Origin of the sequence: Rhodomicrobium sp. R_RK_3, from assembly GCF_002198715.1 — a bacterium.
GTDB lineage: Bacteria > Pseudomonadota > Alphaproteobacteria > Rhizobiales > Rhodomicrobiaceae > R-RK-3.
In genome coordinates this window covers 55,461-111,155 of sequence record NZ_MWLK01000031.1, presented here as the reverse complement: position 1 = coordinate 111,155, position 55,695 = coordinate 55,461, and the positions used below count along the sequence as shown (strand labels likewise).

50 protein-coding genes (2 of these 50 running past the window's edge) are annotated in these 55,695 nt (G+C 65.1%); 22 read left to right on the top strand and 28 right to left on the bottom strand.

Translation table 11 applies throughout. The annotated features are described in order from the left end of the window. The 7 genes from BLEFHOIH_RS18295 to thrS form a co-directional block, all read right to left on the bottom strand. Positions 1 to 601, bottom strand: partial view of a LysE family translocator gene (locus BLEFHOIH_RS18295; RefSeq protein ID WP_088347462.1) — the 5' portion only. The gene continues 14 nt to the left of window position 1, outside the view; only the first 601 of its 615 coding nucleotides appear in the window; it begins with the start codon at positions 599 to 601; its stop codon lies off the left edge, out of view. A gap of 48 nt (positions 602 to 649) precedes the next feature. Then, on the bottom strand, positions 650 to 952 hold the full coding sequence (locus BLEFHOIH_RS18290) for a hypothetical protein (protein ID WP_088347461.1): 303 nt from the start codon (positions 950 to 952) through the stop codon (positions 650 to 652). A 50-nt stretch (positions 953 to 1,002) separates the two neighbouring features. Then, positions 1,003 to 3,813 carry a DNA gyrase subunit A gene (gyrA, locus tag BLEFHOIH_RS18285; RefSeq protein ID WP_280950386.1) on the bottom strand — a complete coding sequence of 937 codons (2,811 nt, stop codon included), beginning with the start codon at positions 3,811 to 3,813 and terminating at the stop codon, positions 1,003 to 1,005. A gap of 178 nt (positions 3,814 to 3,991) precedes the next feature. Further along, positions 3,992 to 4,498 (bottom strand): single-stranded DNA-binding protein, encoded by a 507-nt coding sequence (locus BLEFHOIH_RS18280; RefSeq protein WP_088347460.1) that lies wholly within the window; start codon positions 4,496 to 4,498, stop codon positions 3,992 to 3,994. Between the two features lie 281 nt (positions 4,499 to 4,779). Then, a complete protein-coding gene (locus BLEFHOIH_RS18275; protein ID WP_088347459.1) occupies positions 4,780 to 5,214 on the bottom strand; it encodes a hypothetical protein in 435 nt (144 codons plus the stop codon). A gap of 182 nt (positions 5,215 to 5,396) precedes the next feature. Beyond that, positions 5,397 to 5,909, bottom strand: a complete 513-nt coding sequence (locus BLEFHOIH_RS18270) for a CARDB domain-containing protein (protein WP_125461784.1) — start codon at positions 5,907 to 5,909, stop codon at positions 5,397 to 5,399. Positions 5,910 to 6,137: 228 nt separating this feature from the next. Beyond that, the gene (gene thrS / locus BLEFHOIH_RS18265; protein ID WP_088347457.1) at positions 6,138 to 8,099 is read right to left on the bottom strand and encodes a threonine--tRNA ligase; all 1,962 of its coding nucleotides are present in this window, start codon (positions 8,097 to 8,099) and stop codon (positions 6,138 to 6,140) included. Between the two features lie 197 nt (positions 8,100 to 8,296). Between thrS and BLEFHOIH_RS18260 the strand changes: the two genes are divergently transcribed. After that, positions 8,297 to 9,463 carry a TAXI family TRAP transporter solute-binding subunit gene (locus tag BLEFHOIH_RS18260; protein ID WP_088347456.1) on the top strand — a complete coding sequence of 389 codons (1,167 nt, stop codon included), beginning with the start codon at positions 8,297 to 8,299 and terminating at the stop codon, positions 9,461 to 9,463. A gap of 277 nt (positions 9,464 to 9,740) precedes the next feature. Further along, the gene (locus BLEFHOIH_RS18255) at positions 9,741 to 10,931 is read left to right on the top strand and encodes a TAXI family TRAP transporter solute-binding subunit (RefSeq protein WP_170937245.1); all 1,191 of its coding nucleotides are present in this window, start codon (positions 9,741 to 9,743) and stop codon (positions 10,929 to 10,931) included. Between the two features lie 127 nt (positions 10,932 to 11,058). Here BLEFHOIH_RS18255 and BLEFHOIH_RS18250 read toward each other — a convergent pair whose 3' ends face one another. Continuing rightward, positions 11,059 to 12,000 carry a DMT family transporter gene (locus BLEFHOIH_RS18250; RefSeq protein ID WP_088347454.1) on the bottom strand — a complete coding sequence of 314 codons (942 nt, stop codon included), beginning with the start codon at positions 11,998 to 12,000 and terminating at the stop codon, positions 11,059 to 11,061. A gap of 272 nt (positions 12,001 to 12,272) precedes the next feature. Between BLEFHOIH_RS18250 and BLEFHOIH_RS18245 the strand changes: the two genes are divergently transcribed. Further along, on the top strand, positions 12,273 to 12,935 hold the full coding sequence (locus tag BLEFHOIH_RS18245; protein ID WP_088347453.1) for a hypothetical protein: 663 nt from the start codon (positions 12,273 to 12,275) through the stop codon (positions 12,933 to 12,935). Between the two features lie 201 nt (positions 12,936 to 13,136). On the opposite strand, the gene BLEFHOIH_RS18240 is transcribed toward BLEFHOIH_RS18245, so the two are convergent. Both BLEFHOIH_RS18240 and BLEFHOIH_RS18235 read right to left on the bottom strand, forming a co-directional pair. Next, positions 13,137 to 14,318 (bottom strand): FAD-dependent monooxygenase, encoded by a 1,182-nt coding sequence (locus BLEFHOIH_RS18240; protein ID WP_088347452.1) that lies wholly within the window; start codon positions 14,316 to 14,318, stop codon positions 13,137 to 13,139. 17 nt (positions 14,319 to 14,335) lie between these two features. Continuing rightward, positions 14,336 to 14,590, bottom strand: a complete 255-nt coding sequence (locus tag BLEFHOIH_RS18235; RefSeq protein WP_088347451.1) for a zinc-finger domain-containing protein — start codon at positions 14,588 to 14,590, stop codon at positions 14,336 to 14,338. A gap of 145 nt (positions 14,591 to 14,735) precedes the next feature. Between BLEFHOIH_RS18235 and BLEFHOIH_RS18230 the strand changes: the two genes are divergently transcribed. Further along, positions 14,736 to 15,653 carry a patatin-like phospholipase family protein gene (locus BLEFHOIH_RS18230; RefSeq protein WP_088347450.1) on the top strand — a complete coding sequence of 306 codons (918 nt, stop codon included), beginning with the start codon at positions 14,736 to 14,738 and terminating at the stop codon, positions 15,651 to 15,653. A gap of 287 nt (positions 15,654 to 15,940) precedes the next feature. Here BLEFHOIH_RS18230 and BLEFHOIH_RS18225 read toward each other — a convergent pair whose 3' ends face one another. The 3 genes from BLEFHOIH_RS18225 to BLEFHOIH_RS18215 all read right to left on the bottom strand — a co-directional run bounded on the left by BLEFHOIH_RS18225 (position 15,941) and on the right by BLEFHOIH_RS18215 (position 18,796). After that, entirely contained in the window at positions 15,941 to 17,308 is a 1,368-nt protein-coding gene (locus tag BLEFHOIH_RS18225) for an ATP-binding protein (RefSeq protein ID WP_088347449.1), read from the bottom strand. After that, entirely contained in the window at positions 17,305 to 18,024 is a 720-nt protein-coding gene (locus BLEFHOIH_RS18220) for a response regulator (protein WP_088347529.1), read from the bottom strand. Before BLEFHOIH_RS18220 ends, BLEFHOIH_RS18225 begins: the two co-directional genes overlap by 4 nt. A 340-nt stretch (positions 18,025 to 18,364) precedes the next feature. Then, complete coding sequence (locus tag BLEFHOIH_RS18215; RefSeq protein ID WP_088347448.1) at positions 18,365 to 18,796, bottom strand: CBS domain-containing protein; 432 nt, start codon at positions 18,794 to 18,796, stop codon at positions 18,365 to 18,367. Between the two features lie 687 nt (positions 18,797 to 19,483). Here BLEFHOIH_RS18215 and BLEFHOIH_RS18210 point away from each other — a divergent pair. After that, entirely contained in the window at positions 19,484 to 20,134 is a 651-nt protein-coding gene (locus BLEFHOIH_RS18210) for a transglutaminase-like cysteine peptidase (protein WP_088347447.1), read from the top strand. A 318-nt stretch (positions 20,135 to 20,452) separates the two neighbouring features. Here the strand turns inward: BLEFHOIH_RS18210 and BLEFHOIH_RS18205 are convergent, their stop codons facing one another. The 3 genes from BLEFHOIH_RS18205 to cysE all read right to left on the bottom strand — a co-directional run bounded on the left by BLEFHOIH_RS18205 (position 20,453) and on the right by cysE (position 22,398). Continuing rightward, entirely contained in the window at positions 20,453 to 20,983 is a 531-nt protein-coding gene (locus tag BLEFHOIH_RS18205) for a gamma carbonic anhydrase family protein (RefSeq protein WP_088347446.1), read from the bottom strand. A gap of 214 nt (positions 20,984 to 21,197) precedes the next feature. Next, positions 21,198 to 21,410, bottom strand: coding sequence for a DUF3126 family protein (locus BLEFHOIH_RS18200; protein ID WP_088347445.1), 213 nt, complete (start codon positions 21,408 to 21,410; stop codon positions 21,198 to 21,200). Positions 21,411 to 21,549: 139 nt separating this feature from the next. Further along, positions 21,550 to 22,398 carry a serine O-acetyltransferase gene (gene cysE, locus BLEFHOIH_RS18195; RefSeq protein WP_088347444.1) on the bottom strand — a complete coding sequence of 283 codons (849 nt, stop codon included), beginning with the start codon at positions 22,396 to 22,398 and terminating at the stop codon, positions 21,550 to 21,552. 473 nt (positions 22,399 to 22,871) lie between these two features. Between cysE and BLEFHOIH_RS18190 the strand changes: the two genes are divergently transcribed. The 3 genes from BLEFHOIH_RS18190 (at position 22,872) to lon (ending at position 27,014) form a co-directional block, all read left to right on the top strand. Further along, positions 22,872 to 23,972: an SGNH/GDSL hydrolase family protein gene (locus BLEFHOIH_RS18190; protein WP_088347443.1), complete on the top strand. Its 1,101-nt coding sequence runs from the start codon at positions 22,872 to 22,874 to the stop codon at positions 23,970 to 23,972. Positions 23,973 to 24,181: 209 nt separating this feature from the next. Then, positions 24,182 to 24,598 (top strand): Hsp20/alpha crystallin family protein, encoded by a 417-nt coding sequence (locus BLEFHOIH_RS18185; RefSeq protein ID WP_088347442.1) that lies wholly within the window; start codon positions 24,182 to 24,184, stop codon positions 24,596 to 24,598. Between the two features lie 28 nt (positions 24,599 to 24,626). Further along, complete coding sequence (gene lon, locus BLEFHOIH_RS18180; RefSeq protein ID WP_088347441.1) at positions 24,627 to 27,014, top strand: endopeptidase La; 2,388 nt, start codon at positions 24,627 to 24,629, stop codon at positions 27,012 to 27,014. Positions 27,015 to 27,085: 71 nt separating this feature from the next. Here the strand turns inward: lon and BLEFHOIH_RS18175 are convergent, their stop codons facing one another. Next, positions 27,086 to 27,451, bottom strand: coding sequence for a hypothetical protein (locus BLEFHOIH_RS18175; protein ID WP_088347440.1), 366 nt, complete (start codon positions 27,449 to 27,451; stop codon positions 27,086 to 27,088). A gap of 388 nt (positions 27,452 to 27,839) precedes the next feature. Between BLEFHOIH_RS18175 and BLEFHOIH_RS18170 the strand changes: the two genes are divergently transcribed. Continuing rightward, a complete protein-coding gene (locus BLEFHOIH_RS18170) occupies positions 27,840 to 29,060 on the top strand; it encodes an acyl-CoA dehydrogenase (protein WP_088347528.1) in 1,221 nt (406 codons plus the stop codon). Positions 29,061 to 29,136: 76 nt separating this feature from the next. Here the strand turns inward: BLEFHOIH_RS18170 and BLEFHOIH_RS18165 are convergent, their stop codons facing one another. The 3 genes from BLEFHOIH_RS18165 to BLEFHOIH_RS18155 all read right to left on the bottom strand — a co-directional run bounded on the left by BLEFHOIH_RS18165 (position 29,137) and on the right by BLEFHOIH_RS18155 (position 32,190). Then, on the bottom strand, positions 29,137 to 29,997 hold the full coding sequence (locus tag BLEFHOIH_RS18165) for a transglutaminase-like domain-containing protein (RefSeq protein WP_088347439.1): 861 nt from the start codon (positions 29,995 to 29,997) through the stop codon (positions 29,137 to 29,139). A gap of 228 nt (positions 29,998 to 30,225) precedes the next feature. Next, the gene (locus BLEFHOIH_RS18160) at positions 30,226 to 30,948 is read right to left on the bottom strand and encodes an alpha/beta hydrolase (protein WP_088347527.1); all 723 of its coding nucleotides are present in this window, start codon (positions 30,946 to 30,948) and stop codon (positions 30,226 to 30,228) included. A gap of 222 nt (positions 30,949 to 31,170) precedes the next feature. Further along, entirely contained in the window at positions 31,171 to 32,190 is a 1,020-nt protein-coding gene (locus BLEFHOIH_RS18155; protein WP_088347438.1) for a 1-aminocyclopropane-1-carboxylate deaminase, read from the bottom strand. Between the two features lie 139 nt (positions 32,191 to 32,329). Between BLEFHOIH_RS18155 and BLEFHOIH_RS18150 the strand changes: the two genes are divergently transcribed. From BLEFHOIH_RS18150 to BLEFHOIH_RS18140, 3 genes are all read left to right on the top strand, one after another. Next, the gene (locus tag BLEFHOIH_RS18150; RefSeq protein WP_088347437.1) at positions 32,330 to 32,806 is read left to right on the top strand and encodes an Lrp/AsnC ligand binding domain-containing protein; all 477 of its coding nucleotides are present in this window, start codon (positions 32,330 to 32,332) and stop codon (positions 32,804 to 32,806) included. Between the two features lie 124 nt (positions 32,807 to 32,930). Further along, positions 32,931 to 34,106 carry a CaiB/BaiF CoA-transferase family protein gene (locus BLEFHOIH_RS18145; RefSeq protein ID WP_088347436.1) on the top strand — a complete coding sequence of 392 codons (1,176 nt, stop codon included), beginning with the start codon at positions 32,931 to 32,933 and terminating at the stop codon, positions 34,104 to 34,106. Positions 34,107 to 34,227: 121 nt separating this feature from the next. Next, the gene (locus tag BLEFHOIH_RS18140; protein ID WP_088347435.1) at positions 34,228 to 35,895 is read left to right on the top strand and encodes a thiamine pyrophosphate-binding protein; all 1,668 of its coding nucleotides are present in this window, start codon (positions 34,228 to 34,230) and stop codon (positions 35,893 to 35,895) included. 57 nt (positions 35,896 to 35,952) lie between these two features. On the opposite strand, the gene BLEFHOIH_RS18135 is transcribed toward BLEFHOIH_RS18140, so the two are convergent. Both BLEFHOIH_RS18135 and BLEFHOIH_RS18130 read right to left on the bottom strand, forming a co-directional pair. Further along, positions 35,953 to 36,756, bottom strand: coding sequence for a hypothetical protein (locus BLEFHOIH_RS18135; RefSeq protein WP_170937244.1), 804 nt, complete (start codon positions 36,754 to 36,756; stop codon positions 35,953 to 35,955). Positions 36,757 to 37,262: 506 nt separating this feature from the next. After that, positions 37,263 to 38,609, bottom strand: coding sequence for a cellulase family glycosylhydrolase (locus BLEFHOIH_RS18130; protein WP_170937243.1), 1,347 nt, complete (start codon positions 38,607 to 38,609; stop codon positions 37,263 to 37,265). 257 nt (positions 38,610 to 38,866) lie between these two features. Between BLEFHOIH_RS18130 and BLEFHOIH_RS18125 the strand changes: the two genes are divergently transcribed. The 4 genes from BLEFHOIH_RS18125 (at position 38,867) to BLEFHOIH_RS18110 (ending at position 43,726) form a co-directional block, all read left to right on the top strand. Continuing rightward, positions 38,867 to 40,210 carry an O-antigen ligase family protein gene (locus tag BLEFHOIH_RS18125; protein ID WP_125461781.1) on the top strand — a complete coding sequence of 448 codons (1,344 nt, stop codon included), beginning with the start codon at positions 38,867 to 38,869 and terminating at the stop codon, positions 40,208 to 40,210. Next, a complete protein-coding gene (locus BLEFHOIH_RS18120) occupies positions 40,207 to 41,367 on the top strand; it encodes a glycosyltransferase (RefSeq protein WP_088347431.1) in 1,161 nt (386 codons plus the stop codon). Before BLEFHOIH_RS18125 ends, BLEFHOIH_RS18120 begins: the two co-directional genes overlap by 4 nt. Before the next feature lie 212 nt (positions 41,368 to 41,579). After that, positions 41,580 to 42,044 (top strand): DUF393 domain-containing protein, encoded by a 465-nt coding sequence (locus BLEFHOIH_RS18115; protein ID WP_088347430.1) that lies wholly within the window; start codon positions 41,580 to 41,582, stop codon positions 42,042 to 42,044. Further along, entirely contained in the window at positions 42,041 to 43,726 is a 1,686-nt protein-coding gene (locus BLEFHOIH_RS18110; protein WP_088347429.1) for an SDR family oxidoreductase, read from the top strand. Before BLEFHOIH_RS18115 ends, BLEFHOIH_RS18110 begins: the two co-directional genes overlap by 4 nt. On the opposite strand, the gene BLEFHOIH_RS18105 is transcribed toward BLEFHOIH_RS18110, so the two are convergent. The 3 genes from BLEFHOIH_RS18105 to BLEFHOIH_RS18095 all read right to left on the bottom strand — a co-directional run bounded on the left by BLEFHOIH_RS18105 (position 43,723) and on the right by BLEFHOIH_RS18095 (position 45,380). After that, positions 43,723 to 44,013 carry a hypothetical protein gene (locus tag BLEFHOIH_RS18105; RefSeq protein WP_088347428.1) on the bottom strand — a complete coding sequence of 97 codons (291 nt, stop codon included), beginning with the start codon at positions 44,011 to 44,013 and terminating at the stop codon, positions 43,723 to 43,725. The two genes, BLEFHOIH_RS18110 and BLEFHOIH_RS18105, sit on opposite strands and share 4 nt — an antisense overlap. 291 nt (positions 44,014 to 44,304) lie before the next feature. Continuing rightward, positions 44,305 to 44,649 carry a hypothetical protein gene (locus BLEFHOIH_RS18100; RefSeq protein ID WP_125461780.1) on the bottom strand — a complete coding sequence of 115 codons (345 nt, stop codon included), beginning with the start codon at positions 44,647 to 44,649 and terminating at the stop codon, positions 44,305 to 44,307. 173 nt (positions 44,650 to 44,822) lie between these two features. Further along, positions 44,823 to 45,380, bottom strand: a complete 558-nt coding sequence (locus BLEFHOIH_RS18095; protein WP_088347426.1) for a hypothetical protein — start codon at positions 45,378 to 45,380, stop codon at positions 44,823 to 44,825. Positions 45,381 to 45,528: 148 nt separating this feature from the next. Here BLEFHOIH_RS18095 and panB point away from each other — a divergent pair, with 148 nt between their 5' ends. From panB to BLEFHOIH_RS18070, 5 genes are all read left to right on the top strand, one after another. Then, positions 45,529 to 46,404, top strand: a complete 876-nt coding sequence (gene panB / locus BLEFHOIH_RS18090) for a 3-methyl-2-oxobutanoate hydroxymethyltransferase (RefSeq protein WP_088347425.1) — start codon at positions 45,529 to 45,531, stop codon at positions 46,402 to 46,404. A gap of 120 nt (positions 46,405 to 46,524) precedes the next feature. After that, complete coding sequence (locus tag BLEFHOIH_RS18085) at positions 46,525 to 47,238, top strand: tetratricopeptide repeat protein (RefSeq protein ID WP_125461779.1); 714 nt, start codon at positions 46,525 to 46,527, stop codon at positions 47,236 to 47,238. 8 nt (positions 47,239 to 47,246) lie between these two features. Beyond that, positions 47,247 to 48,584: a PQQ-binding-like beta-propeller repeat protein gene (locus tag BLEFHOIH_RS18080; RefSeq protein WP_088347423.1), complete on the top strand. Its 1,338-nt coding sequence runs from the start codon at positions 47,247 to 47,249 to the stop codon at positions 48,582 to 48,584. A gap of 68 nt (positions 48,585 to 48,652) precedes the next feature. Next, complete coding sequence (gene der / locus BLEFHOIH_RS18075; protein WP_088347422.1) at positions 48,653 to 50,017, top strand: ribosome biogenesis GTPase Der; 1,365 nt, start codon at positions 48,653 to 48,655, stop codon at positions 50,015 to 50,017. Continuing rightward, complete coding sequence (locus BLEFHOIH_RS18070; RefSeq protein WP_088347421.1) at positions 50,014 to 50,472, top strand: DNA polymerase III subunit chi; 459 nt, start codon at positions 50,014 to 50,016, stop codon at positions 50,470 to 50,472. Before der ends, BLEFHOIH_RS18070 begins: the two co-directional genes overlap by 4 nt. On the opposite strand, the gene BLEFHOIH_RS18065 is transcribed toward BLEFHOIH_RS18070, so the two are convergent. Both BLEFHOIH_RS18065 and BLEFHOIH_RS18060 read right to left on the bottom strand, forming a co-directional pair. Then, the gene (locus tag BLEFHOIH_RS18065) at positions 50,386 to 51,654 is read right to left on the bottom strand and encodes a hypothetical protein (protein ID WP_088347420.1); all 1,269 of its coding nucleotides are present in this window, start codon (positions 51,652 to 51,654) and stop codon (positions 50,386 to 50,388) included. The two genes, BLEFHOIH_RS18070 and BLEFHOIH_RS18065, sit on opposite strands and share 87 nt — an antisense overlap. A gap of 140 nt (positions 51,655 to 51,794) precedes the next feature. Then, on the bottom strand, positions 51,795 to 52,850 hold the full coding sequence (locus tag BLEFHOIH_RS18060; protein WP_088347419.1) for a hypothetical protein: 1,056 nt from the start codon (positions 52,848 to 52,850) through the stop codon (positions 51,795 to 51,797). A gap of 208 nt (positions 52,851 to 53,058) precedes the next feature. Between BLEFHOIH_RS18060 and BLEFHOIH_RS18055 the strand changes: the two genes are divergently transcribed. Then, positions 53,059 to 55,074 (top strand): acetyl/propionyl/methylcrotonyl-CoA carboxylase subunit alpha, encoded by a 2,016-nt coding sequence (locus tag BLEFHOIH_RS18055; RefSeq protein ID WP_088347418.1) that lies wholly within the window; start codon positions 53,059 to 53,061, stop codon positions 55,072 to 55,074. Between the two features lie 11 nt (positions 55,075 to 55,085). Here the strand turns inward: BLEFHOIH_RS18055 and BLEFHOIH_RS18050 are convergent, their stop codons facing one another. Further along, positions 55,086 to 55,695 carry the 3' end of an FAD-dependent oxidoreductase gene (locus BLEFHOIH_RS18050; RefSeq protein ID WP_125461778.1) on the bottom strand. The gene runs 899 nt beyond the window's last position, so only the last 610 of its 1,509 coding nucleotides appear in the window; its start codon lies off the right edge, out of view — the gene reads right to left on this strand; its stop codon occupies positions 55,086 to 55,088.

Genomic DNA, 55,695 nt, shown 5'->3' with positions numbered 1-55,695 from the left:
CGGCGAGCCAGAGGCCGCCACAGACCAGCATCAGCCCGCTGGCGCCGTCGGCGACGCGGCGGCGGCGGCCGGTGAACCAGTCCTTGGCCGAGCCGACGGCCGTTGCGAGCGTGGCGTCGACCGCGGCGATGGTCAGCACGAAGGTGACGGCCATCAGCGCCAGCTGCGGCGCGACGGCTGAGGCCGGGTCGATGAATTGCGGGAAGAAGGCGCCGAGGAAGAGCAGCACCTTCGGGTTGGAGAGCGAGACGGCGGCGCCCTGGAAGAACCAGCGGCCACGGCTCGGCGCGGGGACGGGACCGGCGGGGCCGTTGCGGAAGGCGGCGCGCAGCTGCTTGTAGCCGAGCCAGACCAGATAGGCCGCGCCGACCCAGCGGATAACGTCGAACCAGTGGCTGGCAGCGCTCATCACCGAGCCCATGCCGAGCGTAGCGGCGAGGACGAGGATGGAGAGGCCCGTGGCGCTGCCGAGCACGGTCATCAAGGCGGCGCGGGTGCCGTGGGCCGTGCCGGTTGCGAGGAAGAGCGACATGTTGGGGCCGGGCGTGATCGCCAGCACGAAGCAGGCGAGGACGAAGGTGAGATAGAGTTGAATGGACATATCCGCGCTCACGAAAGATTGGGAGTCGAGCTTTTCCAGGACGCTAGCCTACTCATAGAACTTTCCCGCGAGGAGAATCTGCGCCACCCGCTGCCAAACAGTTCCCGCGGCGGTTTCGACGATGCGGCTGGCTTCCGCCGGGCTAGCGTTGGCCCAGGCTGCGGCCGCTTCAAGGAAATTGCCGATCGTACCATTCTCCCATCCGTTCGCTCCCGGGCCGTATGGATGGGATGGCTGACCTCGTTCCTTGGCCTCCTCGTCGTTCCAGTCGTCTGCCAAAGCCTTAAGGAAGCGCAGAAAGGAGGCCTCATCGACCACGAGTTCCGCCGTCTGATTCAGATCGGCCTTCATGCTTTCCTCGTCACAGCAGCAGGGAAGAGCATCCGCACGTCCCGCCGACGCTATTCGCCAGCGGGCGGCTCGCCGGCGTCCCCGGCCTCGCCGCCTTCGTCGCCGTTCTCGCCATTGCCGTTACCATTGCCGTTCGCGGTGCCGTCATCGGAAATCGGGCGGACCGAGACCACGCGCTCGCCCTCGGCGGTGTTGAAGATGCGCACGCCCTGCGTCGAGCGGCCGACGATCGAGATGCCCTCGACCGGGCAGCGGATCATCTGGCCGCCATCGGTGACGAGCATGATCTGGTCGGTATATTCGACCGGGAATGAGGCGACCAGCTTGCCGTTGCGCTCATTGACGATCATGCCGATGATGCCTTTGCCGCCACGGCCGGAGACGCGGTATTCATAGGCGCTGGTGCGCTTGCCGAAGCCGTTTTCGGAGACCGTCAGCACGAATTGCTCGGACGCGCCGAGCTCGGCATAGCGCTCCGAGGTCAGGTCGGCGGTCGCCTCGGCGCCTTCGGTGCCTTCCTCGGCGCCCATATCGGGCTCATCGGCGGCCGGGCGCTCGCCGGTCGCGGCGCGGCGGATGGCGCTCGCCTGCTTGACATAGGCGGTGCGCTCGGCGGGCGAGGCCTCGACATGGCGCAGGATGGCCATCGAGATGACGCTGTCGTCGCCTTCGAGCTTAATGCCGCGCACGCCGTTCGACTCGCGGCCCTTGAAGACGCGCACATCGGAGACCGGGAAGCGGATGGCCTGGCCGCCCGCCGTGGTCAGAAGCACATTGTCGTTCTCGGTGCAGATGCCGACGCCGATGATCGCCGCGCCCTCGTCGAGCTTCATGGCGATCTTGCCGTTCTGGCGCACTTCGACGAAGTCGGAGAGGTCGTTGCGGCGGACATCGCCGATCGAGGTGGCGAACATCACGTTGAGGCTGGCCCAGGTCGTCTCGTCCTCGGGCAGCGGCATGATGGTGGTGATGGATTCGTCCTGCTGCAGCGGCAACAGGTTGATCAGCGCCTTGCCGCGCGATTGCGGCGCGGCGGCCGGCAGGCGCCACACCTTCATCTTGTAGACCATGCCGCGCGAGGAGAAGAACAAGAGCGGCGTGTGGGTGTTGGCGATGAACAGGCGGGTGACGAAATCCTCGTCGCGCGTCGCCATGCCGGAGCGGCCCTTGCCGCCGCGGCGCTGGGCGCGATAGGTCGACAGCGGCACGCGCTTGATATAGCCGCGATGGCTGACGGTGACGACCATGTCCTCGCGCTGGATCAGGTCCTCGTCGTCGACATCGGCCTCGACATCGACGATCTCGGTGCGCCTCGGCGTTGCGAACTCCTTGCGGATCGCCAAGAGCTCGTCCTTGATGATGGTGACGACGCGGGCGCGCGAGCGCAGAATATCGAGATAATCCTTGATGCTCTCGCCGAGGGCGCGCATCTCCTCGCCGATTTCGTCGCGGCCGAGGGCGGTCAGGCGTTGCAGGCGCAGATCGAGGATGGCGCGGGCCTGGACCTCGGAGAGGCGATAGGTGCCGTCATCCTGGACGCGGTGGCGCGGGTCGTCGATCAGCGCGATATAATGGGCGACGTCCGCCGCCGGCCAATGGCGCTCCATGAGCTGGTCCTTGGCGGTCGAGGGATCGGGCGCGCTGCGGATCAGCTTGATGACTTCGTCGATATTGGCGACGGCGATGGCGAGGCCGGCGAGGACATGGGCGCGGTCGCGGGCCTTGGCCAAGAGGAATTTGGTGCGGCGCGACACCACGACTTCGCGGAATTGCGCGAAAGCCTGGATCATGTCTTTCAGATTGAGCTGCTCGGGACGGCCGCCATTCAGCGCGACCATATTGGCGCCGAAGGTGCTTTGCAGCGTCGTGAAGCGGTAGAGCTGGTTCAACACCACATCGGCGACGGCGTCGCGGCGCAGCTCGATGACGACGCGGTAGCCCTGGCGGTCGGATTCGTCGCGCACGTCGGAGATGCCGTCGATGCGCTTCTCGCGCACCAGCTCGGCGATGCGCTCGATCATCGTCGCCTTGTTCACCTGATAGGGGATCTCGGTGACGATCAGCGCCTCGCGCTCCTTGCGCACGGTCTCGACGCTGACGCGGCCGCGCATGACGATGGAGCCGCGCGCCTTGTGATAGGCGGCCCGGATGCCGGCGCGGCCGAGGATGAGGCCGCCGGTCGGGAAATCCGGGCCGGGGACGATCTCGATCAGCTCTTCGATGGTGATGGCCGGATTGTCGAGATAGGCGATGCAGGCGTCGATGACTTCGCCGAGATTATGCGGCGGGATGTTGGTCGCCATGCCGACCGCGATGCCGCCGGCGCCATTGACCAGCAGATTGGGGTAGCGCGCGGGCATGACCACCGGCTCGCGCTCGGAATTGTCGTAATTGTCCTGGAAATCGACGGTGTCCTTGTCGAGATCGTCCAGGAGGGCGCCGGCGACCTTCTGCAGCCGGACTTCGGTATATCGCATGGCCGCGGGCGGATCGCCGTCGACCGAGCCGAAATTGCCCTGGCCGTCGATCAGCAGCAGGCGCATGGAGAAATCCTGCGCCATGCGGACGAGCGCGTCATAGACGGCCTGATCGCCATGCGGATGGTATTTACCGATGACGTCGCCGACGACGCGGGCGGATTTCCGGTAGGGCTTGTTCCATTCATAGCCCTGCTCGTGCATCGAATAGAGGATGCGCCGATGCACCGGCTTCAGGCCGTCGCGCACGTCGGGCAGCGCGCGGGCCACGATCACGCTCATGGCGTAATCGAGATAGGAGCGCTTCATCTCGGCCGCGATCGAGATCGGACGGATGTCCGAACCTTCGTCGCTGCCGCCGCTATGTTGGGGTTTTTCTGCCAATGGATCAGCCGGAGAAAGTCTTCGCCACGTTTCAATTCCGCGTCGTCACGACACGCATGCGTTCGCTTGTGGATGGGATTTGCGGCGGACTATAGCCACGAAATCACGCGGTAGCAACCAGCGCGGGTGCCGGCCGCGACAATACGAACAGACTTCAGCCGGGAGCGCCGCAACCGCCTCAGAACGGGATCTCGTCGTCCAGATCCTTGTCAAAGCTCTTGCTGCTGCTGCTGGGGCCGGCGTCAGCGCCGCGCGAGCGACCGCCGCTGGAGCGGCGTTCATCGCCTCCCCGGTCATATGGGGTGGTTTCCTCGCTCATGCCACCGCCGCCGGCGCGTCCGTCGAGCATGGTCATGACGCCGTTGAAGCCCTGCAGCACGACTTCGGTCGAAAAGCGCTCCTGGCCGCCCTGGTCTTCCCATTTGCGGGTCTGAAGCTGGCCCTCGATGTAAACCTTGGCGCCCTTCTTCAGATATTGCTCGGCCACCTTGCAGAGCGGCTCGCTGAAGATGACGACGCGGTGCCATTCGGTCTTCTCGCGCTTCTCGCCGGTGGCCTTGTCGCGCCAGTTCTCGGACGTGGCGATGCGCAGGTTGCAGATCGGACGGCCGTCCTGCGTGCGGCGGATCTCCGGGTCGGCGCCGAGATTGCCTACCAATATGACTTTATTCACCGAACCGGCCATGACGTGCCTCTCTATCCCTTACGATTCGGCTGGCATTCTAGCGCCCGGCGCCGGGCCATGCCGCAACGCGCCCGGGCTTTTCCACATGCCAGGCCAGCGCATGGGAGATGCAAGGGGTTGATGTTCTGGAAAAGTTCTAGACGGCCCGGGGCGGCTTGTCAAGCCAAGCGGTCAGTTGGTGCAAATGCTTACGCGCGCTGCCAAGGCGGACAGAAAAAAGCGCGGGCCGGAAGGGCTCGCGCTCAGAGGAGGAGAGGACGAATTGGCAAGGTTTGCGGCGGTCAATCGCAGGAATTGTAGCCGGACGGCACCGTGATCCATTTGCAGTATTTCTCGCCGCCGACGCATTTGCGGACATAGCGGCAATATTCGCGGCCGAAATACCAGATGCACTCGCGCTGGCGGAAGCAACGCGGCTCGTTATTCTCGCAGACATATTTCTGGCGGTAGCCGGCACCGCCGCAATGGTGGTAGCGGCGCTTGTATTTGTATTCGTCGCCGTCATCGCCATTGTCGTCGTCGTAGCGGCGGTCGTAATCGTCATAGGATTTGTCTTCGCGGTAGCCGCCATAATAGCCGGCCTTGAGAAAGCTGGCCTCGCTGAGGGCGGGGGCGAATGCGGTCGGATAGGAGGCGGCTTCGGCGCTTGCCGGAGCCAGGAGCGCGAACGCGCTGACGATCAGCGCGGCGAGGAGGCAAGACAGATGTCGTCCCATGATGTGAGATCCCAGTCATTCGAGAAAATGCTGGGACGAAAATGGTGCAATTTGAAACGGATTAGAACGAAATTTGAATAAAAGGGTAAACGAGACCGCAAGAGGCGTTAATGGGACATTGATGTCCCCGAAGCATCGAATGGCCCAGAGCGATCCGCGCCGGGCCACTCGATGAGGCCGGACTATTTACATTTGAAGGTAACGGTGCGGACGATCAGGTTGTTTTTTTCGTTGCTCTCGGGGATCTCATTATATGGGTCGACGACGACATAGACCTTGCGCTGCCCCTCGAAGCCGCGGCCGGTCTTGACGACGCCCTTGCCGGCCAGGATGTCGGTCGAGAACAGCTCGAGCGGCTGCAGCGCGTTCGGAACGATGTCCTCGTCCTTGACGTCCAGCGTCTCGGGGATGTAGACGGCTGAAATCGGCTTGGCGAGCAGGCGGTCGGCCCGCGCATCGCCGCGGTTCTTGATGGCGATGGTGCCGGTGATCAGCGGGTCGCCGACATCGCAGCCGCCGGCTTTGATGACCGTCTCGGAATCGACGATGACCAGATCAGGCGCCGGCGTTTTCGATGTTTCTTTGCTGGTCTCTTCTTCGTGCTTCTTCTTGCCCTGCGCCGCGACGAGATCTGCCCCCAATACGGCGATGATCCCGGCAAGCGCAATTGCTACGCCCCGTCTTGCGACACTCATGCGAAATACTCCAAGCGGTTGAAACGACCTAAGGAACTGCACTTTGTGACGGTTTCATTACAAAGCCGAATGATCTAGCAGAGAGATCGCAGCCGCCGCAAATAAAGAATTATGGCCATGCAAGGGTGTTTTTGAGGCGCTCGCAGGCACTTGTTCAGGTTGGGATTTGGGCACAAAAAAGCCGCCCCTGGATCGCTCCGGGGACGGCGTTTATTCGCGTCGCGGCTGCTAGGCCGCCTTCGAGTTCGAGCGCTTGGCCACCGAGGCTTCGGCGCGCAGATCCGGCGGCGTCGCCTCGGCCGCAAGGTCGGCGATCGTCTCGGCGAGACCGGCGACGGTCTGCGCCTGGCTGCCGAGCCGCCGGACCGATACGGTCCGCTCCTCGGCCTCGCGCTTGCCGACGACGAGCAGCACCGGCACTTTGGTCACCGAATGCTCGCGCACCTTATAGTTGATCTTCTCATTGCGAAGATCGGTCTCGACGCGCAGCCCCGCCGCTGCCAGCGCCGCCGCCACTTCCACCGCATAATCGTCGGCGTCGGAGACGACGGTGGCGACGACCGCCTGCACCGGCGACAGCCAGAGCGGCAGATGGCCGGCATAGTTCTCGATCAGGATGCCGGTAAAGCGCTCCAGCGAGCCGAAAATGGCGCGATGGATCATCACCGGCACATGCTTTTCGCCGTCGGCTCCGATATAGAAGGCGCCGAGCCGCTCGGGCATGTTGAGATCGACCTGCACGGTGCCGCATTGCCAGTCGCGGCCGATGGCGTCGCGCAGCGTATATTCGAGCTTGGGCCCGTAAAACGCGCCTTCGCCTTCGTTGAGCACATAGGCGACGCCGGCGGCGGTCATCGCTTCCTTCAGCGCCGCCTCGGCCCGGTCCCAGACCTCATCCGCGCCGACCCGCTTTTCCGGGCGGGTGGCGAGTTTGATCTCGACCTCCTCGAAGCCGAAATCCCTGTAGATGTCGAGGATCAGGGCGTTGAGCTTCAAGCACTCGTCCTTGAGCTGGTCCTCGGTGCAGAAGATATGCGCATCGTCCTGGGTGAAGTGGCGCACCCGCATGATGCCGTGCAGCGCGCCGGACGGCTCATAGCGATGCACCTTGCCGAATTCGGCGAATTTCAGCGGCAGGTCGCGGTAGCTCTTCAGCCCGTTCTTGAAGATCTGCACATGGCCGGGGCAGTTCATCGGCTTGCAGCAATAGACCTTCTCGTCGGGGGTCTCCGCGATATACATATTGTCGCGGAATTTCTCCCAATGGCCGGACTGCTCCCAAAGGGTGCGCTCCATCATGTCGGGCGAATTGACCTCGACGAAGCCTTCGGCGGTCTGGCGGCGGCGGATGTAATTCACCAGCCCCTGGAACAGGGTCCAGCCCTTCGGATGCCAGAACACCGAACCCTGCGCCTCTTCCTGGAAGTGGAACAGGTCCATCTCCCGGCCGAGCCGTCGGTGATCGCGCTTCTCCGCCTCCTCCAGCATCTTGAGATAAGCCTCAAGCTCCTCGGGCTTGGCCCAGGCGGTGCCGTAGATGCGCTGGAGTTGCGGGTTGCGGTGATCGCCGCGCCAATAGGCGCCCGCCAGCTTCTGCAGCTTGAAGGCCTTGCCCACTTTGCCGGTCGAGGTCATGTGCGGGCCGCGGCAGAGATCGAGCCATTCGCCCTGCCGGTAGATCTTCAGCGTCTCGCCTTCGGGGATGGCGTCGACGAGTTCGACCTTGAAGGCCTCGCCGGCCTTTTCGAAATAGGCCCGCGCCTCGTCGCGGCTCCACACTTCCTTGGTGAGCGGCATGTCCCTGGCGATGATCTCGTGCATCTTGGCTTCGATCTTGCCGAGATCGTCGGGGGTGAAGCTCTCCTCGCGGTAGAAGTCGTAATAGAAGCCGTTCTCGATCACCGGGCCGATGGTGACCTGGGTGCCCGGATAGAGCGCCTGCACCGCCTCGGCCATCACATGTGCGGCGTCGTGTCGAATCAATTCGAGGGCATCGGGATCCTCGCGTGTGAGAATTTTCACAGCGCCGTCCCGCTCGATCGGATCGGCAAGGTCGGCAAGCTGCCCGTTCAGAGAAATCGCGACGGCTTTCTTGGCGAGGGATTTGGAAATCGAAGCGGCGAGCTCGGCGCCGGTAATCCCCTGATTATACTCGCGAATCGAGCCATCGGGGAAGGTCAGTTTGATCATGGAGGCCTCTCACTCCCGCAAACGCAGCGGGTAAGACAGTTGAAGACGGATGGCAGCTATCATTAACGACGCGGCATTTCAATACGGGATTCCCCTAAGGAAATTTTGCATTTTCTTTAAAGGTTGGGCTATGGTCTCCCAAATCGCAACAAAATTGGCGGTCATAAGGCGTTGAGACCAAGCATGGGGTGGGCGGTATGCGTGTGACATCATGGACTTCAGCAATCATATCAGCCGGCGCTCTGCTTCTGAGCTGCTCGGCTTATGCACAAACGGCTGCGGAGAATTTTCAGCTCGCGCAAGCTGCCGGCGGGGCGGTGCCCCAGCGCGATCAATTCGTCGAAGAGTTGAACGCGAATACGGTGACCATCGTTTCGGGCAACCCGAACGGAACCTACCTGTTCATGGCCTATGACATGTCGGCGGTGCTCGACGACGGCAACAAGCTGCGCGTCCTGCCCGTGCTCGGCAAAGGCGGCGGCCAGAACACCAAGGACATTCTGTATCTTCGCGGCGTCGACATGGGTATCACCCAGTCGAACATCCTGCGCTACTACAACAAGACCGGCGAAGTCGGTAAGAATATCGCCAATCGGTTGCGCTATGTGACGCGCCTCTACAATGAAGAACTTCACCTGCTGGTCGCGCCGAACATCAACAGTGTTGAAGACCTGCGCGGCAAGAAGGTCAATTTCAGCGATATAGGCAGCGGCACGCAGACTTCAAGCCAGCTCATCTTCGAGGCGCTGCGCATCCCAATTCAGGAAGTGAATATGGGCCAGGCCGATGCTTTCGAGGCCATCAAGAAGGGCGAGATCGCCGCAACCATCCTGATCGCGGGCAAGCCGACCGGCGCCTTCGCCAAGATCAAGCCGAGTTCGCCCGACTACAAGCTGCTGCCCTTCCCCTATCCGGCGGCTTTGCAGGACGACTATCTTCCCGCGACGCTGACGCATGAGGATTATCCGAACATGATCCCGGAGGGCCAGACCGTCGAGACGATCGCGGTCGGCGCCGTGCTGGCGGTGTTCAATTGGGCACCCAATACCGACCGCTATAAGCGGGTGGCGAAATTCACCGAGGCGTTGTTCAAGAATTTTGACAAGTTCCTCGAGAAGCCGCGCCATCCGAAGTGGAAGGAAGTCAATCTGGCGGCCGATCTGCCGGGCTGGCAGCGTTTCGGCGCGGCGCAGGAGCTGCTCGACAGCTCCAAGGTGCAGACCGCGAGCCAGACCCAGCTCAAGCAGGATTTCGACCGCTTCCTGACCAACGCCACGCCGAATGAATCCGCGGCCACGATGAGCGACGACCGGCGCGATGCGCTGTTCCGCAAATTCCTGGAATGGCAGGGCACGCAGCGCTAAGCCGCCAGCCGTCCGCCGCCGCATCGACAGGCGGCGGCGCTGTAGGAATGACGACACAATCCGAGCCGTTTGGAAGCGCGATCGAATAGATGATTTGATCGCGCTTCAGCCATGCGCTGAGCGGGCAGCTAGGCGCTTATACGCGTCAAAATAGCATTTGTTGCGCTGCAATATCCCTGACAGATTTGCCCCCGTGTTAGTTGCGAAACAGGGTACGGGGCGAATGAAATCCTTGCGTATTTTGGCGTCGGCGACGCTTATGGCGGGCGCGGCTCTTATGTGCGGTGCGGCATACGGGCAGTCACCGGCCGCCGAGGCGGAGGCCGCGCCGGCGCCGGCCCGGTTCGGCACATTGGCGGTCGAGGCCCCTTACCGCGTGGCGCAGGCGGCCCAGGCCGCGACGCCTCCGGCCTCGAGCGATCCGATCACCGACCGCTTCGTCGACGAGCTGAACGCCAACACCATCACCATCCTATCGGGCAATCCGAACGGCACCTACCTGTTCTTCGCCTACGACATGTCGGCGGTGCTGGACGACGGCAACAGGCTGCGCGTGCTGCCGGTGATCGGCAAGGGCGCGGCGCAGAACACCAAGGACATCCTTTATCTGCGCAACACCGACATGGGCATCACCCAGTCGGACATCCTGCGCCATTACAGCAATACCGGCGAGGTCGGGCGCAACATCGCCAACCGCCTGCGCTACATCACCCGCCTCTATAACGAGGAAATGCATCTGCTGGTCGCGCCCAATATCAACAAGGTCGAGGATCTGCGCGGCAAGAAGGTGAATTTCAGCGACGCGGGCAGCGGCACACAGATCTCCAACCGCATCATCTTCGACGCGCTGAAAGTGAAGGTCGAGGAGGTCAATATGGGGCAGGAAGACGCCTTCGAGGCGCTGAAACGCGGCGACATCTCGGCAACCGTCCTGTTCGGCGGCAAGCCCGCCGGCGCCTTCGCCCGGATCGAGGCCAATCCCAGCAAATACAAGCTTCTCCCCGTCCCCTATGTGCCGGACCTGCAGGAGGTCTATCTGCCGGCGACCTTCAGCCATGACGATTACCCCAATCTCATCGCCGAAGGGCAGACCGTCGACACCATCGCCGTCGGCGCGGTGCTGGCGGTGTTCAACTGGGCGCCGGGGTCGGAGCGCTACCGGCGGGTGGCGAAATTCACCAAGGCGCTGTTCGAGAATTTCGACAAATTCCTGCAGAAGCCGCGCCATCCGAAATGGAAGGAAGTCAATCTGGCCGCCGAACTGCCGGGCTGGCAGCGTTTCGGCGCGGCGCAGGAGCTGCTCAACAAGCCCGGCAGCGCGCCGGTCAACGCCGCCCAGCTCAAGCGCGATTTCGACCGCTTCCTGACCAATGTCTCCCCGAAGGAGGCCGCGCAAGGCATGAGCGAGGACCGCCGCGAGGAGCTGTTCCGCAGCTTCCTGGAGTGGCAGGGCACGCAGCAGCGTTAGGCGGATCGATAGCAGCATACTCCGCTGTCATTCCCGCGAAGGCGGGAATCCGGTACGTCGCAGCGCTTGTCGCGAATGCGGTGCTATCCCCGCTTTCGCGGTTACGACAATGAACGGGCGCCGCCGGCTAGACCGGCAGGTCGCTGGAGAGCGTCGCGGCGGCGGGGCCTTCGGTCTTCAGCATCCGGCGTTCGCGGTAGAGCAGGTAGAGGCCGGAGGAAATGATCACCGCGCCGCCGGCCAGCGTCCAGCCGCTCGGCAATTGCGAGAACACCGCATAGCCGACGAGGCTCTGGGTGATGAGGCCGAGATAGCTGAAGGGGGCCAGGATCGGGGCCGGGCAGCGGCGATGTGCCAGGATCAGCAGATAATGGCCGAAGCCGCCGGAAATGCCGGTCGAAATCATCAGGCCCCAGGTGAACAGCTCGGCCGGCCATTGCCAGGTCCAGAAGGCGAGCGGCGCCAGCATGACGACGCCGGCGAGCGGCGAATAGACCTGCGTCACCAGCGAGGAATCGTGCGAGGCCAGATAGCGGGTCAGGATGTTGTAGGCGGCGTAAGAGATGGTGGCGCAGAAGGAATAGCTGACCGCCCAGTGGATGCCGCCATAGCCGGGCCGCATCACCAGGATGACGCCTGAAAATCCAACCATGATGGCAATCAGCCGCCGCATGCCGACCCATTCGCCCAGGATCGGGCCGGCCAGCACGGCGACCACGAAGGGCGACAGGAAGAAGATCGTCGCCACCTGATCGAGCTGCAGATATTGCAGCGCGGCGTAGTTGAAGCCGGTGGTCGCGAACAGGAAGATGCCGCGCAGGATCTGCAGGCCCGGCTTGGCCGATTTCATCGAATGGGCGAAATTGCGCGGGCCGAAGACCGCGAGTGTGAAGCCGACATGGCTGACGAAGCGGAACCAGATCGCCTGGAAGATCGGCACGGCGGAGACCGTCACCAGATATTTGGCCGCCGAGTCCAGAAGCGAGAAGGTGGCGATGGCGCAGCACATCAGCAGGATGCCCTGCATCCGCGCGCCCTCATTGGTCAGCAGCCCGGCCTGCGTCGTCATCGAACGTTTCCCCAACCCATGCTTTTGCCCAAGTCTAGACTTAGACCGGCTGGCGGCGAAGGCGTATGTGCGGGCCGCATGGCAGTTATGCATGCGCGGGGCTGGCGGCTGAAAGCAATCCGGCGTGGATTCGTGCCGTGGCCAGACGGTCGCGGCTGCGAGATATTCGACTCATGTGGTATCAACATGCCACGAGACCGCCCAGTTGCTGGGTATTTGATGGATCGGGTGCCGCAAGCTCTGCGGATCGCCCCCAAAATCTGGATGGCCCGATGGCTCTGATCGCTTCCGCCGCCGCGAAACCGCGTGTCCGAGTGAACAATCTTCCAGCGCTTCTGGCCGTGCTCGCCGTCACCGGTCTGGCCGGATGCGGCGGCGGCTCGAGCGCGCCGGCCGGCCTGACCTCGGACGCGCCGATCGCGCTGACGCCGAAGGCGGACGCCTCGCCGGGCGGCGGGGGCGCGCTCGCCGGCAAGGTCAACGAGCCGGAGCTGCGCCGGGCGGTCGAGCTTTACGGCATCACCAAGAAGCGCGATCCAGGCCAGTATGATTTCGCCGGCGTCGATCTGAACGGCGACGGCCGCCCCGAGGCGATTGTGCTGTTCTCGGGCAATGACTGGTGCCAGAAGACCGGCTGCTCGCTTGTGGTGTTCCAGCAGGAAAGCGTCGGCTACCGGGTGGTGTCGCATATGGTCAATGTGCGGCCGGGCGTGATGGTCGGGCCGGAATCGAGCTTCGGCTGGCGCGACCTGATGGTGAAGACCGGCGGCGGCAACGCGCCCTTGCGCACCGTGCGCCTCGGCTTCAGCGGCAAGGGCTATCCGCAGAACGCGCTGCTGCAGCCAGAGCCGGTCGCCGACATGCTGTCGCGCTCGCAGGAAGTCATGCCGGAAAGCCCGGCCTTCGCCGCCGCCAACAACCAGCCGCCGAGCTGAGCGTCGAAGGACTGAGCCAGCGGCCTCCCTCACGCGCCAATGGCTCCGCCATTCGCCGCCCTCTCCCACAAGGGGAGAGGCTGTGCTGAGACTGGAGAGGGCGACCGCTTCAACCGCTTGCGCCGCCTGGCCCTCTCGTCTTACGGGAGAGGGCGGGCGCCGTGAGGCGACCGGGTGAGGAGTGAGCCAAGCGCTCAGCGCCTAACCCTCGACCCGGTACCCGTAAAGCCAATCGTTGCGCGCGCTGAGCAGCCGCTCAGGCGCCGCGCCCAGCGTCAGATTGCGCGCCAGACGCATCGCGCCGCTCATGTGATAGATCTCGCCCATCCTCGCCGACGCTCGCCGCACCCGTCCGACGCGGGCCATCCGGCGTTGTTCATAGGCCCGGAACGCCTCGGCGGGGTCGTCGGGCGTCCGCGCCATCTCGGCGGCGAGGGTTGCCGCGTCCTCGAGCGCCATCACCGCGCCAGATGCCAGGAACGGCATCAGGACATGCGCCGCGTCGCCCATCAGCGTCGCCGCGCCACGGCTCCAGCGCCGCATCGGCGCGAGCTCAAGCAGCGGCCAGCGCATCCAATCCTTGAAGCCGGCGAGGATGCGCAGCGGCTCGTCCGCCCAGCCTGAGAAATGGCGCGCCAGTTCTCCAGTATCGCCGCGCGTTCCCCAGCCCGGCGACGCCGCCTCGCCGCCGACGATCGCCACCGCGTTGACGGGTCCGCCCGGACCGCAGCGGTAATGCAGCATATGCGCGTCCGGCCCGAGCCAGAGATTGACGGCATCGCCGCTCGCCGCGAGGCTCTTTGCGTCAGCCGCCGTCGCGCGCCAGGCGTTGCGGCCGGAAAACACCGGCGCCCGCCCGAACAGGATCGAGCGCAAGCGCGAATGCACCCCATCAGCGGCGACCAGCGCCCGGCCTTCGATCTCTCGCCCATCGTCGGAGCCAGCGGCGATGCCCCGGCCTTGTTCGCGGCAGGCAGTCAGCCGTATCCCGGTCGAAAGCTGGATCTGCGGGCTTCGCGATGCCGCGTCGAGCAGCATACGGTGCAGCACGCGGCGCTCGGCGACGTAATAGGGCGCGCCGTAGCGCGCCAGGGCCTCACGCCCGAGCGGCACCGACGCCAGCCTCCGGCCGGAAAGGCCGTCCCGCAGGATCACCGCCTCGGGCCGGACCGCCCCGGCCTCGAGCGCGTCGCCAAGGCCGAGGCCGATCAATATCCGGCTGCCATTCGGCCCGATCTGGATGCCCGCGCCGCTCTCGCTGAATTCGCGCTCCGCCTCCAGCACATGCACGCCGACGCCGCGCGCCGCGAGAGCCAGCGCCGCCGACAGCCCGCCGATGCCGCCGCCCGCGATCAGCACCGGCCGCGCCCCGGCAGTGCTCATTTGCTCAGACCTGCCGGTCAGGCTGTCTTACGATTATCATCGTGATAGAGACAATATGGCGGATCGGACTGATCCGGCCCAAGGTTGGGATCATAGGTGTAAAGCGTGGAGCAATAGGGGCAGACGATCTGGTCATCGGAGCCCATATCCAGATAGATATGCGGGTGATCCATCGGCGGCCTCGCGCCCATACATTGGAATTCTTTGACGCCGATATGAATCTTCTCCACACCGATATCATTGGTGAAATGGGGCGGACCGTAAGTCGCCATCGCTCGAAATCCCGTGTTTTGCGAATTTGCCGGCCGGATGCTGCCGGATTGGGCCGTTATCCGCAACCGCTTTCTCTTCGTGCGGAATCGCGCAACTCCTATATGCTCTTGCGCGGGCGGGTTAAGGCCCAGAACGGAACGGGCGATGGAGCGGAATAAGATCGGCATAGCGCTTGGCGGCGGTGCGGCGCGCGGCTGGGCGCATATCGGGGTCCTGAAGGCGCTTCTGCAAAGCGGGCTGAAACCCACCGTGATCGCGGGCACCTCGATCGGCGCCGTGGTCGGCGGCTGCCACGCGGCCGGAAAGCTCGATCACCTGGAGGATTTCGTTTCGCAGCTCACCCCGCGCGGCGTGCTGCGCTTCCTCGACCTCGACATCACCGGCGGCGGGCTGATGTCCGGCACGCGGCTCAGCCGCACGCTCGACACCGAGCTGGCCGGCATGCAGATCGAGGATTTGACCAACACTTTCGTCGCCGTTGCCACCGAGATCGGCTCGGGGCGCGAAATCTGGCTCACCAAGGGGCCGCTGGTCGCCGCGATCCGCGCCTCCTACGCGCTGCCGGGCATTTTCCGGCCGATCCAGATCAATGGCCGCTGGCTGATGGACGGGGCCTTCGTCAACCCGGTGCCCGTCGCGGTCTGCCGGGCGATGGGGGCCAATTTCGTCATCGCCGTCAACCTGCATCATGGCGGCGTCTCGCGCACCGCGCTGACGCCGATGCAGGCGACCTCGCTCGAAACGGTGGCGCCGGAGCCCGTGCCCGCGCGGCCGGTGAAGAAGCGGCGCATCCCGATGCTGCGCAACATCTTCAACAAGGGCAATGGCAACAGCGCGCCTGGCATTTCGCGGGTTCTGCTGGAAGCCTTCAACGTCACCCAGGACCGCATCGCCCGCGCCCGCCTCGCCGGCGATCCGCCCGACATCATCATCGCCCCCCGCCTCGGCGGCATGGGGCTGTTCGATTTTCACAAGTCCAAGATCGCCATCGCCGAGGGCTATGAGGCGACCATGCGCCAGCTCGAGGAAATCGAGCAGACCTCGAACGCGCTGGGCTATTGAGCGCCGATATTGGCGCACCCATTTTTGTCATCCCCGCGAGAGCCGGCATCCGGTACGCCGCAGCATCTGTCGCGACCGGAGCCCAACAATTGCGTTTGTCCTTTACTGAATTCCCGCTTTCGCGGGGATGACAAGTGGTGGGGAGGCGGCCTCTAACCCAACATTCCGTCGCCCCGGCCGTCAGAGCCGGGGCCCACTCGCCTCGCCGCTTGCCGCAGCGTTCGCGGAGAGATGATTGGGTCCCGGCTCGCCGCTACGCGGCGTCCGGGACGACGAGTGGAGACCGCTCAGCCGTTCATCGGCAATTGGATGGTGGCGCTGAGGCCGCCTTCGGGGCGGTTCTTGATGGCGATGTCGCCGCCATGGCCGCGCACGATCGAGCGGGCGATCGCCAGCCCCAGCCCGATGCCGCCGGTCTCCTGGCCGCGCGACTGGTCGAGCCGCACGAAAGGCGAGAACACCCGCTGAATGTCCTTCTCGGAAATGCCCGGCCCGTCATCCTCCACCGTGATCCAGACCTCGCGCTGCGGCCCGTTGAGATGCACGCGGGCGCAATTGCCGTGCACCACGGCGTTCTCCACCAGGTTCCGCACCGCCCGTTTCAGGCTCTGCGGCCGGCAGCGATAGAGCATGCGGCCATTGTCCTTGTAGACGACGTTGCGCTCCATGTCGGACTGGTCGGTGCAGACGGCCAGCAGCAGCGCGTTGAGATCGACGATGCGGGTCGGCTCCAGGCTTGCCTCCTCGCGGGCGAAGGCGAGCGCGGCCTCGGCCATGTGCTGCATCTCGTCGAGCGAGGAAAGCATCCGGCCGCGCACCTCCTCGTCCTCGATGAACTCGGCGCGCAGGCGCATGGAGGTGATCGGCGTGCGCAGATCGTGGCCGACGGCGGCGAGCATCTTGGTGCGGTCCAGCACGAAGCGCGACAGCCGCTCGCGCATGTCGTTGAAGGCTTCGATGGCCTGCCGGATCTCCGCCGGGCCGGCCGGGGCCACCGGCGGCACGTCCTCGCCGCGCCCGAGCGCTTCGGCGGCCTGGGCGAGGCCCTTCATGGGACGGGTGATATGGCGGATGATGATGACCAGCGTCGAGCCGAACACGACCAGCATGGTCATCACCGGGATCACGATCAGCGCCAGCGGCGGCGGGTCGAGGCTGTGCGAGACCTCCAGATTGAGCCATTTGCCGTTATTGAGCTGCACCGACGCCTCGAGCCAGGGGTCGAATTCGGGCATCGGCATGTTGCGCCAGCTCGCCAGCCAGTGCTCCATGAGCTGCATCCAGCTCGGCGCCTCGCCGACATCGACGATGATCTTGGCCGGGTCCTTCGGGATCATGCCGCGCAATTCGCGCAGATAGATGGAGTTCTCGTCCATCACCGGCTGCGGGTTGGGCGCCTCGGCGGAGATGTCGAAGGTCAGGCGGCGCGAGTCGAAGGCGTTGATGACCTGGTTCTGCATGGTCTCGGGGGCCTGGTCGAGCAACTCGACCACCGAGGCGATGCGGGAGAGCATGTAATTGGCCCACCAGCGCCGCATGGCGCTCTGGCGCTCGTCGAGCATGATCGTCATCAGCGCGATCTGCGACACCACCAGCGCCAGCATGCCGACCGCGATCAACTGCCCGGCGACGGTGCGGGGGAGGAAGCGCTTCATAGCGGCTCGACCGTCCCGGCGAATTTATAGCCGCCGCCCCAGACCGTCTGGATCAGCTTGGGCGTTTTCGGGTCGTCCTCGATCTTGCGGCGCAGGCGGCTCACCTGATTGTCGATGCTGCGGTCGAACAGATTGGCCATGCGGCCCTTGGTGAGGTCGAGAAGCTGGTCGCGGTTGAGCACCATGTTCGGCCGCTGCAGGAACACCGAAAGCAGCAGGCATTCGCCATGGGAGAGCGGCGTCGTCACCTCGTCCTCGCTGACGATCTCGCGGCGGTCGGGCAGAAAGGTCCATTGGCCGAAGCGGAGTCGCGAATTGAGCTGGGGCTCGCGCGAGACCGGGATGCTCTGCGCCCGCCGCAGCACCGCCTTGATGCGGGCGACCAGCTCGCGCGGGTTGAACGGCTTGCTGACATAATCATCCGCGCCCAGCTCCAGCCCGATGATCCTGTCCGTATCCTCGATCATGGCGGTTAAGAGAATGATCGGCGTATCGTCGGTCTCGCGCACATGGCGGGCGAAGGTCAGCCCATCCTCGCCGGGCATCATGATGTCGAGCACGATCAGGTCGATGGCGCTGGTCTTCAGAAGCTTCTTGGCCTCGGCGGCGTCGGGCGCGGTGGAGACGCGCATGGAATGCTTTCTGAGGAATTTCGCCAACAGGTCGCGGATCTCGCGGTGATCGTCGACGATAAGAATATGGGACATCTGGTCCATCATCATTTACTACCAGTCTCGGCGCGGCGCGGCTTGGAAAAACATGCCGCCTGCCGTCGCGCGGGTCTTGCCTGCCGGCGGGTTCAGCCGTCCGGCGCGTGGCTACAGTGCTGAAAACCTGCAATTTTAAGGTTTTCAGCCTGTACGGATGATGAACTGGAACGGGACGGTTTTGGGGCGCTGGGGTTGCTCGCGCCGAAAGGGGGTGGAGCGAGCTTGCGCGAAAGGGCAGGGGCAGCACCGGGCGGATGCCGCATGGGCGCGGGGTGGCGCAGTCTCATCGGGAAATCGGCTTTGACGGGCCGGCGCGCCCGGCGGAACCGGGCGGGCGCCCTTCGGATCAGCCCGTCTTGATGTAATCCCGCATCGAGGCGGCTTCCAATTCGGCCAGCGCGATGCGCTGCTTCACCACATCGCCGATGGAGACGATGCCGGTCAGCCGGCCGGCGTCGACCACGGGCATGTGCCGGAAGCGGCGCGAGGTCATTTCCTCCATCAGCCAGGCGACCGTGTCGCGATCGGCGCAGGTCATCACTTCCTTGGTCATGTAGTCGCTGACGGGTTCGGACAGCACCTCCGGCCCATGCGCGGCCAGGATGCGCACGATGTCGCGCTCCGAGATGATGCCGCGCACCCGCTTGTCGCCGTCGCAGATGACGGCCGCGCCGATCTTTTTGGCGGCGAGCAGGCCGATCACCTCCTTGACGCTGGTGGACGGTGCGACCGTGGCGACCTCGCGGCCCTTATCCTTCAAAATCATCGCGACATTCATGGCTTTCCTCCTCGGGCACGCCCTTCATGGGGGCAACCCATCGACCTACGTTCGAGCCCGCGTGGCCCGCTCGGTAATCCACCATGATGCGGCACGTTGACGCTGCAAACAAGGCCGACGGCCTTCGCTTTGCGCTGACCTGTTCCGGGATTCTGGGGACAGCGCCGCAAGTAGTGGAAAACGAGCGTGCATCGCTAAGATTATACAATCTACGATTGATCTGATTGGCGGCTTCGCCCAATATCAACCCACGATTGCGTTTCTAAATCGCTTACGCGTAGGGTCACAATGTTCAGTAAGAGTGCAGAGTTCCTGGCGCGCTCCGAGCGCTGCCTGCCGGCCCAGCGAGCGCGCCCATCTGCGCTCGGCCGCACATCCCGCGAGAACTGCAACAGAATCCGCTGGCCCGATAGGGCCGCTGACAAGCGTCCTGCGGCGCCCGCCCAGCAATTCGTCAGCCTCCGTCCAAATCTTCATATAGGTAATAGTATGGATTTCCTAAGACAACTAATGATTGTAAAATTTTAGTCAAATAAATTTGCGGTCGTTTCTCGGCAAATTAGGGGCATTGACTGTGAATTTCTTGTTCCGGAATCTAGTTAAAATAAGAATCGAAACGAACTTCCTCACTTACAGGACTGTCAAAACTCTTTTGCCATTATCTGCTCGGAGCACGAGGAGAGGTCGATGAAGTTTTGGTCCTTGGCAATTCTGATTGGCGCAGCGGCTTACGGGGTCTCCGAGGGCGCCAATGCGCGCAGCATCAGCGTCAGAACTTCTCCGAATGACGAAACGCAGCAAACGCCGGTCTACGGCGCCACCGAGGCGCCGATCGGACATGTCAAATTCTGCTATTACCACGCCGAGGATTGCAGTCCGGGCGATGACGACAGCCGCGAAGTGCTGCTCACCACCAGCCGCTGGACCGAATTGCAGACCGTCAACCGCGAGGTCAACCGTCAGATCAAGCCGATGAGCGATCAGGCGCAGTACGGGGTGCTGGAAAACTGGACCTATCCGACCAGCGGCCGCGGCGATTGCGAGGATTACGTCATTTTAAAACGGCATAAGTTGATGGAACTCGGATGGCCGACCGGCGCTTTGTTGATCACTGTTGTCCGTGACGAGAGCGGAGAGGGCCACGCGGTCCTGACCGTGCGAACCCATCGAGGCGATCTTATTCTCGATAATAAACATTCCGACATCTTGGCATGGAGCAACACGCCCTACACATACATAAAACGGCAATCGGCAACCGACCCGCGCCACTGGGACTCACTCGTCCCCATGCGAGAGGGACCGAACGTCGCGGCGTCTGGTACGGACGCCAGGAAATAGCAATGTAATCCGTATATGAGTTTCGGGCCCGGATCCCTCGCCCCTCATACCCTGCCCCTTCCGGGCTCGTTAGCGAGCCGGCGGCCCCCCAAACGCCGGCTCGCACCCCCTTCTCCCAGGTGCGCCAAGGGGGAATCACACGGATCGCCCGCTTGCGAACGGGGCGCCGCCTTCCAAACTCTCCAAATCTTCACGAAAGATGCCGCACTGAGCACGGCAGAAGTTCAACTTCTCGTGATCTCAAGTTCGACCAAAATCTTCGGAATGCGGTCCAAGGCACTGAGATCACGAAATATTTATCGCCCGCCGGTCGCGGCTCTACGTGCGTAGAGTCAGCCCCTTGGCGAAGCGCCGCCAATTGCGCTGATAGTTCTGCGCGGTCTTGCGCAGCAGGGCGGCTTCCTCCTCGCCGAGCGTGCGCGCCACGCGGCCGGGCGAGCCCATCACCAGCGAATTGTCGGGGATGACCTTGCCTTCCGGAATCAGCGCATGGGCGCCGATGATGCAGTTTCGCCCGATGCGCGCCCCGTTCAGCAGCACCGCCCCCATGCCGATCAGGCTGTTCTCGCCGATGGTGCAGCCATGCAGGATGGCTCCGTGGCCGATGGTGCAGCCGGTGCCGATGGTCAGCGGATAGCCCGGGTCGGTATGCAGCACGCAGCGGTCCTGGACATTGCTGCCTTCGCCGACATGGATCAGCTCATTGTCGCCCCGCAGCACCGCGCCGAACCAGACGCTGCTATTGCGGTCGAGCCTGACCGCGCCGACCACCACCGCGTCTGGCGCGACCCAGAATTCGGCATTGGCGGGCGTAATCGGAGCGATGCCATCCAGATCGTATAGCGGCACGTTGGCGTCCTAGCTCAAGCCGGGGACCGCTCCGAGGGGCAATCGGCCGGAATTCAAGAAATCTGATGCGAAATCGGAAGCGCGCTGATCAGGCGCAAGTATGCAAGAAACCGCGCTGCGCAAACACGCATCGTTTCGATTGTCGTCAATATTCTAGAATACGGCAAGTGCGGGAGATCGGCGGGCGGGACTGCGCATCAGCCCCGGCCCTTGCTCAAGAGGCGAGATCGAGTTCCAGGATGGCCATCTGGAACTGATAGGACACCTCGCCATCCTCATCGTCCCGGTAGACCACGCCGACAAATTCGTCCGCGACATAGACCTCGGCGGAGTCCTTTTTCTTCGGCCGCTGGCGCACGTCGATCGACTCGGTCTGAAAGGTCTTGCGGAGATATTTTTCCAACTGGCTGAGTTCGTCGCGGGTCATTGGGGTTCCTGCCGGGGTGAGCACGAGGGGGGAGGAGGCTTGCTCCCCGCGAAAGCGGAGATGGGCATCGTCCCTTACATCATGCGAAATCAATAAGGCTCAGACATCGTCGTCCGCTGAGGCGATCATGCCCGTCGCTTCAGCGCTCTGTTTCGCCCGTTGCGTCGGAAGCGTCAAGCCCGAGCATCTGGTTCATGGTCCGCCCCGGTTCGGTGCAGCCGGCGACGCCCACCACCCGCGCCGGCACGCCGGCCACCGTTGTGTTCGTCGGCACATCCTTCAGCACCACGCTGCCCGCCGCAACCCGCGCGCAATCCCCCACCGTAATATTGCCTAGGATTTTCGCGCCGGCCCCGATCATCACGCAGCGCCCCACCTTGGGATGCCGGTCGCCATCCTCCTTGCCGCTGCCGCCGAGCGTCACGCCGTGCAGCAGCGAGCTCATATCGCCGATCGCCGCCGTTTCGCCGATGACGATGCCGGTCGCATGATCCAGCATGATGCCGCGCCCGATGCGGGCGGCCGGATGAATGTCGACATCGAAGACGCGCGAGGACTGGCTCTGCAGATAGAGCGCGAAATCCTTCTCGCCATTGGTGAACAGCCAATGGGCGAAGCGATGCGTCTCCAGCGCGTGAAAGCCCTTGTAGTAAAGCAGCGGCTCGATCTGGCGCTTGCAGGCCGGATCGCGGTCCGCGACGGCGGAGAGATCGACGCGGAAGGCGGCGCCGATGCCGGGATCCTCGCCGAGCACGCGCTCAAACGTCTGGCCGATCAGGTCGGCGTTGACGTCGTCATGGCCAAGACGCTGCGCCAGCCGGTGGCAGATGGCGTCTTCGAGGCGGCCGTGATTGAGCACATTGGCCAGGATGAAGCTGGCCAGCGCCGGCTCGCGCCGCGTGATTTCCTCGGCCTCGGCCCTGATCTGCTGCCAGATCGGGTCATAGGCCTGGATCTTGGAACTGTGCTTCTTCGCAGGACTCGGCATGGGTCACTCCCTGTTGGCCCAAGGCTTGGTTTGGCTACCGGATGATCGTTCCGCTTTGTCAGGCTGTGCCGAACCGCCAAACAGAGCAACGCCGCACCGGTCACGCTTGTTCGATCGAGCGGAGATTTATCACGAAACGGGTTCGGCCCCAAGCGCTCGCGGAAGAGGCCGCCGGGAAGCGCAGGCATGAGCAGGGCGCATGGCGGATGCAGCGGGGTCCCGGGCGCCGGTGCGCCGCGCTTTCCCATAAGCGGCCCACGGGCGTCTTTCCGCCCGAGTTCAGCCGCAAACATTCGCCGGTAGACCGCACTGCCGACTGTTTTGCCTGCGAAGATATCCCTGAAGTTGCCGCGTCATTCGCCAAGAAAAAGACCGGTCTTCGAGGGGTGCTGGCCGGAGCCTCGCTCCGGCCCCGGGTGGGAGACAGGCCAACGAAACCGCTGCGGCTCATCGCGTTTAACGCGATCCTAACCATGCTCTTCCTGGAGCTGGCGCTGTTCCTGGCGTCGAAGGCCAATCTGCTTCGCATCGACCTGCCGAGCTACAGCATCGCCAATGCCAAGCCGTTCTGGGCCGATATCGATCCCGCCTTCGGGGTCTGGCATCCGGCGAACAGCCAGTACCGGCACGTCAAATCCTGCTTCGACGTCACCTACGCCAGCAACGCCCACGGCATGCGCGACCGCGCGCGAGATCTGACCGCCGACCAGCCGAGGGTGGTCGTGCTGGGCGACTCGTTCGTGGAGGGCTACGGCGTCGCCGACCGGGAGCGGCTGACCGACCGGCTCGAAGCCCAGACCGGCATTGCGCATCTCAATTTCGGCACCTCCGGCAATTTCGGCGTGACGCAGTCCTGGCTGCTCTACAAGACGCTGGCCAGCCGTTTCGAGCACGACGCCGTCATCCTGAGCGTGCTGCCCGACAATGATTTCGCCGATGATGATTTCGCCAACGCCAAGACGGTGTTCGGTGACCGCTACCGGCCCTATCTGGTCGGCTCCTACCCGGATTACCGGCTGACCTATCATAACGAGACCATGGCCAAGGCTCGCTTGCGCGAATTCGGCCAGGCCTTCGAAGCGGCGCTTAGCGAGTTCACCTACACGGCGAAGGCCTATTCCTATTTCAAAGCCTATTTCAAGGCGCCAAAGCCGGTAGGGCCGGCGGACGGCGCAGCCTTGCCGGCGCCCTCGCTCTATTTCGACTTCACCGAAGCCCAGTTCGACCGCCTCCGCTACGGCATCGAGCAGATCGCCGCCCTGGCGGCGCCCCGGCCGGTGCTGGTCGTCACCATCGCCCGGCGCAGCGACTACCGGCGCGCCGCCCGCGAGCAGCGCGTGCCGCCGCTGGTGGAGCGCCTGTCGGCCCTCAGCGCGAGGCTCAACATCCAATATGTCGATCTGCTGGGCGGCCTGAAGGCCGACGCGCGGCTCGACGGTCTCTTCCACGCCTGCGATCCGCATTGGAATGCAGAGGGCAACGCTGCGGCGGCCGAGGTGATCGGGCGCTGGGACTTTCTCGACCGAAGCGCCCGAACGGTCGCGCAACGCGCTGAATTTTCTCCGCCATTTTAAGCCGGAGGCCGCCGTCCTTCACCTTCCCGCTGCCTGTTCGTTGCTTTTCCCGTCTCCCGCCTTACATATTGTCCGTCGAGCCGAAGCGGGGCATGATCGCGCCGGCGGAACGCATTGCGCCGGCGCGGCGGACAGGGGTTCGGCAAGTAATTCTTCCCACCGCATAGAGAAATCGGACGGCCGCCAACGGCCGGGATTGACGGGTTGAGATGGCGATCAAGGATACCGAACGCTGGATGTGGTCGGAGGCGTGCGAGATGCTGATGCGCGCCGAGCGGCTGCACCGCCAGCTTTTCCAGCCGCAGGCCGGCACCTACCAAGCCCCCGCCTGGGAACCCCCCGCGGATGTTTTCGAGACCGACAGCCATGTCGTCATCTATGTGGCGCTGCCGGGCGTCGACCAGGAGCATGTCGAGCTCGCCATCGAGGGCGCCGAGCTGGTGATTGCCGGCGCGCGCCTCATTCCGGCCGAGCTGCATCACGCCATGGTGCACCGGCTGGAATTGCCGCAAGGCCGCTTCCGCCGCCGCATTCCGCTGCCGCGCGGCCGTTACGACCAGATCGCCAAGCGCATGGCGGATGGATGTCTCGTCATCTCCCTGCGCAAATTCTCCGAGCAACGATAAGGAGCGCCCGACAGTGAGCGCCGACAGTATGGAATTGAAGGGCGAGCAAGCCGAGGAACGCGCGCCGCGCCCGATAGCCGACATCCCCGCCGATGCGATCATCATCTTGCCGGTGCGCGAGACGGTGCTGTTTCCCGGCGTCATCCTGCCGATCACCGTCGGCCGGCGCGGCTCGATCGAGGCCGCCCAGCGCGCCGTCAAGGAGCAGCGCCAGATCGGCATCCTGATGCAGCGCGCCGCCGACATCGCCGAGCCCGGCCCGGTCGATATGCACACGACCGGCGTCGTCGCCAATGTCGTCCGCTACATCACCACGCCCGACGGCTCGCATCACCTGATCTCGCAGGGCGAGCAGCGTTTCCGCGTGGTCGAATTCCTGAATGGCTGGCCGTTCATGGTCGCCCGCATCGCCCGCATCGAGGAGCAGGACGACCGCTCGCCCCAGATGGAGGCGCGCTTCCTGAACTTGCAGCGGATGGCGGTCGAGGCCCTGCAGCTTCTGCCGCAGACGCCCGCCGAGCTGATCAATGCCGTGCAATCGGCGGAGACCGCCGGCGCGCTCGCCGATCTCGTCTCCGCCTATCTCGACATGCGGCCGGAGGAAAAGCAGGAGGTTCTGGAGACCGTCGACGTCTCCGCCCGCATCGAGCGGGTGACGCGCCTGCTCGCCGGACGCATCGAAGTGCTGCGGCTGTCGGCCGAGATCGGCCAGCAGACCAAGGCCGCCATCGACGAGCGCCAGCGCGAGGCGCTGTTGCGCGAGCAGATGGCCGCCATCCAGCGCCAACTCGGCGAGGGCGACGGCAAGGCCGCCGAGGTCGCCGAGCTGAGTAAGGCCATCGCCGATGCCGGCATGCCGCCCGAGGTCGAGGAGCAGGCCAAGAAAGAGCTGCGCCGCCTCGAGCGCACGCCCGAGGCCGCCGCCGATTACGGCATCATCCGCAATTACCTCGACTGGCTGATCGATCTCCCCTGGAAGCTTCCCGAGGAAAAGCCGATCGACATCGCCGAGGCGCGCCGCATTCTCGACGAGGACCATTTCGGACTCGAAAAGATCAAGCAGCGCATCGTCGAATTCCTCGCCGTGCGCAAGCTCGCCCCCGCCGGCCGCTCGCCGATCCTGTGCTTCGTCGGACCGCCCGGCGTCGGCAAGACCTCGCTCGGCCAGTCGATCGCACGCGCCATGCAGCGCCCGTTCACGCGCATCGCGCTCGGCGGCGTGCATGACGAGGCGGAAATTCGCGGCCACCGGCGCACCTATATCGGCGCGCTGCCGGGCAACATCATCCAGGGCATCCGCAAGGCGAAAGCCCGCAATTGCGTGATGATGCTCGACGAGATCGACAAGCTGGGGCAGGGCGTGCAGGGCAGCCCCTCCGCCGCGCTGCTGGAAGTGCTCGACCCCGAGCAGAACAACAGTTTTCGCGACAATTATCTCGGCGTGCCCTTCGACCTGAGTAAAGTGGTCTTCCTGACCACGGCGAACGTGCTCGACGGCATCCCCGAGCCGCTGCTCGACCGCATGGAGATCGTCCAGCTCGCCGGTTATACCCAGAACGAGAAGCTGCAGATCGCCCGCCGCTTCCTGGTCAAGCGCCAGCTCGAGGCGACCGGCCTCAGCGCCGATCAGGCCGAGATCAGCGACGAGGCGCTCGCCATTATCGCCCGCGACTACACTTATGAGGCGGGCGTGCGCAATCTGGAGCGTCAGATCGGGCAGGTCATGCGCCATGCCGCGCTGCGCATCGCCGAGGGCAGCGCCACCCATGTCCGCATCGAGCCGTCGGATATCCCGGCCATCCTCGGCGCGCCGCGCTTCGAGAACGAAGTCGCCATGCGCACCAGCGTGCCGGGCGTGGCCACCGGCCTTGCCTGGACGCGGGCGGGCGGCGACATCCTGTTCATCGAGGCGACGCGCTCATCCGGCAGCGGCAAGCTGATCCTCACCGGCCAGCTCGGCGATGTCATGCGCGAGAGCGCGCAGGCGGCGCTGAGCCTCGTCAAGAACCGCGCCACCGATATCGGCATCGATCCGGACGTCTTTAACAAGATCGACATCCATATCCACCTTCCGGCCGGCGCCATCCCGAAGGACGGACCGAGCGCGGGCGTCGCCCTGTTCTCCTCGCTGGTCTCGCTCCTGACCGGCCGCCATGTGCGCAGCGACACCGCCATGACCGGCGAGATCAGTTTGCGCGGCCTGGTGCTGCCGGTCGGCGGCATCAAGGAGAAGACCGCCGCCGCCGTGCGCGCCGGGATCACCCGCGTGGTGCTGCCCGCGCGCAACAAGAAGGATCTGGAGGACATCTCGGAGGACGTGCGCTCGAAGCTGGAATTCATCTGGGCGGCGGAAGTCGGCGATGTGCTGACCGCCGTGCTGGACGAGACGCAGGCGCCGGTCATCGCCAGCGCCTGAGGCGTTCCGCGCGATCAAACGAAAACGGCCTCCGAGTGGAGGCCGTTTCATTCGTGCTGGCGGGTGCCGCTTCAATCGCAGCCGTGATATCGCAGGCAGCCGTAGAAATCGTCGGTGCCGCGGCCCCAATTCTCGGCGCAGGTATGGCGCCAGTCGCGGCAGCTATTCTCCGAATGCCGCTCCTTATATTCGACATAGGCCTCCCAGCAGCCCTTCCACTGCATACATTTGCGGAATTCATAGCCGCCGTCGGAGAAATGCCGGCACTTGAAATATTGCCGCACGCAATAGTCGCGATAGTCGACCTTGGTGGCTGGTGACGCGGCGGTGAAATCCTTCAGCGTCAATGTGGGGGCGGATGGCTGCGTGGCGGAGGCGCCGCCCGCGAGCGAAAGGCTGAGCAGAATGGCAAGGAACGCGGTCGTCAGATAGCGCATGGACAACTCCCATTGGTTGGCGCGTCTGCGGGATGCCGGCGGCGGAGCGCGCTGGCAAGCGGCCGGTTCGTGCTGGTCATTGCCGATGAAAGAGCGCCCGGCAATCCCCGCCTCTCGCCCGCGTCCCAAGGCCCCGATATCCGCTAGCTCGCGGAGGCTAGGCCGCTGGCGCTGAACCGAAAATGAACCTTTCCGCCGCAAAACTCACAGCGCTCGGGCGTGCGGTAAGTCACCCGACGCGCCTGTTTCATAAGCGTAAAACGCCTCTATCTTTCAGACGCGCACCACCTTACGATTTCAGCCAATGCGCCTCTCGCGCTTTCAAAAACGGGGCGGTGCGGGCGGCAAGCCAAATCCGCTCGGCGCCAGAGCCTTGGAGGATATGCCGATGACCGCTCTCAAATCCGAACAGCCCGGCGCCGCCGCCGCGCGCCTCGCCTCCGGCTGGGACGACCTTTTGCTGCTGGAGGATCAGCTCACCGAGGAAGAGCGGCTGGTGCGCGACACCGCGCGCGGCTATGCCCAGGACAAGCTGATGCCGCGCGTCATCAGCGCCTACCGCGAAGAGCACTTCGACCGTGAGATCATGACCGAGATGGGCACGCTGGGCCTGCTCGGCGCGACCATCCCGGAAGCCTATGGCGGGGCAGGGCTCGGCTATGTCTCTTACGGGCTGGTGGCGCGCGAAGTCGAGCGCGTCGACAGCGGCTACCGCTCGGCGATGAGCGTGCAGTCCTCGCTGGTGATGTATCCGATCCATGCCTATGGCAGCGAGGCGCAGCGGCTGAAATATCTGCCCAAACTGGCCTCGGGCGAATGGGTCGGCTGCTTCGGCCTCACCGAGCCGGATGCGGGCTCCGATCCGGGCGGCATGCGCACCCGGGCGGAAAGGGTCGATGGCGGCTACCGGCTGAACGGGGCCAAGACCTGGATTTCCAACAGCCCGATCGCCGATGTCGCCGTGGTCTGGGCCAAGTCGCCGGTGCATGGCGACCAGATCCGCGGCTTCCTGGTCGAGCGCGGCACCCCCGGCTTCTCGACGCCCAAGATCGAGGGCAAGCTGTCGCTGCGCGCCTCGATCACCGGCGAGATCGTGCTGGAAGACGCCTTCGTGCCGGAGGAGAATTTGCTGCCGAACGCCTCCGGCCTGAAGGGGCCGTTCGGCTGCCTCAACCGCGCGCGTTACGGCATCGCCTGGGGCGCGCTCGGCGCGGCTGAATTCTGCTGGCACCGCGCGCTCGCCTATACGCTCGACCGCAAGCAATTCGGCCGCCCGCTCGCCGCCAACCAGCTCATCCAGAAGAAGCTCGCCGACATGCAGACCGAGATCACCATCGGCCTGCAAGCGGTGCTGCGCGCCGGTCGGCTCTACGACGAGGACCGGCTGCCGGTCGACGCGATCTCACTGCTGAAGCGCAATAGCTGCGGCAAGGCGCTCGCCATCGCCCGCGAGGCCCGCGACATGCATGGAGGAAATGGCATTTCCGAGGAGTATCACGTGATGCGCGTCTCGCAGAATCTGGAGACGGTGAACACCTATGAGGGCACCCATGACGTGCACGCGCTGATCCTGGGACGCGGTCAGACGGGGATACAGGCGTATTTCTGAGCGGACACGTCGGGTCGCGCTTAATGCGGCCATTGCTGAAAGTCGTAACGACAGTCAGCGGCGCCCCGACATATTTTCAGGGGGTGCGCAGCAAGACTGTCACCGGCTCCCCTCTGGGATAGCTTACGACCTGATCGGGCAAGGTCCATGCGGCAAGCGACTCGGGTCCGCCAACCCGGTGCAAGCCGGCATCCGTCAATTGCAGCGCCAACAGGTTAAGCATCGCTTTCACATCCGATGGCCAGTCCGATGAGACCCAAGGGAGGTTCGCTGCAAGCCCCCAGTAATCCCACGGCTTGAGTTCAAGCTTTCGTAACGCCGCCATGTCGCGAAACAGGCTTCCGGCGATGAACCACTCGCCTTGCAGGTTGAGACTGCAGACGCCGAAACGACCGCCATGCGCCGGGTCGTCAGCCACGCGCCGCCACGCCTCGCCTGCCGTAAGAAACCGTGTGCCGGGAACGTCGGTCGGATCGAAATCCAACTGACCGCCCGCGGCAAACTCCACGTCAAATCTGTTCCAGCGCTGACCGTCGTGCCATTCGCAAATCCAATGGTCCTCCCAACGGTCCGGCACGATGTAGTCAGCGAAACCGACGCGCAGACGCGCCGGGATGCCCTCTGCCCGGAAGCGGCTGACGGCCATGATCGCGAAATCCCGGCAGACGCCGCCCACCTTTGGCGCCGAACTCTCCCCTGCGCGCAAGCTTTGCTTCGACGCAACGGCCAGGATCTCCGCGACCGAGCGGAGTTCCAGATGTGCAGCCTGTTCCGGACTGAAGCCGTTGAGCCTCGACTCGGCCCCACGCGGATGCTGGAGAAACGAAGCGGCCCACTCGGCGATTGCCTTCGGAGTGCGATCAACGCCCGATAAGATATCGAGATTTGTTCCCGGATGGGAATAGCAGCTATGTGATGCGTAGAAGCTCAGAAACATACCGTCCCTCTCCGGCCGCAAGATCGAGACACGATAAGGAGGGCAAATTTTCAGAATTTGTCAATTCGCTGCATAAGCGGCGCAATCCAGATCCGCTCAACGCGGAAGAGCCGATCGGCTTCGTCGAATTGCAGGAGGGCGCGATCGCCACGGGAGGCGCGCGGCCGTGAACGATGCCTGAGAGTGGGCCGTCGTGAAATGCCCCCGGCCGAGCCGGGGGCATCGTGCTTACTGCGTGGCGCGCGCGGCCTTGTCGATCAGGTCCGCGACCGCGTCCGGCTGGGACAGGAAGACGGCGTGGCTGGCCTTGACCTCGACACTGGTGCTGCCGGCGCGCTTCGCCATCATCCGCATCAGGTCCGGGTGAATGGCGCGGTCGTCGGCGGCGATCAGCGCCCAGCTCTTTTTGCTCTTCCACGCAGGCTGCTTGATCTTGGTCTCGAAGGCCGCCTTGGACGGGAAGACCTGAGAGTTCGCCATGAACCTGGCCTCCGCGGCGGGGACATCGGCCGCGAAATCGGCGGCATAGACTTTTGGATCGAGATAGAGGAAGCCGTCCTCGGTGGCCTTGATGCCGGTCGTCGCGGCCGGGGTTTTGCCGGCGAGGTCGAGCAGGGTTTCGCCGGCATCGGGCTGGAACGCCGCGATATAGACGAGACCGGCGACGGTCTTGGCATTGCCCGCCTCGGTGATGATCATGCCGCCATAGCTATGGCCGACCAGGATCGAGGGGCCGTTCTGCAAGTCGAGAATGCGATGGGTGGCCTTGACGTCATCCTCCAGCGTCGTCATCGGCGGCTGCACGACGGTGACGTTGTAGGATTTGGCGGCGAGCAGGTCGTGGACCTTGCGCCATCCCGAACCATCCGCCAGGGCGCCGTGGACGATGACGATATTCTTGACGGGCTCGGCCGCGTTGGCCGCCGGGCCTGAGGCAAGCGCCGCACTCATGATGCCCACCAGGAGCAGCGAAGACCGAAACAATTCCATGTTATTTTCTCCATCTGTTTGTGCCTTGTATGTCGTGTTCGTCCGCTCGCTCCGCGCTTTGGGCGCGGCTCGACCGGGCGCCAAAGCGGCGCCCTTGCCGCGCTGTCGCCAGCCGGCCTCTACCCCCTTCCGGGGGAATGGATGCAATGCGTAAGGTGCTGGGCGCCCGCCGCCCGGACGCGGTCAGCCGTCCTTGTAGTAGGAAGAGTAGCCGTTGATGGCGGGCACGCCGCCGAGATGGGCGTAGAGGATGGTGGCGCCGTCAGGGAAGAAGCCCTTGCCGATCAGGTCGATCATGCCTTGCATGGACTTGCCCTCGTAGACGGGGTCGGTGATCATCCCCTCGGTGCGGGCGGCGAGCCGGATCGCCGCGTTGGTTTCGTCCGATGGCACGCCATAGGCGGGATAGGCGTAGTCGGGCAGGATGACGATCTCGTCCTCGCGTATTGCCCGACCCAGTCCGACAAGCTCCGCCGTGCCGTCGACGATCTGGCGCACCTGAGCGCGGGTCCGCTCCGGCGTTCCGGACGCGTCGATGCCGATGACGCGCTCGGCCCGGTCCTGCGCCGCGAAGCCCACGATCATGCCGGCCTGGGTCGAGCCGGTGACGACGCAGACGATGATATAGTCGAAGGCGAAGCCAAGCTCGGCTTCCTGCACCGCCACCTCTTCCGCGAAACCGACATAGCCGAGCGCTCCGAATTTGTGCACCGAAGCGCCGGCCGGGATCGGATAGGGCTTGCCGCCCGCCTCCTCGACCGACCGGATGGCGTCCATCCAGCTCTTGCGGATGCCGATATCGAAGCCATCGCCGACCAGCCGGCTGTCCGCGCCCATCAGGCGCGTCATCAAGATATTGCCGACACGGTCATAGACCGCGTCGTGATGCGGCACCCAATTCTCCTGTACCAGGACGCATTTCATGCCGAGTTTGGCGGCCGTCGCCGCGACCATGCGCGTGTGATTCGATTGCACGCCGCCGATCGACACCAGCGTGTCGGCGCCCGAGGCGATCGCGTCCGGCACGATATATTCCAGCTTCCTCAGCTTGTTGCCGCCCATGGCGAGGCCCGAATTGCAGTCGTCGCGCTTGGCGTAGATCCGCAGCTTGCCGCCCAGCGCCTGCGACAGCCTCGGCAGCGGCTCGATGGGCGTGGGACCGAAAGTGAGTGGGTAGCGCTCGAATTTTTCAAGAAGGGACATAGGGGGCTTCCGTGAGGTTCATGAGCACAAAAATAGTCGATTTTCTGTGAGAGGTGCTCTCGAAATTCCTTCGCTTCTGTCGCTCTGCTCTCATCGGTGCTATATGTTTTTCGGCTTGGTTTCACCCGATGGCGGTAAAATGGAAGAATCTTTCACACCCGCTTTGGACCGCATCGACATCAAGATATTGCGCGCCCTGCAGGGCGACGGGCGGCTGACCAATGCGGAGCTCGCAGCGCGCGTCAATGTCAGCGCCGCGACCTGCCACAGGCGTACGCAGCGGCTGTTCGATGAGGGCTACATCACGGGCGTGCGCGCGCAGATCGCGCCCGCGGCGGTTGGCCTCGGCGCGCTGGTGATGGTCGGCGTCGTCCTCGACCGCTCGACGCCGGAGAGTTTTGCCGCGTTCGAGGCCGCCGTGCTCGAGTTGAAGGACGTGCTCGACTGCAATCTGGTCGCCGGCGATTTCGACTATCTGCTGAAGATCCGCGTCCGCGACATGGCGGATTTCAACAAGCTGCACGGGGCTAAGCTGATCGCGCTTCCGGGCGTGCGGCAGACCCGGACCTTCTTCGTGATGAAGGAGGTGAAGGAGAACGCCCGGCTGCCATTCTGAGACGCCGGCGCCAAATCCATCCACCGCCATTTCCCCTGCCGCCGGCGCCATTGACACCGGCGCCCGCACCCGCTCAATGTTGCGGAGGCGAAGATAACCTCCGTTGCAACAGCCAAGTGCTCTCATGCCAAAACCTCTCGAAGGGCTGCGCGTTCTCGAACTCGCCCGCATCTTGGCGGGACCGTGGGCGGGGCAGCTCCTTGCCGATCTGGGCGCCGAAATCATCAAGGTCGAGCGCCCCGGCTCCGGCGACGACACGCGCGGCTGGGGCCCGCCTTTCGTGACGGGCGCCGAAGGCGAGGACCTGTCCTCGGCCTATTTCCACGCCACCAACCGGGGCAAGCGCTCGGTCGCGCTGGATCTGGAGAGCGAGGCGGGGCAGGGCGCCATCCGCGCGCTCGCCGCGCGCTCCGACGTGCTGATCGAGAATTTTAAGGTCGGCGGCCTCGCCAAATACGGCCTCGACTATGCCAGCCTGAAAGCCGTCAATCCCCGCCTCATCTACTGCTCGATCACCGGTTTCGGCCAGACCGGGCCTTACGCGCCGCGCGCGGGCTATGATTTCCTGATCCAGGGTATGGGCGGCATCATGAGCCTGACCGGCCATGCCGATGGCGAGCCGGTCAAGATCGGCGTCGCGCTGACCGACATCATCACCGGTATCTACGCCTCGAACGCCATTCTCGCCGCGCTGCACCGGCGCGCCGCGACCGGCGAGGGCGCCCATATCGACATGGCGCTGCTCGATTGCCAGGTCGCCGTGCTGGCCAATCAGGCGATGAACTACCTGGTGTCGGGCACGCCGCCCGCGCGCATGGGCAATGCGCATCCCAATATCGTGCCCTACCAGGTGTTTCCCGCCGCCGACGGCCATCTCATCATCGCCGTGGGGAACGACGCGCAATTCGCCCGGCTTTGCGGCGTGCTCGGCGCTGACGATCTTCGCGAAAACCCCGATTATCGGACCAATGAAGGCCGCGTGCGCGGGCGGGAAGCGCTTTGCGCCCGTCTTGCCGAATTGACGGCGCGCTTTTCGCGCGACGCATTGCTGGCCCATCTGGAGCGAAGCGGCATTCCCGGCGGGCCGATCAACGATGTCGCCGAGGTCTTCGCCGACGCCCAAGTCGCCGCGCGGGGCATGCGGCGGGACCTGGAAGCGGGTGGCGGCGTGGTTCCGACCGTCGCCAGCCCGATCGTCATCGATGGCGAGCGGATGATGGCTCCCACGGCCAGCCCCCGCCTCGGAGCCGATAGCGCCGCTATCCTTGCCGAATTGAAACGCACCGCCGGATCACGATGATTTTGGATTGGCCCGATCTGACTTCATGGATGATGATCTCCCTCTTACAGTCAGAGCGGGCTGACGGGCGTAAACCCGGAGCCCATCTTCCTTATCCCGCTCCAGCCGCAAGGAGTAGTGCATGAACGCGACGCCAGCCACGCGCACCGGCGGCCAAATCCTGATCGACCAGCTTGTCGCGCAAGGCGTGGAGCGGCTTGCCTGCGTGCCCGGCGAAAGCTATCTCGCCGCGCTCGACGCGCTGCATGACGCGCCGATCGACGTCATGGTCTGCCGCCAGGAAGGCGGCGCGGCGATCATGGCCGAGGCCTATGGCAAGCTGACCGGGCGGCCGGGCATCTGCTTCGTGACGCGCGGTCCGGGGGCGAGCAACGCCATGCCGGGCCTGCATATCGCGGCGCAGGATTCGACGCCGATGATCCTGTTCGCCGGGCAGGTCGGCCGCGACATGCGCGACCGTGAGGCGTTCCAGGAGATCGATTTCCGCGCCGTCTTCGGCTCGATCGCCAAATGGGTGGTGGAGGTCGACGATCCCGCCCGCCTGCCCGAGTTCGTCGCGCGGGCCTTCCGCGTCGCCATGCAGGGACGGCCGGGGCCGGTGGTCGTCGCGCTGCCGGAAGACATGCTGACCCAGACCGCCGCCGTCGCCGACGCGCCGCGCGTCGAGCCAGCCGAAATCTGGCCGTCGCCGGACGCGCTGGTGCGATTCGGCGCGATGCTGGCGGCGGCGGAGCGCCCCATTGCCATTCTCGGCGGCTCCGGCTGGACCGCCGGGGCCTGCGCCGCCTTCGCGCGCTTCGCCGAACGCCATGATCTGCCGGTCGGCACGTCGTTCCGCCGCACGGACCGCTTTCCCGCCGATCACGCCAATTTCGTCGGCGATGTGGGCATCGGGCCGAATCCTGTGCTGTCCGCGCGGATCAAAGCCGCCGATCTGGTGCTGCTGCTGGGCGGGCGGCTGTCGGAAATGCCGTCCTCTTCCTATACGCTGCTGGACGTGCCGGTGCCCCGGCAAAAGCTTGTGCATGTGCATCCCGGCGCCGAGGAGCTCGGCCGCGTCTATCAGCCCGCGCTGGCGATCCAGGCGACGCCATCGGCCTTCTGCGCCGCGCTCGACCTCGCCGGCGGCGCCCCCGCGCCTCGCGCCGGCAGCGACACCGAGGCACTGCGCGCGAGCTACATCGCTTGGTCGGAAGTTCCGAAACCGATCCCGGGCGCGTTCCAATATGGCGAGGCGGTGGCCTGGCTGCGCGGCCGCCTGCCGCCGGACGCCATCATCTGCAACGGCGCGGGCAATTATGCCGGCTGGCTGCACCGCTATTATCGTTTCCGGCAATTCGGCACGCAGCTCGCGCCCCATTGCGGCTCGATGGGCTATGGCGTGCCCTCCGCGATTTTGGCCAAGCGCCAGCATCCCGGCCGCATCGTGGTCGCCTTCGCCGGGGATGGCTGCTTCCTGATGAACGGGCAGGAATTCGCCACCGCCGTGCAATATGGCATCCCCGTCATCGTCGTCGTGATCGACAATGGCATGTACGGCACGATCCGGATGCACCAGGAGACGCATTATCCCGGCCGCGTCACGGCGACGCCGCTGAAGAACCCGGATTTTGCCGCCTATGCCCGCGCCTTCGGCGGCCACGGCGAGCGGGTCGAGCGGACAGAGGAATTCGCGCCGGCCTTCGAGCGGGCGCTGGCGTCGGGCCAGCCCGCCATCCTGCATTGCTTCCTCGATCCGCAAGCAATCTCCCCGGCGAAAATCCTCGACGAACTGGGCCGGGCTTCTTAGCGGACAGTCAGGCGCAACGGCCGGCCCGAAGGCTGGCCGTTGCTGGGACGTGACAGCTTAATGCTGGGTCACGGTCGCGCTGCTGTTGATCGCGACATTGGGGGCAATGCCGACATTGACCACGGAGGTGTTGCTGTTGCCCGTGCCGTACTGGGCGACATCGACCGTGCTGTTGTGCGAGTAGGTCGAGACGAAGGAGGAGTTCACGATATTGTCCGTACCATGCTGGTCGACGTCGATATCGTTGAACGTGCCCGCCTGGATCTGGACGGTCGAGAGGTTGAGATTGCCGTCGCCATGCTGATGGATGACGGCGTTGTTGTCGTGGCCGGCCTGGGTCAGGACGGAGTGGTTGATGTTATCCTCGCCTTCCTGGGTGATGGTGGCGGTTTCATTGCTGCCGAACTGCAGCAGCGTCGAGGAGTTTTCGTTGTCCAGACCGGTCTGGGTCACCGTTGCCTCATTGGAATCGCCGGGCGTGAATTGCTGGACATACGAGTAATTCGTCGTCCCCTCGCCCTGCTGATCGATATTGGCGGTGGCATTGGTGCCGGCCTGCAGGACCGTCGAGGCGTTGGACACGTCAGTGCCTTTCTGGAAGACATTGGCGGTTTGTCCGGCGCCCGTCTGGTTGACGATCGAGGCACTCGTGGTGTTGTCACCGCGCTGATCGACGAGCGTGGTGTGCCCCGAGCCGGTCTGATCGACGTCGGAGGCATTGGTCGTGCCATTGCCGGTCTGTTCGACCGTGGCGCTCAGGAGCGAGCCGATCTGATCGATCGTGGACACGTTGCTGTCGGCAAGTGCGGGCACGGCCATCCCGAAGACAATCGCCGATGCGGTGAGGAAAGACCTCTTCATTATAGTCTCCTTGTTTTTATTTAATCTCACTAAAGACAATGCACTGCGGTGGGCTTCATGGGCCCGTTTCGGGAGTCGCGCCTTGGGATCGGATCCGCCCATCGGCGCACTCCCGCGTCTTCGCCTCTGCAAGGCGGAAGAACTTCGAATGTCTGGCTTTCAGGCGGCCGGCCATGGGGGAATGCTGCCACCGGGCGATCTTGCGCGGGGCGCTATTGGGCAAAGGCGCTGATGCGCCCCAAAATGCGAATGTTCAATGCGTCTGTTCATGTCGGAAACCTATTGAACTGAAAATAATCTCAAGAAAACAAAGCAGTATAACCAGAACTTCGCCGCGTACGGTCCCGCGGTTCACCGAGCTTCGCCGCCTCGGCCGCGGCGCGCGAGGACCTGCCGTCGAGATTCGAAATAATCCGTCCGTCTGCGACCGTCAATTGCAATTAAAGCTTTCATGCAATTTTTAGTTGAGTTGTGGATTGACGATCACGCTTGCGGCGCCTGCTCCGTCAATTCGAGCGGACGAGATCGAGCCCTGTATTGCCGTCGCAGGCTTGCAGGCAGGCCGCCGGGTCGGCCTGCGCCTGGGGACATTCGGCGTTGAGGCCGAGGCTTTCCAGCACATCGGGATCGAGCCGCCGGTCATCCCCGGCATTGACCAGCGCGAACGGCCCGTCATAGTTGAAATAGGCCCAGGCAAAGCCTTCCGCCTCCGCCAGCTCGCGCACATCGCGCAGCCAGCGCATGCGGTCGGCGCAGAAGGCGCCCGGCACGCCCGGCAGCCGCCGCACCACGCCGAACTCGCCGATCAGAATGGTTTTCGGATCGATGCCGTGCGTCTTTGCCCAGGCGCCGATTTCGGCGAATCGGGCGCGGATGGTGCCGCGGCCGGCGCCGCTCTGATAGAAGCGCTTCAAATTATGCGCCGCGCCGCTCTCGGCCTGGGAGCGCTCGATGCCGACCAGCTTGTCGATCGAGGCGAGCCGCGCCTCGAGCAGCGCCATGGGCTCCGAAATCGGTCGGGCGCCGGCCGGCCAGGGCACGCCGTCGAGATATTTTTCCGGCCAGCGGATGAATTGCGCGCCCTGGTGGCTGAAGGCGAAAGGCTCGTAGAAATGGAAGGTGTAAAAGATCGCCGGATCGTGGAAGGGCAGCGGGTCGAGCGCGATCAGCCCGTCCGGCGATGACCCGCAGGCCCCGCTGACCACCAGCGCCAGCCCGGAATTCACCGCCCGAACCCGCCGCACCAGCGTCTTGACCATGTGCTGCCAAAGCGCCTGATCGGCGCCTTTGCATTTGACCTTGGGCTCGTTGACCAGCTCCAGCGCCACCGATTGCCGGTCGGCGGGCGGCACGCGCCGGGCAAAATCCTCCGCGAAAGCGGCAAGGCCCAGAAAGGCCGGCGTATCGAAGCCGGCGGCGACTGAATCCTGGCCCCAGATCGGATGGGAGCTGTTCGGATGGATATCCACAAGAACATTCAAACCCGCCGCGCGAATCCGGCCGATCGCCTCGAATAGGATGTCGTGCAGGGCTTTGCGGCGCTCACCGGTGAAGACGAAGAACGGCGCGGGATCGACCGGCAGCCGGACCGTGTCGAAGCCGACGCGGCGCAGATCCTGCAGCTCGGCCAGGCTTGGCGGGCGCGGCGTCTCCTTGAACGGCGGCCAGGCGATGGCGCCGGCGGCTTCGTAGCGCGGCCAGGTGAACCATTGGGCGATATTGATGGCGCGCGCCATCTTGAAGGGCGCGCCGTCGCGCACCGGCGCGGCGGGCCGCTTGATCATCAGCGCCGCGCCCGCGAGCACCGCCAAAAGCGCAACCCAAAGCCAAAGCTGGCGGCTTCCATCCCTCATGCGCATCTCCTCGCCGTCGCGCGGCGCGCCATCTGTTGATTACGGGTTTTCCCGCCATGACAGCGCCTTCCGACATCTATAGGTTGCGCTTCGGAATAAAAGCAATTTTGAATTGCCGGCGGTGGATAGTTTGGAACAGCTCCCTGCGCGCCGGCCCAGGCGATTGCGGTTCGAGTGTATTTTGCGATGATCGTTGCGGATAAGCGAGATTGGGTAGTCGGCGGCCGACCGGCGGCCCGTCGCCGGAGGCCAGGGCGGTGAGTCCGGCCGACCGGCAGAGCGGCGCGCTGCTGATCGCGGCGGCGGCGATGGCAGGCAGCGCGGTGGTGCTGCTGGCCCCGGACGCCTTGATCGGCATCGCCGTGCTGCCGGCGGTTGCCGCCGCCGGGCTGCTGCTGTGGGGCGCGGTGCGCGGCTCCAGGCCGGCGGTGCTGACCATCCTGTTCCTGGCGATTTTCATGCTCGATGCGATGTTCCGGATGCGGGACTGGGCCGATAAGGGCGTGGATTTTCAGGTGCTGCTGAAGATCGGCGCCTGGGCGCTGATGGTCTTCGTGACCGCCGTGCACTGGCAGCGCTGGCTGGCCCATGTCCTGACGCCGACCAACATTCCCTGGGTGCTGTTTCTCGGCTGGCTCCTGTTCACGGCGACGGTTTCGCCGATGCCCGAATACAGCGCGATATCGGCCATCTCGATCTGCGCCTATGTGCTGTTCTGCGCCTATCTTTTCGCCGAGTTCGAGCGCGGCGACATCTTCGCCGTGATGGTGCTCGCCATCACCCTGTTCTGCGCCGTCTCCATCATCGTCTATTTCGCCGTCCCCGAATTCGGCCGCTTCGTCTATTGGCTGAACGAGCAGCTTTACGTGAGCTGGCGCCTCTCGGGCATCGCCGGCACCGCCAACACGATGGGGCGGCTCGCGGCCTTCGGCTTGATCCTCATCATTCTCTACGCCGCCGAATTTCGCCGCTTGCACTGGGCCTTCGTGCCGGTCTGCGCCGTGATCCAGGGGGCGGCGCTCATCATGACCAATTCGCGCACCTCCATCGCCATGGTCGTGGTGCTCTGGGCGGCGGTCTACCTCTTCCAATGGCGCAAGCTCTATCTCATCCCCTTGCTGGTCTCGCTGGGGCTGATCGCCGCCTTCATCGTCCTGCCGGGCGGCGACGAAACCCTGAAAATGGCCTCGCGCAGCGGCAGCGCCGACGAAATCACCTCGGTGACCGGCCGCGCCGCGATCTGGGCCGCCGTTCCCATCATCATCGAGGGCCACTCCCTGACCGGATATGGCTATGCCTCGTCCATCCTCGTGCTGCCGCAACATAAGGGGCTGATCGGCTACGAGGTTTCGCACGCCCATAATCTGGTGCTGCAGCTCCTGCTCACCACCGGCTGGATCGGCGTCGTCCTGTTCTGCCTGTCGATGCTCGTGGTCGGTCTGCGCGCGGCGGCGCTCGGCGAGCGTACCGTGCTGGTCATGCTCGCCTATGTCCTCCTCAACGGCATCACCGAATCGAGCGCCTTCTGCACCTTGGCGAATGTCTGTTCGCTGGCCTTCGCCGTCGCCGTCACCCTGCCACCCGAGCGGAGCCCCGCATGAAGACCATCCTCCATATCAGCGCGGATTTTCCCGACCCGCTGGTGCCGGGGAAGACCAAGGCCGTGGCCTCGCTCATCGAGGCAGCGTCTGGTTTTCGCCATCTCGTCTATTCCCTCAACCGCGTGAGCTGGCGCAGCGGGCTCGCCGCCCGCGCCTTCGGCGAGCAGCACACGGCGCTTGCCTATGGCGCTCCGCCTTACGGCGTGCGCATGACCCATCACCTGACCCAGATCGGCGATTTCATCCTGGCCGACCTCGCCCGGCGCGGCGTCGTGCCCGACCTGATCCATGCGCATAAGCTCACCGTCGAAGGGCTGATCGCCGACCGCCTCGCCACCGAGACCGGAACCCCCTTCATCACCAGCCTCTGGGGCGGCACCGACCGGCGGGTTTTCGAAGCCAAGCCGGGCCTGCGCGCCGCCTACCGGGCGCTGGCGAGGCGCGCGGCGCTGCTTCTACCCGCCGCGCCGTGGACGGCCGATTATTTTGCCGCCGCGCTCGACCTCGACCCCTCCCGCTTCGAGCTGCTGCCGATCACCACCGTGGCCGACACCATCCTGCCGCCGGTCCATTGCGCAAAACCCCGACTGATGTCGGCCTTCGCCTTCGAGCATTGGAAACTCAAGGGCTTCGACACCCTGGTGCAGGCCATCGCCCAGCTCTCGCGGGAGGTGCCCGAGGTCGAGCTGCATATTTACGGCCGCGGCGGGCCGAGGGCGCTGCTCGACATGACCGCCCTGATCCGCAAATTCGGCATGGCCGAGCGCGTCAAGATCATGGACCCGCTCGAGCATGGCACCGTGCAGAGCGTGATGAATTTCTACGGCGGCTTCGTCATGCCGAGCCGTCCCGAGACTTTCGGCATGGTCTATGTGGAAGCGGTGCTGGCGGGCGTGCCGATCCTGTGGTCGCGCCATGAGGGCGTCGATGGCCTGTTCGACGGCATGAATGTCGGCTATCGCTGCACGCCAAATTCGGTCGAGGATGTCACCAGGGGCCTGCGCACCCTGATCACCGATCAGGCGAGACTGAAGCAGGACATCGCCCGGCTGCAGAGCGCCGGCGCCTTCGAGCCGCTGCGCCGCGAGGCCATCGGCGCCCGCTATCGCCGCCTGCTGGCCATCGCCACCGGCGAGCGCGCCGAAATGGCGGCTTGAGCCGGAAGCCGCGCCCGGCCAGCCGCGCCTGCCTCGGCCCCGACCCTTCCGCGATCGGCCGGCTGGGGGAATTGCGCTTTGCCTTCGCCGGGGCGCGGGGCGATGATGGCGCCGGGGCCGGCAAGCGGTAGGGGCGGGCGTGAGGCTCGGCGGCGGCAGGGCGCCGTCAGACTGCCGTGCGGCTGGCCGCCGGGCGATGCAAGGTGGTGACGATGACGGCACTGATACACCGCGCGGACTTCTCCTATCGCGCCGAGCCGGCCATTCCCGCCTTCGACGATGGCGGCCCGGTCGCGTTCATGGACGGCGAATGCGCCCTCTGCACGCGCGGCGCGCGGCTGATCTGCAAATTCGACCGGCGCGGCGAGTTCAGGATCGCCGCCACGCAGAGCGATCTCGGCCGTGCGATGCTGGCCCATTACGGCCTCGACCCCGCCGATCCCGATAGCTGGCTCTATCTCGAGGACGGCCGCGCCTATACCTCCATCGACGCCATCATCCGCGTTGGCAGGCGCATCGGCGGTTGGGGCCACGCGCTGCGGCCGCTGGCCATGCTGCCGCGCCCCGTGCAGGACTGGCTCTATCGCCGCCTCGCCCGCAACCGCTACGCCCTGCTCGGCCGCGCCGACATGTGTGCCGTCCCCGATCCCGCCTTGCGCCGCCGCCTGATCGGATGAAGGCGCTCATCCTCGGCGGCTACGGCGTCTTCGGCGGTTTCCTGGCCCGGCTGCTGCTCCGGGACGGCGTCGAAGTCGCGGTTGCCGGGCGCGATCTCGCCAAAGCCTCGGACTTCGCGCGCCGGCACGGCGGACGGCCGATCCGCGTCGACATCGGCGGCGACCTCGCGCCCGTCGCGGACGCGGCGCCGGATGTGGTGGTCGACGCCGCCGGGCCGTTCCAGGCCTATGGCGCCGATCCCTACCGGCTCGCCCGATTTTGCATCGCGCATGGCATGGACTATCTGGATTTCTCCGATGACGGGGCCTTCACCGCCGGTATCGCCGCGCTCGACGCCGAGGCGAAGCGGGCGGGCCGCCGCGTGCTGTCCGGCGTCTCCACCGTGCCGGCGATCTCGGCGGCGGCGGCGGCCCGGCTTGGCGAGGGCTTTTCGGAAATCCTCAGCATCGAGAGCGCCATCCTGCCCGGCAATCGCGCCCCGCGCGGCCGGTCGGTCATCGCCTCCATCCTCGGCCAGGCGGGAGCGCCGCTCAAGATCTGGCGCGGCGGCGTCTGGCGCGAACAGACCGGCTGGACGGACCGGCGGCGCCTCGAACTGCGCCCTGGCGACAGGCGTTCGGCCAGCCTCATGGGCGCGCCGGACCTCGTATTATTTCCAGCGCGGTTCCAGGCGCGCTCGGTGCTGTTCCGCGCCGGGCTGGAACTCGGCGCGATGCATGACGGGCTGACGCTGCTGAGCCTCATGCGCCGCCGGGGCCTGCTGCCCGGTCCGACATGGCTGGTCTCGCCGGTGCTATGGGCCGCGCGGCTGGCCAAGCCCTTCGGCACCGATCGCGGCGGCATGATCGTCGAAATCGTCGGCATGGTTCGCGGCGAGCCGGTCCGCCGCCGCTGGCGGTTGCTCGCCGAGGCGGGCGACGGCCCCTTCATCCCCGCCATTGCCGCCCGCGCCGTCATCCGGCGGCTCGGCGGCATCGCGCCCGGCGCCCGCCCCTGCATCGCCGATCTGAGCCTTGCCGAGCTGGAGGCCGCCGCCTCCGATCTCGCCGTCCGCTTCGACATCGCCGAGACCGCCGCGCCGACGCTGTTTCAGCGCGCCACCGGCGCGCGCTGGGCGGAGCTGCCGGCAAGCATCCGCCGCACCCACGCGGTGCAGGACATGGAGAGCTTTTCGGGCCTTGCCGATGTCACGCGCGGCGCCGGGCCGGTCGCGCGCCTCGCGGCCTGGGTCTTCGGTTTCCCGCCTGCCGGGAATGGCGTCCGCGTCCGCGTCACCAAATGGCGCCAGGGGGATGGCGAGCTATGGCAGCGCGATTTCGGCGGCGCCAAATTCCGCTCGCATCTCAGCCCATCCGTCCGGCCGGGGCACATTATCGAGCGTTTCGGCCTCTTCGCCTATGAGCTTGCCTTGCCGGTCGCGGCGGGATGCCTGCATTTCGGCGTGCGGCGCGGCTGGTTTCTCGGCCTGCCGATCCCGCGCCGGCTGCTGCCGCGAAGCGAGACGCGCGAATTCGAGGCAGGCGGCAAGTTCCATTTCGATGTCGCGCTCTACGCCCCGCTGACGGATGCGCTTATCGTCCGCTACCAGGGCTGGCTCGACGCCGACGCCGGTTGCCCGGCGCAGCATGAAAGGCGGCTCGAGGAGCCGCCTTCAGAGGTTGGGACGGTTGACGGCGATTAATGATAGCGCCGGAAGAAATATCTGCGGCACCACCAGTGATACGGGCGGTCATAGCAGAAGCCCCGGTAATAGCCGTGCGGATACCAGCCGAAACCTTCCCCGAACGCGTCACGGTAGTCGCGGCGATAGCGATAATGGCCGCCATAGCCCGCAAGTAGCAGCGGCGCGGCCGCTCCGGCCTCTACTGAGATCGCGGAGATCTGGGTGGCAGGCTCGGCCTTGGCGATTGTGGAGAGTGAGAGCGCGCCCAAGGTCAGCGCGGAAAGCAGGATGATGAATGTTTTCACGGTCGTCTCCTAAGCTTGTCGAAAGGCGGGCGACAGGTTGCTCATGATCGTTTCCCGATCGTTCGTTACTCGCCTCGCAGACGGACATAGCTCAGGGCGGCGCGCCCCGCACTTAAATGTAAATTGAGCAAATTTGCGCGAATAAAACGGCGGAGCAAGGTGTTGCGGCGGTATCGCTAGCTTCCGCGCGTGCGAAGGGACGCATCGTCAAGTCGTTGGGAAGCTTAGGCTGAAAAATAATCTAGCGATGAGCGATGGAAATGGCAAGCCGGCGTGTTGGCGGCTCTCGCGTCACCAGCCGCAGCGCATCCGGCAGCGGCGGCAGCGATTGCCGTCCTCGTCGCCCTCGCAGCTCGCGCGGCAGGATTCGCACGGATGCCCCCAGCGCGGGCCGTAGCCCCAATAGGGACCGCCCCAAAAGCCCGCGCCCAGGCTTTTGCGCTCCTTCTTCTCCTCGTCCAGCTTCCTCTCGGAGCGCAGCAATTTCCGGCCGCGATCGTCGTCGGCCTTATCGGCCAAGCTTTGCTCGGCCAGCGGCGAATAAGCCTTACCGATGAGCGGAAATGCAAAAGCAGCCGGGGAGCCGGCGAAGAGGAGTCCTGACACGATCAGCAAAAGGCAGAGGCACCGTTTCATCCATTCTCCTTAAAGACGACGGTGAGCCCGCCATCTTTACATCAGGAAAGAGGAATTCGAATGAACCAGCAATGAATAATTGCGCCGCACGGCCTGCCCGAACCACGGCGAACTCACAGATGACGTGACATAACTGTGACAGTCGCGGGGAAATCTTGCAGCGGCCCAACGGCTTAGTGGTCGGTGCGGCAGGCCACGCGCCGGGGATGGCGGCCGAGATGCCCCTCGGGGAAGGCGGTCATGCGGTAGCGGTAATAGTCGCAGCCGCGCCCGCAATAGCCCGCGCGCAGCCGCCGCCACCAGCAGCGGACGCCGCAGGGCTCCTCCAGCATCGGATCGCCGGGATAGGGCGCGGGCGGCGTGCGGATGGGATAGGCGCGGGCCGCATAGGGGTCCTCGACGCAATCGTCGGAATTTTCGGCCTCGGGCGGGTAGGGCGGCGGATCGCCCTTCCAGCCCTGCGGGTAATGGCGCGGCACCTCGTAGGGCGCCTCTTCATAGCGTCCTTCGGCGCAAGGGCGCCCGTCCGGGCAGGGCCCACCCCGCGCCAGCGTCAGGCCGGCCTCGCGGTGAAGTCCGATTGCCGCCGAAGCGCCCGGCATCGCATCGGCGCGCGCCGCCGCCAGCAGCGCAATGGCGGCGATGGCCGCAAGCCAGGCCGCGCCCAGGCCGAGCACGGATTTGGCGGCGCGGCGGACATCCGCCCCATGCCGGATCTTGATCGCCCCCATTTGCTCGAAATGTCCTCTTATGCCCAATTTAGACGCGAATAGCCCTTTATCGCCGGGCCCGGAGTCTATAAATCTGCTGCATTGAACACCAGCGGACGCAAACAACTCCTTAACGGGGAGGAAATTTGCCGTCCATAAATGGAACGATATGTCGATACAAGCCCCGGTCAGACGCCTGACAGCCCCCGATATTGCCGCCCGCAAGGGCGGCGAGCCGATCGTGTCGCTGACGGCCTATCACGCCCATACGGCGCGGATCATCGACCCCTATGTCGATTTCCTGCTTGTCGGCGATTCGCTCGGCATGGTCATGCATGGCTATGAATCGACCGTGCCGGTGCCGCTCGAGCTGATGATCATGCATGGCGCCGCCGTGGTGCGCGGCTCGTCCAAGGCGCTGATCGTCGTCGACATGCCCTTCGGCACCTATGAGGAGAGCCCCAACATCGCCTTCCGCAACGCGGCGCGGGTGATGAAGGAGACCGGCTGCGGCGCCATCAAGCTCGAAGGCGGCTCGCGCATGGCCGAGACCATCCACTATCTGACCGAGCGCGGCATTCCGGTCATGGCGCATATCGGGCTGACGCCGCAATCGGTGAACGTCATGGGCGGCTTCAAGACGCAAGGCCGCCGCCAGTCCGAATGGGCCGCCATCGAGGCGGACGCCGCCGCAGTCGCCGAGGCGGGCGCCTTCTCCGTGGTGCTGGAGGGCATGGCCGAACTGCTCGCCGCCCGCATCACCAAGCAGATCCCGATCCCGACCATCGGCATCGGCGCGTCGGTTTCCTGCGACGGCCAGATCCTGGTGCTGGAGGACATGCTGGGCCTCAGCCCGCGCGTGCCGAAATTCGTGAAGAAATTCGCCGAGCTGGGCAATGCCATCGAGGGCGCGGTGAAGGACTATGCCGACGCCGTGCGGGGCCGCGCCTTCCCGGCCGACGAACATGTCTATGCCATGCGCGAGGACGCGGCGCCCGGGCCCAAGCCCAAGCCGGCCAAGCGGCCCAAGCTGCGCGGCGTCTGAGGAAGGCCGCCGCCCGATAACCGAACTGTAGGGGCGCGACCGCCGCCGGGGGTCTTGCCCGCTCCCGTTTTGAATGTAATCCCCTAAGAGGTGGCGGCGCTGTACGCCGGCGATAAAAAAATGAGCGATGACAATATTTTCCGGGAAGTCGAAGACGACATGCGGCGCGAGCAGATCGCGCGGCTTTGGGACAAGTACGGCGTCTATGTGCTGATCGGCGCCGGGATCATCATCGTCATCGTCGGCGGCTACAACATGTTCAATTGGTGGGCGGAAAAGCGCGCGGCCGAGAACGGCGCCGCCTATTACCAGGCCGGCCAGCTCGTCAACGACAAGAAATATGCCGAGGCGAGCGAAGCCTTCGCCAAGCTCGGCAATTCGGCGGGCGGCGGCTACCAGACCCTCGCCGGTCTCGAGCGTGCCGCGATCTTCGCCCAGGAAGGCCGCAAGGGCGAGGCGGTGGCCGCTTACGAGAAGGTCGTGCGCAACGGCACCGACCCGGTGCTGCGCGATTACGCCACGCTCCAGGCCGCGACCTTGCGCATCGACGACGCTGACCCGGCCGAGATGTCGCGCCGGCTCGCCGGACTTAATACCGACACGAATCCGTGGCGTTATTCCGCGCGAGAGTTGTTAGGATTGTCGGCTTTCCGTGCGGGGAATATGGCCGAATCAGAGAAGCTGTTTGGTCAGATCCTCGGCGATCCGTCCGCTCCGGCGGAGATACGGAAACGCGCGGAGCTGATGCTCGCATTGCTGGTGAAGGCACCCGGTAAGGTCACCATCGTGCCGCAAGCCAAGCCGGGCACGCAAAAAGACAGTCAAACGCAATAGGGATATCCATGGCAGGCAATCTGCGTAACGGGTTTTCGATCGGCGTCGCATTGGCGGCCGCTCTCGTCGTTGCCGGATGCGGTGAGAGCTCGAGCCTGCCGTCAATTCCAGGCGTCTCCAGCCTGTTCGGCCCGGCCGACAAGCCGCCGCTGCCGGGCACGCGGGTTTCGGTGCTCAGCTCCGAGACGACCGCCTCGACCAATGATTCCTCGAAGGAGCCGGTGGTGCTGCCGGCGCAGCAGCAGAACGCGTCCTGGAGCCAGCCGGGCGGCAACGCCAGCAACGCGCCGGGACATCTGGCCTATTCCGGCGAGGCCAAGACGATCTGGACCGAGGATGCCGGCGCGGGCTCGAGCTCCGACGGCCGCATCACCGCCCTGCCGATCGTGCATGGCGGCAAGGTTTTCACCCTCGACCGCGAGGGGCGCGTCTCCGCCTTTTCGCTGAATGGCGGCCGCGCCTGGCGCGTCGACCTGCAGCCTGAGAACGAGAAGGCGGATGCCGGCTATGGCGGCGGCATGGCGGCGGATGGCGAGCGGCTGTTCGTGGCGACCGGCTTCGGCACGGTGGTGGCGCTGGACACCGGCAGCGGCAAGGCGATCTGGACCAAGTCGCTGCAGGTACCGATCCGCACTTCGCCGACCGTGGCCAACGGCAAGGTCTTCGTCGTCAACACCGACAGCGAACTCTATGCGCTCTCGGCCGAGAACGGCCAGCAGCTCTGGACCGCGCGCGGCCTGCCGGAAGGCGCCTCGGTGCTGAGCAATGTCAGCCCAGCGGTGTCGGGCACGACGCTCGTCGTCTCCTATTCCTCCGGTGAAGTCACCGCCATCGACACCAATTCCGGCCAGCAGCGCTGGACCGATTCCATCACCGGCGGCGTGACCGGCTCGGGCGCGACCAGCATCGGCGATGCGGCCCGGCCGGTGATCGACGACGGCGTCGTGTTCGCCGCCAGCCGTTCCGGCCGCGTCATCGCCACCAACATGAAATCGGGCGAGCGGGTGTGGTCGAAGGACATCCGCGCCGCGCAGACGCCGTGGGTTGCCGGCGGCAGCGTCTTCGTCGTCGACATGAACAGCCAGCTCTACGCGCTCGACCGCAAGAGCGGCAAGACGCGCTGGAGCGTCGGCCTGCCGAGCGCGCGGAGTTGGAGCGGTCCGACGCTGGCGGGCGGCAAGCTGTGGGTCGCCTCGAACAAGGGCCTGCTGGTCGGCGTCGATGCGCGCACCGGCGAGATCTCCACCAAGCGCGATCTCGACACGCCGGTCTATATTTCGCCGATCGTCGCGGGCGGGCGCATGTTCGTCTTGACCGACAAGGCCAAGCTGATTGCAATGAATTAGCGTATAGGCCAGGGACGCCTTATATTAAAACGGGCCAGATTCGGCCCGTTTTTACTGTCAGCACCATCATGACCCTTTCCATCGTCATCGCCGGACGGCCGAATGTCGGCAAGTCCACGCTTTTCAATCGCCTTGCGGGCAAGCGTCTGGCGTTGGTCGACGACATGCCGGGCCTGACCCGTGACCGCAAGGAGGCCGAGGCGGTCATCGGCAAGCGCGTCCTGCGCCTGACCGATACGGCCGGGCTGGAGGAGGCGGAGGAAGGCTCGATCGCCGCCCGCATGAGCCAGCAGAGCCAGGGCGCGATCCATTCCGCCGACCTGATCCTGTTCATGATCGATGTGCGCACCGGCATCACCCCCGCCGACGAGCAATTCGCGCTCGACGTGCGCGCGACCGGCAAGCCGGTGATCCTGGTCGCCAATAAATGCGAGGGCCGCACCACCCAGGCCGGTTTCTACGAGGCGTTCAAGCTGGGGCTCGGCGAGCCGGTCGGCATTTCGGCGGAGCATGGCACGGGGATCGGCGAGCTTTATGAGCGCGTTGGCGAAGTGCTGGATGGTTTGGGCGACGAAGGCCAGAATGCTGGGCTCGAGGCCGATATTCCGAGCCGCGAGCGGGCGCTGAAGCTGGCCATCGTCGGGCGCCCGAATGCGGGCAAGTCGACGCTGGTCAACACGCTGCTCGGCGAGGAGCGGATGATCACCGGGCCGGAGCCGGGTTTGACGCGGGATTCGGTTTCGACCGACTTCACCTGGCAGGGCCGCGAAATCAAGCTGTTCGACACCGCGGGGCTCCGGCGCAAATCGCGCATTTCGGAGAAGGCGGAGAAGCTGGCCGTCGGCGATGCGCTGAACGCCATCCGCTTCGCCGAAGTCATCGTGCTGCTGATCGATGTCGAGCAGGCGCTGGACAAGCAGGATTTGCAGCTCGCCTCGCTCTCGGAGCGCGAGGGCAGGGCGCTGGTCATCGGCATCAACAAATGGGATCTGGTCGCCGACCGCGACAAGCTCTTGCGTGAATTGCGCCTGCAGGTCACCGAGCAATTGCCGCAGGTGAAGGGCGTGCCGGTGGTGCCTGTCAGCGCGCTCAGCGGTCGCGGCGCGGACAAGCTGATGAAGGCGGTGTTCGAGGTCTACGAGGCCTGGAACAAGCGTGTCTCGACGGCGGGTCTGAACCGCTGGTTCGGCGACGCCATCGATAACCACCCGCCGCCCGCCGTTTCGGGCAAGCGCCTCAAGCTGCGCTACATCACCCAATCGAACGCAAGGCCGCCGACCTTCATCATGTTCTGCTCGCGGCCCGAGTCGTTGCCGGAGAGCTATAAGCGCTATCTGGTGAACGGGTTGCGCGACGCTTTCGGCCTGCATTCCGTGCCGATCCGGCTGCATCTGCGCAAGCCGAAGAATCCTTACGCGGACGATAAATCGTGAGCGCGGCGGGGGAGGTGCTGTTCTATCAGCTCGACCACCAGCCGCTCGACAAGGTGCTGCCGGGCCTCTTGGAAAAGACGCTGGAGCGCGGCTGGCGCGCCGTGGTGCAGGCGGGCAGCGCGGAGCGGGTCGAGGCGCTGGACGCGCTGCTCTGGACTTATGCCGATGACAGTTTCCTGCCGCATGGCACCGCGCGCGACGGCTTCACGGATCGCCAGCCGGTCTTTCTGACGCCTGGCGAGGGCAATCCGAACGGCGCTGCTGTGCGTTTCATGGTCGACGGCGCGGAGGCGGCGGACCTTGCCGGCTATGCCCGCATCGTCTTCCTGTTCGACGGCCGGGACGAGGATGCCCGCGCCAAGGCCCGGCTAGAGTGGAAGCGCGCCAAGGAGCAAGGCTTCGCCGTGACCTATTGGCAGCAGACCGAGCGCGGCCGCTGGGAGAAGAAGGCCTGAGGAAACCCGCGCCTTCGCCGCGCCGAGCAGGCGGCGCAAGCTGGTGATGCCGAGGGCCCTGCGCAGCGTCGGAGTCAATTGCCGGCTCTTCGCCTCCGCCAACGCCAGATTGAGTTCGCGCCGCCGCTTGGCGGACGCCCTCACCGCCCGTTTCAGCGCGCGCTGGGAGGCTTCGAGCACGCGGACGCGATCGTCGAGGCGAATCACCGCGTCGATGGCGCGTCTGGAGACATCTTCCAGGGCCGCGACGGTCGGCTCGGGGATATCGGCCGGGACGGGCTGGCGCTCCCGATAGGCCGCTGGATCCCACCACATCGGATCCTGTTCCATCGCTCGCCGCTCCGGGGCCGGCAATGCGCAGAGCAACTTGAGATTGTCGGGGCGGTAATAGCCGATCAGCTCGGCGATCCGTTCGGGCCGCATGATCCAGGGCGTGCCCTTGGGATCGGTGGCCAGCCGCTGCTCCAGGATGAAGTCGACGGCCGGATCGTGCACGGACCTCAAATCGCCGCGCCGGCGCAGGTAATCCAGCAGGTTGCGGTCCAGGCTGGCATTCTGGCGCGGGGCGCTCCGGATCGAGATGCCGAGAGATCGCAGAAAGGTCAGAACGACATCCCCCGCCGCCAGATGCACCTCGACCTCACCGACCCCCGGCACGGTTCGCCAGACATCGATATGCTGCGTCCAGATGCCGGCGTCCCGGTTGGCGTCGACCCACCAGTCCAAATCGTGCCCCGACCAGGCGCCCCACTGCCACCATGCCGAATTCATCCACGGCACCTGCGGCCGCACAAAGACGACGATCTTCGCGGTGAGCCCGAGCCGGGGCAGAATCTCATTGGCGCGGAAAATATCGGCCTGCCGGAGCCAGGATTCCTGCGATGCGATCGGCGTGAGCCCCTGCGCCCGGATGCCCTGTAGCTGCGACGAGAGCCGCTCCAGCGCCGCGTGGTCGGATGCCCATGGCGCCTGGGCACCGGCCGAGACCTGCGCCTTATAGGGCGTCAGCCGGGCGAAATAGTCGATGTCGTCGCGCCGGAGGAGATCGCCATCGGGCGTGATGCAGACATATTCATAACCCGCCGACCCGTCATCCGCGCCCAGCAGCGGGCTGCGGCTCAGCCGCGCCTGCAACGAGGAGCTGCCGCATTTCCCCGCGCCGACATGCAGAATTATGCTCATGATCCACCTGGAGATCGCCAAGCGCCGCAAGCGGGACGAGGTCGGCGGACAGGCTGGCTGAGATGCGCTGGGCGCGTTCTAGATGCGGAATCGAGTGAATGCAATCGAGGATTGCGGAAGAGGGCGAAGCCGTCCACCGCTCAGATGCCGGCGGACGCTCGCGCGCCGAGCGCGCCGCCGATTTTTCCGCGCATCCGGCCGAACCATCCCGGCGGCGAGCGGCGGCGCCAGGCATCGGCAATGTGGTCGCAGAGCGCGTCGATGCCGTCGAATTCGAAGCAGGTCCGCGCCGGGCGGGCGAGATCGCGCGCGGTCTCGGCGAGAAAATCGGCGCGGTCTTTGGCGGACAGGTAGCGCTGGCCGAAATCTTCGGTCAGGCCGAGGATGTCGCCCCGGGTCTCGGGCGGCAGCGCATAGACGCCGTGATTGTCAAAACCATGCCAAAGCTCCGGGGCGTCGCGCTTCAATTGCGCGTAGAATTTGTAGAAGCGGTAAGCGTCGTCCATGGCGTAATGGCCGAGGCGCACGGTCTGCCGCTTCAGGATCTCGATATCGAGCGGTCCGATCGAGGCATTCACCACGCCGATGGTGGCGCGCGGCATGGCCATCGCCGGATCGAGGATTTGCAGGAATGACGGAATCAGCCGGTCCCGCTCCCGGTCGAACAGCCGGACCTCCAGCGCGCCCGCGCCGAAAACCGCCGCCCAGCGGTCGAGAAAGGCGGCGTAATCCATCCGCTCACGGTGGAAAACCAGGAAATCGGCGAAAGGCGCGTAGAAACCCCATTTCACCGTCTCGCCATGGAGCGAGCGCAGCCAGCCGGGAAGGGTGCGCACATAGACGATGATCTTGACGTCATAGCCGGCGAACAGTGCGCCGATCCGGGCAAAGCGCTCTGGCGCGGTGCCGTAGCAGAAATGCTCGCTGGAAATGACGATGTGTTCGCGGTTGTCGCACTGGAAGAACCGGCCGATCTGGCCGTCGCGCCGCTGCTCGTCTTCCGTCCGCGTCTCGCCCACAAAGCCGAAGCCGGCATATTGGGCGACCGGGATGTGCTCGTATTTCTGCCGGCCGATCCTGGGGTAGAGGAAGCCGGTCTGGCGGCGGATCATCCGCGCATTCTCGGCAAGGTAACGTTGGATGGCGCTGGTGCCGGTCTTGTCGAAGCCGATATGGAGGCAGGCTTTTCTTATCATTGCGGGCCGTTCGCGAGAGCGTCGCCGGATCGTCGATTGTACCGAGACCCTAATGCACAGCCTTCGCGCGAGGCAAAAGACTTTTCGAAGTTTTCCCATGGCGGGCTCGTTGTTCGCGCCGTGTCCAGGACAGATGACGCGCGCGCCGCGGCGCGGTAAATATGGGTTGCAGACAATAAGACCAACCTGCCTCCAGGAGCCCCGCGCCTTGTTCACCAAAATCCTGATCGCCAATCGCGGCGAGATCGCCTGCCGCGTCATCAAGACGGCGCGCAAAATGGGCATCAAGACGGTCGCGGTCTATTCCGATGCCGATATCGACGCGCTGCATAAGGAGATGGCGGACGAGGCGGTGCATATCGGGCCGGCGCCCGCCGCGCAGTCCTATCTGCTGATCGACAAGGTGATCGCTGCGGCCAAGGAGACCGGCGCGGAGGCGGTGCATCCGGGCTATGGCTTCCTGTCGGAGAACCCCGCTTTCGCCGAGGCGCTGGCGGCAGCGGGCATCGCCTTCATCGGCCCCAATATCGAAGCCATCCGCGCCATGGGCGACAAGATCGAATCAAAGAAATTCGCCGCCAAGGCCAAGGTCAGCACGGTGCCGGGCGATCTCGGTGTCATCAAGGACGCGGCCGACGCGGTGAAGATCGCCGACAAGATCGGCTATCCGGTGATGATCAAGGCCTCGGCCGGCGGTGGCGGCAAGGGCATGCGCATCGCCCGCAGCGCGTCGGAGGTCGAGCAGGGGTTCAATTCGTCCAAGTCGGAAGCCAAGTCGAGCTTCGGCGACGACCGCGTCTTCATCGAGAAGTTCATCGAGAATCCGCGCCATATCGAGATCCAGGTGCTCGGCGACAAGCATGGCTCGGTGGTGCATCTGTTCGAGCGTGAATGCTCGATCCAGCGCCGCAATCAGAAGGTGATCGAGGAAGCGCCGAGCCCGTTTCTCGACGCCGCCACCCGCGAGGCGATGGGCGCGCAGGCCGTCGCCCTTGCCCAGGCGGTGAATTACGAGAGCGCCGGGACGGTGGAGTTCATCGTCGACCAGGACCGCAATTTCTACTTCCTCGAAATGAACACCCGGCTACAGGTCGAGCATCCCGTCACCGAGCTGATCACCGGCGTCGATCTCGTCGAGCAGATGATCCGGGTGGCGGCGGGCGAGCCGCTGCCGTTCAACCAAAGCCAGCTCGGCATCACCGGCTGGGCCCTGGAGTCCCGCGTCTATGCCGAGGACCCGGTGCGCAATTTCCTGCCCTCGATCGGGCGTCTGGTGCGCTACCGCCCGCCCGCCGAGGGCACGCAAGGCGGCCTCACCGTGCGTAACGACACCGGCGTCTATGAGGGCGGCGAGATCTCGATCTATTACGACCCGATGATCGCCAAGCTGGTCACGCACGGGCCGACGCGCGATGCCGCGATCGGCGAGATGTCCCGCGCGCTGGATGCGTTCTATATCGACGGCATCCGCCACAACATCCCGTTTCTGTCGGCGATCATGCAGCATCCGCGCTGGCGCTCCGGCGCGCTCTCGACCGGTTTCATCGCCGAGGAATTCCCCGACGGTTTTGCCCCGCGCGGGCCGGAGGGGGCGGAGCTCGAAACGCTCGCCTGCGTCGCCGCCGCCATCGACCACCTCTCCAATGAACGCCGCCGCCGGATTTCCGGCCAGATGCAGGGCGATCCGGTGCGCTTCACCGATCTCCGCGTCGTCGAACTCGGCAAAGAGCGGGTGGCGCTGCGCGTGTCGGGCACGCTCGGCGAGCCGGTCACGGTGAGTTTTGGCGCGGGAAACGGCTCGGCGCGGAGCGTGACCGCCGTCTCGGATTGGTGGCCGGGCGATCCGGTCTGGCACGGCACGCTCGGCGGCGATGCCATCTCCGTGCAGGTGCGGCCGATTCTGAACGGCGTCGAGCTCACCTATGCCGGCATCGTCGTCCCGGTCCGCGTCTACACGGAGCGCGAGGCGGAACTGGCCGCGCTGATGCCGGAGAAGAAGCTTGCCGATACGTCGAAGACGCTGCGCTGCCCGATGCCGGGTCTGGTGCGCGCCATCGACGTGATCGTCGGCCAGGAGGTGAAGGTCGGCGAGACGCTCTGCACCGTCGAGGCGATGAAGATGGAAAACATTCTGCGCGCCGAACGCGACGCCACGGTGAAGAGCATCAAGGCGAAGCCGGGGGATAGCCTCGCGGTCGATGCGGTGATCATGGAGTTTGTCTGAGGCACCGCCCGTCATCCAATGTTGGGGTTGAACCAGCGGCGAAGCGCGTCCTCCAGCCCGGCGGTGCTGTTTCCGTCGCCGGCCCAGGCAACGCAGGCATCGGGACGGATCAGCATTGACGGTCCGGTCGCAGCGTTGACGCAGCGGATCCTCGGCGTGGCGGCCGCGACGATCCTGGCGGCCTCCCCCTCGCGCGAGGCATCGATCAGAACGCCCATGCCATCCTGCATGACATCGTAGAGCGAGACGCCCGTATTGCCCTGGCCGAGCGGCCTGTCGCCGATCAGCCGACCGACCTCGTCGCGCTCCGAGCCGAGGTCGTAGCGGGTGGAAAGGCCGCTCATCATCTCGCCGAAGAAGCGGTTGACGTTGTCGAATTGCATGAGGCTCGCCACGATATCGCGCATCGCGCCAGCTTGCGGATCGGGACGCATGATGGCGAGTTGGGCGCGGGTATTGGCGAGAACGGCTTCGGCGACCGGCCGCCGCTCGCTCGTATAGCTGTCGAGCAGGCTTTCTGGCATCTCGCCGCGAATGATGGCGGCGAGCTTCCAGCCCAGATTGGCGGCGTCCGCGAGGCCGAGATTGAGGCCCTGGCCGCCGAACGGCGAATGAACATGC

What these genes read in the sequence shown, in the direction of transcription:
- BLEFHOIH_RS18290 (WP_088347461.1), bottom strand. Translation starts at nt 952, where the DNA reads ATGAAGGCCGATCTGAATCAGACGGCGGAACTCGTGGTCGATGAGGCC.
- BLEFHOIH_RS18280 (WP_088347460.1), bottom strand. Translation starts at nt 4,498, where the DNA reads ATGGCCGGTTCGGTGAATAAAGTCATATTGGTAGGCAATCTCGGCGCC.
- BLEFHOIH_RS18275 (WP_088347459.1), bottom strand. Translation starts at nt 5,214, where the DNA reads ATGGGACGACATCTGTCTTGCCTCCTCGCCGCGCTGATCGTCAGCGCG.
- BLEFHOIH_RS18270 (WP_125461784.1), bottom strand. Translation starts at nt 5,909, where the DNA reads ATGAGTGTCGCAAGACGGGGCGTAGCAATTGCGCTTGCCGGGATCATC.
- thrS (WP_088347457.1), bottom strand. Translation starts at nt 8,099, where the DNA reads ATGATCAAACTGACCTTCCCCGATGGCTCGATTCGCGAGTATAATCAG.
- BLEFHOIH_RS18260 (WP_088347456.1), top strand. Translation starts at nt 8,297, where the DNA reads ATGCGTGTGACATCATGGACTTCAGCAATCATATCAGCCGGCGCTCTG.
- BLEFHOIH_RS18255 (WP_170937245.1), top strand. Translation starts at nt 9,741, where the DNA reads ATGTGCGGTGCGGCATACGGGCAGTCACCGGCCGCCGAGGCGGAGGCC.
- BLEFHOIH_RS18250 (WP_088347454.1), bottom strand. Translation starts at nt 12,000, where the DNA reads ATGACGACGCAGGCCGGGCTGCTGACCAATGAGGGCGCGCGGATGCAG.
- BLEFHOIH_RS18245 (WP_088347453.1), top strand. Translation starts at nt 12,273, where the DNA reads ATGGCTCTGATCGCTTCCGCCGCCGCGAAACCGCGTGTCCGAGTGAAC.
- BLEFHOIH_RS18240 (WP_088347452.1), bottom strand. Translation starts at nt 14,318, where the DNA reads ATGAGCACTGCCGGGGCGCGGCCGGTGCTGATCGCGGGCGGCGGCATC.
- BLEFHOIH_RS18235 (WP_088347451.1), bottom strand. Translation starts at nt 14,590, where the DNA reads ATGGCGACTTACGGTCCGCCCCATTTCACCAATGATATCGGTGTGGAG.
- BLEFHOIH_RS18230 (WP_088347450.1), top strand. Translation starts at nt 14,736, where the DNA reads ATGGAGCGGAATAAGATCGGCATAGCGCTTGGCGGCGGTGCGGCGCGC.
- BLEFHOIH_RS18225 (WP_088347449.1), bottom strand. Translation starts at nt 17,308, where the DNA reads ATGAAGCGCTTCCTCCCCCGCACCGTCGCCGGGCAGTTGATCGCGGTC.
- BLEFHOIH_RS18220 (WP_088347529.1), bottom strand. Translation starts at nt 18,024, where the DNA reads ATGGACCAGATGTCCCATATTCTTATCGTCGACGATCACCGCGAGATC.
- BLEFHOIH_RS18215 (WP_088347448.1), bottom strand. Translation starts at nt 18,796, where the DNA reads ATGAATGTCGCGATGATTTTGAAGGATAAGGGCCGCGAGGTCGCCACG.
- BLEFHOIH_RS18210 (WP_088347447.1), top strand. Translation starts at nt 19,484, where the DNA reads ATGAAGTTTTGGTCCTTGGCAATTCTGATTGGCGCAGCGGCTTACGGG.
- BLEFHOIH_RS18200 (WP_088347445.1), bottom strand. Translation starts at nt 21,410, where the DNA reads ATGACCCGCGACGAACTCAGCCAGTTGGAAAAATATCTCCGCAAGACC.
- cysE (WP_088347444.1), bottom strand. Translation starts at nt 22,398, where the DNA reads ATGCCGAGTCCTGCGAAGAAGCACAGTTCCAAGATCCAGGCCTATGAC.
- BLEFHOIH_RS18190 (WP_088347443.1), top strand. Translation starts at nt 22,872, where the DNA reads ATGCTCTTCCTGGAGCTGGCGCTGTTCCTGGCGTCGAAGGCCAATCTG.
- BLEFHOIH_RS18185 (WP_088347442.1), top strand. Translation starts at nt 24,182, where the DNA reads ATGGCGATCAAGGATACCGAACGCTGGATGTGGTCGGAGGCGTGCGAG.
- lon (WP_088347441.1), top strand. Translation starts at nt 24,627, where the DNA reads ATGGAATTGAAGGGCGAGCAAGCCGAGGAACGCGCGCCGCGCCCGATA.
- BLEFHOIH_RS18175 (WP_088347440.1), bottom strand. Translation starts at nt 27,451, where the DNA reads ATGCGCTATCTGACGACCGCGTTCCTTGCCATTCTGCTCAGCCTTTCG.
- BLEFHOIH_RS18170 (WP_088347528.1), top strand. Translation starts at nt 27,840, where the DNA reads ATGACCGCTCTCAAATCCGAACAGCCCGGCGCCGCCGCCGCGCGCCTC.
- BLEFHOIH_RS18165 (WP_088347439.1), bottom strand. Translation starts at nt 29,997, where the DNA reads ATGTTTCTGAGCTTCTACGCATCACATAGCTGCTATTCCCATCCGGGA.
- BLEFHOIH_RS18160 (WP_088347527.1), bottom strand. Translation starts at nt 30,948, where the DNA reads ATGAGTGCGGCGCTTGCCTCAGGCCCGGCGGCCAACGCGGCCGAGCCC.
- BLEFHOIH_RS18155 (WP_088347438.1), bottom strand. Translation starts at nt 32,190, where the DNA reads ATGTCCCTTCTTGAAAAATTCGAGCGCTACCCACTCACTTTCGGTCCC.
- BLEFHOIH_RS18150 (WP_088347437.1), top strand. Translation starts at nt 32,330, where the DNA reads ATGGAAGAATCTTTCACACCCGCTTTGGACCGCATCGACATCAAGATA.
- BLEFHOIH_RS18145 (WP_088347436.1), top strand. Translation starts at nt 32,931, where the DNA reads ATGCCAAAACCTCTCGAAGGGCTGCGCGTTCTCGAACTCGCCCGCATC.
- BLEFHOIH_RS18140 (WP_088347435.1), top strand. Translation starts at nt 34,228, where the DNA reads ATGAACGCGACGCCAGCCACGCGCACCGGCGGCCAAATCCTGATCGAC.
- BLEFHOIH_RS18135 (WP_170937244.1), bottom strand. Translation starts at nt 36,756, where the DNA reads ATGAAGAGGTCTTTCCTCACCGCATCGGCGATTGTCTTCGGGATGGCC.
- BLEFHOIH_RS18130 (WP_170937243.1), bottom strand. Translation starts at nt 38,609, where the DNA reads ATGAGGGATGGAAGCCGCCAGCTTTGGCTTTGGGTTGCGCTTTTGGCG.
- BLEFHOIH_RS18120 (WP_088347431.1), top strand. Translation starts at nt 40,207, where the DNA reads ATGAAGACCATCCTCCATATCAGCGCGGATTTTCCCGACCCGCTGGTG.
- BLEFHOIH_RS18115 (WP_088347430.1), top strand. Translation starts at nt 41,580, where the DNA reads ATGACGGCACTGATACACCGCGCGGACTTCTCCTATCGCGCCGAGCCG.
- BLEFHOIH_RS18110 (WP_088347429.1), top strand. Translation starts at nt 42,041, where the DNA reads ATGAAGGCGCTCATCCTCGGCGGCTACGGCGTCTTCGGCGGTTTCCTG.
- BLEFHOIH_RS18100 (WP_125461780.1), bottom strand. Translation starts at nt 44,649, where the DNA reads ATGAAACGGTGCCTCTGCCTTTTGCTGATCGTGTCAGGACTCCTCTTC.
- BLEFHOIH_RS18095 (WP_088347426.1), bottom strand. Translation starts at nt 45,380, where the DNA reads ATGGGGGCGATCAAGATCCGGCATGGGGCGGATGTCCGCCGCGCCGCC.
- panB (WP_088347425.1), top strand. Translation starts at nt 45,529, where the DNA reads ATGTCGATACAAGCCCCGGTCAGACGCCTGACAGCCCCCGATATTGCC.
- BLEFHOIH_RS18085 (WP_125461779.1), top strand. Translation starts at nt 46,525, where the DNA reads ATGAGCGATGACAATATTTTCCGGGAAGTCGAAGACGACATGCGGCGC.
- BLEFHOIH_RS18080 (WP_088347423.1), top strand. Translation starts at nt 47,247, where the DNA reads ATGGCAGGCAATCTGCGTAACGGGTTTTCGATCGGCGTCGCATTGGCG.
- der (WP_088347422.1), top strand. Translation starts at nt 48,653, where the DNA reads ATGACCCTTTCCATCGTCATCGCCGGACGGCCGAATGTCGGCAAGTCC.
- BLEFHOIH_RS18065 (WP_088347420.1), bottom strand. Translation starts at nt 51,654, where the DNA reads ATGAGCATAATTCTGCATGTCGGCGCGGGGAAATGCGGCAGCTCCTCG.
- BLEFHOIH_RS18060 (WP_088347419.1), bottom strand. Translation starts at nt 52,850, where the DNA reads ATGATAAGAAAAGCCTGCCTCCATATCGGCTTCGACAAGACCGGCACC.